Origin of the sequence: Methylobacterium indicum (genome assembly GCF_017347565.1) — a bacterium.
GTDB lineage: Bacteria > Pseudomonadota > Alphaproteobacteria > Rhizobiales > Beijerinckiaceae > Methylobacterium > Methylobacterium indicum.
Genome location: NZ_AP024145.1, coordinates 4,236,361 through 4,285,000, shown reverse-complemented (window position 1 = coordinate 4,285,000; position 48,640 = coordinate 4,236,361). Strand labels below are relative to the sequence as shown.

Here is a 48,640-nt window from a genome sequence, read left to right as displayed (position 1 = left end):
AGATCCTGGACATCGTCGTCGACGCGCCGATCGAGGAATGCCGCAGACGCGATCCCAAGGGGCTCTATGCCCGCGCCTTCGCCGGGCAGATCCCAAACTTCATCAAAATTTCCCGCCCTACGAGGCGCCGGACTCGCCCGACCTGCACCTCCGGACGACCGTGCATGACGTCGAGACCCTCGTGGGTCAGGTTCTCGATGAGTTGCCGCGTCGGAGGGTCATCGCCTCCGGCGCCTGATCCGCAAAACCCTGCGAGCAGGGGAAGCTCCGGTCGGGCTCGCGAGGACGACCGCCCGGGCCTCATGCCGGGGAATTCAGACGGCGGGAGACGATTCCTCGGCCTTGGCCTCCTCCGCGCATTTGAGGCAGAGTTGGCGCTTGGCGAGGAGGGCCGAAACCGCGTTCGCGCCCTCGAAGCTGACGACGTGGCCGCATTCGAGCACGTTGAGCACCCGCTGATCGGGATCGTCGCGCTCGCCGGAGGGGTAGCAGCGGATCGCCGTCACGCGGCGCATGGGGATCTCAGCCTGCATGGCGTAACCCTGGAACCTCGTCTCGATGCGGCGGACCGGTCGCCGCCGGGGCGCTTCCGACTCTCCCGAGCCGGTCCCGCGCCGACAGCCCCATAGCACGGAACCGGTCCGGGACGCAGGGCCCTCCGGCTCGCGTCATGTCGCAGGGACCATCGTCCTGGCATGGATGGTGCTAGCTCGACAGGCCTGCGCGCCTGACCGGTAGTGGATCGGCGGATGACGTGTCAGAGCCTGCTTGACCCGCGACGGGTTCGGGATCACCGCATCGAACGCAGCGATGCGCGACGGACGCGCCTGGTCCCGGATTGCCCGTCCCGGACGGCCATTCGTCGCGGCCGGGCCGACGCCGCGGTCCGGTCCCGTGCCGCCATCCCGGCCCGCCGATACGGCGGGTCCGTGCGCAAGACAGAGAAGCGAACCAGGAAGGAACCGTTCGGTGAGGGATTTCTCGAGGCCCGGGCGTTCGCCCGTCTATGCCGCCAACGCCGCCGTGGCGACGTCCCATCCGCTCTCGACCCTCGCGGCGATCGAGGTGCTGCGCTCGGGCGGCAACGCGGTCGATGCCGGCATCGCCGCGGTGGCGGTGCAATGCGTGGTCGATCCGCTGATGACCGGGATCGGGGGCGATTGCTTCGCCCTCTACGCGCCGAAGGGCGCCAAGGCGCCGATCGCGCTCAACGGCTCGGGCCGCAGCCCGGCGGCGGCGCACGATGCCTGGTACCTGGAGCGGGGCATCGCCCTCGAGCCGACCTCGCCTCACGCCGTCACGGTGCCGGGAGCGGTCGCCGCCTGGGGGAAGCTCCTTCGGGATCATGGCACCCGGAGCCTCGGCGAGGTGCTGCAGCCGGCGATCCGCTACGCTGAGGACGGCTATCCGGTGCAGCCTCGCGTCGCTCTCGACTGGTCGCGCAGCGTCGAGCGCGTCGCCGGCGATCCGGCCTCGGCCGCGACCTACCTGATCGAGGGCCGGGCGCCGAGCGTCGGCACGATCATGCGCCACCCGAAGCTCGCCGCCACGCTCAAGCGCATCGCGGCCGAGGGCCCGCGCGGTTTCTACGAGGGAGCGGTCGCCGAGGATATCGTGACCCGCCTGCGCGCGCTGGGGGGCCTGCACACCCTCGACGACTTCGCCGAGGCCGCGCCCGAAATCGTCACGCCGGTGACGACGCGCTACCGCGGCTACGACGTCTACGAGTGTCCGCCGAGCGGCCAGGGCCTCGCCGTGCTGATGATGCTCAACGTGCTGTCGCATTACGACATCGCGGCGTTGTCCGAGCTCGACCGGGTCCATCTCTTCGCGGAAGCCTGCAAGCAGGCCTATCACCACCGCGACGCGCTCTTCGCCGATCCGGTCCTCAACCGGGTGCCGGTGGAGCATCTGCTCTCCGAGGCCTGGCGGGCGAGTGCCCACGGCGCGATCGACATGGCGCGCGCCCAGGAGCCGGTGATCTGGCCGGAACTCCTGCACAAGGACACGGTCTATCTCAGCGTGGTCGACCGGGACGGCAACGCGCTCGCGCTGATCAACTCGATCTTCCAGGGCTTCGGGAGCGGCATCACCGCGCCGGAGAGCGGGGTTTTGCTGCACAATCGCGGCCTGTCCTTCCGCATCGATCCGGGCCACCCGAACACGATCGGCCCACGCAAGCGCCCGATGCACACCATCATCCCGGGCATGCTGATGCGGGACGGCGAGACGGTGGCGCCGTTCGGCGTGATGGGCGGGCATTACCAGGCGATGGGCCACGTGGAACTGCTGACCGGCATCATCGACCGCGGCCTCGACGTGCAGGAGGCGCTCGATGCCCCCCGCAGCTTCGCCTATGGCGGCGGGATCGAGATGGAGCCGGGTTTCGCGGAGGGCGTCGTGTCCGGGCTCGAAGCGCGCGGCCACCGCACCATCCCGGCCTCCGGCCCGATCGGCGGCGGCCAGATCATCTGGATCGACCGGGAACGCGGGGTGCTCGCCGCGGGCTCGGACCCGCGCAAGGACGGCAGCGCGCTCGGTTATTGAGGAGGGCCCCATGCCCATCGACATCGACGCCGCGGCTCGCGCCCTCGTGGACGCCCGCCGCACGGGGACGCGCCTCGACGCGCTGCCGGAGGGAGTGCGGCCCGGCAGCGAGGCGGAGGCCTACGCGGTGCAGGACGCCATTGCGAAAACCCTCGGGCCGGTGGCCGGCTGGAAGGTGGGGGCACCCGGCCCCACCGCCACGCCGGCCCGGGCGTTCCTCCACGCCGACACGATCTTCGTCGAGACGGACGAGCTGCCGGCCTCGCTGTTCCACGTCATCGGGGCGGAGGCCGAGATCGCCTACCGGTTCGGCCGCGACCTGCCGCCGGAAGCCGGCCCCTACGACCGGGAGGCGGTGCTGGCGGCGGTCGCCACGATGCATCCGGCGATCGAAATCGCCGATACCCGCTTCACGGTCTTCGGCGCGGTGGATGCCCACAGCCAGCGCGCCGACCAGCAGAACCACGGCGTCCTGGTGATCGGCCCGGGCCTGACGGACTGGCGCAGCCTCGCCCCGATGACCCAGCCGGTGCGGCTCACGATTGACGGGAGCGTCCTGCACGATCACATCGGCGGCAACTCGGCGGTCGATCCGGTGCGGCTGCTGGTCTGGCTCGCCAACGAGGGGGCCCGCTCCCTCGGCGGGATCAAGGCGGGCCAGGTCGTCACCACCGGCTCGTGCACCGGCACGGATTTCGTGACCGCGCCGACGCGGATCGTGGCGGAGTTTCCGGGGCTGGGGAGCGTGGCGCTGGCGATCGCGTGAGCGTCCCAGGGTGACCGTTCCGATCATGGAGCCGCCGACCTGGGACCATCGTACGCTCCTCGACGGTGCGCCTCGTCAGGCGGCCGCCGCCTCCAAAGGCGCCGGCCGCCCGAACAGGTAGCCCTGCATCTCCGTGCACCCCTCCCGCCGGGCCGCCGCGAGCTGGTCCTCGGTCTCGACGCCCTCGGCGGTGACCGTCGCCCCGAGTTGGACGGCGATGCCGACCACCGCGCGCACGATCGCGGCGGTGTCGGGATTGGCGATGTCGGCGATGAAGGAGCGGTCGATCTTGATCGCGTCGAAGGGGAAGCGGCGCAGGTAGCTCAGGGACGAGTAGCCGGTGCCGAAATCGTCGAGCGCGATCCGCAAGCCGAGCCGGCGCAGCGCGAGGAGCAGGTCGACGGCCTCGCCGTCGACGAGCATGCTCTCGGTGATCTCGATCTCGAGCCGGTCGGAACCGAGGCCCGACTCGTGCAAGGCGGCCTGGATCGCGGCGATCAAGGGGCCGTGCCGGACCTGGGCGGCCGAGACGTTGACGGCGACGCGGGCGCCGTCGGTCCAGGTCGCCGCGTCGCGGCAGGCCTGGCGCAGGATCCAGGCGCCGAGGCGCTCGATCAGGCCGGTCTCCTCGGCGAGGGGGATGAAGGCCCCGGGCGACACGAGGCCGCGGGTCGGGTGATGCCAGCGCACCAGGGCCTCGCGGCAGACGGTGCGCCGCTCGGCCGTGGTGACGATCGGCTGGTAGTGCAGCACGAACTCGCCGCGATCGAGGCCGAGGCGCAGGTCGAGTTCGAGGCCGCGCCGTTCGGCCGCCGCTTCGTCCATCGCCGGATCGTAGAGCCGGAAGGTGCTGCGGCCGGCGGCCTTGGCGCTGTAGAGGGCCCGGTCGGCCCGGGCCATCAGGGTATCGGCGTCCTCGCCGTGGCCGGGGGCGAGCACCACGCCGATGCTGACTCCGACATGCATCGGCCGGTCGGCGACCCGGATCGGCGCCTGCATCGCCTCGACGAGGCGGGACGCGGCCTGCGTCGCCACGACGGGGTCGCCCCCGGAGAGGAGCACGGCGAACTCGTCGCCGCCGAGCCGTGCCAGGGTGTCCCCGGGGCGCAGGACCGCGCTCATGCGGCGTCCGACCTCGCACAGGAGGGTGTCGCCGGCGGCGTGACCCAGGGTGTCGTTGACCACCTTGAATCGGTCGAGGTCGAGCCACAGGATCGCGCAGGGGGCTCCGCCGCCGAGCCGCGCGTCGAGCCGTGCGCGGAACAGGGTCCGGTTCGGCAGGTCGGTGAGCGCGTCGTGACCCGCCATGTGGATGATCCGCCGCTCCGCCTCGCGCCGGGCGGTGATGTCCTCGACCTGGAGCAGGATCGAGGCGGAATCGGGCGGCAGGTGGAGGCGCACCGCCGAGACCTGGGCCCACATCGTGCCGCCGTCGGCGCGCGGAAAGCGCATCTCGCAGATCGCCGGCTCACCGGCCTCGCCCGCCCCCGTCAGGAGCCGGTCGAGGAGCCCGGCTTCCTCGGCCAGGCCGAGGACGGCGAGCGGCCGGCCGACGAGATCGGCGGCCTCGCGGCCGACGGCCTGTCGGAAGGCGCGGTTGGCCTCGATCAGGGTGCCGGCGGCATCGACCACCAGCATGCCGGCGGGCATCCGCTCGATGATGCCGCGCAGGTGGCTCGCGCTGCGGCGCGCCTCGGCCTCGGCGGCCCGGAGCGTCGCCTGCTCGCGCTTCAGCGTCGTGATGTCGAAATGCGCACTGGTCCGCCCGTCCTCGCGGGCGTGCTCGATCACCCGGATCCAGCGCTCGCCGGGCAGCGGCACCTCGAACGGCGCGCCCGCGAAGAGCTGCGCCTCGCGGACATGCGCCAGGAGCTGGGGCGGCGCGTCGCCGTAGGTGCCCTGCCAGGCGAGTGCCACCACCGCCTCCAGGGTCAGGCCCACCACCTCGCCCGGGGCCACGCCGTAGAGCTGGCCGAACTGCCGGTTGGCCGAGACGATGCGCCCGTCGGCATTCGCCGCCGCGATCCCGTCCGGCGTACCGCCGTCCTCGGCCGGGCGGGCGCCGGGTGCCTCCTGGGTGATGCGGCGCCACAGCCGGACCCGGCCCAGCCCCGGGATGGTGTGAGCGGCGACGCGCAGCCAGGATCCGCGATGCTCGAACTCGAACGGCCGGCTCTGGGCCTGGTGGCGGGCGATCCCGCTGGCGACGTACTCGTCGACGTAGCGGACTTCGTCCGAGGTCAGGCGGTTGCGGTAGAAGCGCCGCAGGTTCTCGCCGTAATGCTCGCCGAGATGGACGAAGCCGTCATGCTCGGGAAAGAGATACAGAAAGGTCTCGTTCCAGCCTACGACGCGGTCGTCGGCATCGAAGGCGCACAGGCCGATGTCGAGGCCGTCGAGCAGGTCGGCGAGGAGGCCGATGCTCGGCTTGGGCTTCTGCATGCTGTCGACCCCGGATTCTCCGCGCGGCACCGTCCGTCCCGGTGCCCGATACAGCCCGGGCCCCGCCCGAACCGGCTCCGACGGGGCCCTGCGCTCCATCGGACGTCACCGTTGCATGACCTGATTGACGCCGTCTTTCACTGTCGAACACTGCACGTGTTGCCGCAGAGACAGGAACGACGGTGCGGGACCGGCACCACGGGGTTGCGGCGCCGATCGGATCTCTCTCATGCAAATCCGCCTTGCAAGTCCGCCTTGCAAGCCCCCCCTCGCCAATCCCCCTTGCCAGCCGAGCGCGGATCGGCTGTGAAGGCTGAAGCGACGACAAGAGGGCGACCACGCGCGGGAACGACGCGGGCGCCCGGGAGGAGCCCACGATGATCCGTTTCACCACAGGCCTGTGCGCGGCCGCCCTGATGCTGGCGGCGCTCGCGGGACCGGCCGCGGCGCAGATCTCCGACGACGTGGTGCGGATCGGGGTGCTCACCGACCTCTCGGGGCCCTACGCCGATAGCGGCGGGCGCGGCTCGGTGGCGGCGGCCGAGATGGCGGCCAAGGATTTCGGCGGGACGGTGCGGGGCAAGCCGGTCGAGATCGTCTCGGCCGACCACCAGAACAAGCCGGACGTCGCCTCGAGCCTCGCCCGGCGCTGGTACGACGTCGACAAGGTCGACGCCATCGTCGACCTGCCGGTGACGGCGATCGCGCTCGCCGTCCAGGCGGTGGCCAAGGAGAAGAACCGCACGGTGATGATCACCGCGGCGGCGACCTCCGACCTCACCGCCAAGACCTGCTCCCCGGTCAGCTCGCACTGGACCGACGACACCCACGCGCTCACCGCCGGCACGGCGCGGGCGGTGTTCGAGCGCGGCGGCAAGTCCTGGTACTTCATCACCGTCGACCACGCCTTCGGCCATGCCTTGCAGAAGGAGGCCACCACCGTTGTCGAATCGCTCGGCGGCAAGGTGGTGGGCACCTCGCGCCACCCGATCAACACCGCCGACTACTCGTCCTTCCTGCTCCAGGCGCAGAGCTCGGGGGCGGACGTGGTGGCCTTCGCCAGCGTGGGCGACGACTTCACCAAGGCGGTCAAGCAGGCCGACGAGTTCGGCCTGACCGGCGGGCGCCAGACGCTGACGGGCTTCCTCGTCTACGTCACCGACATCAAGGGCCTCGGCCTGCCGGTGGCGCGCGGCCTGACCTTCTCGTCGGCCTTCTACTGGGACCAGAACGACGCCGCCCGGGCCTTCGCCAAGCGCTTCCAGGAGCGCACCGGCGCGATGCCGACGAAGAACCAGGCGCTGATCTATGCCGCCGTGACCCACTACCTGAAGGCGATCGACAAGGCCGGCACCGACGAGGCGGTGGCCGCGAACGCTGCCATGCGGTCCCTGCCGGTGGCGTTCTTCGACCACCCCGCGTCCTTGCGGGCCGACGGGCGCCTCCTCTACGATCCCGTTTTGTACCGGGCGAAGGATCCCGCAGCCTCGAAGGGCCCGTGGGACCTCTACGAGGTTTTGCGCACCATCCCGCAGGGGGAGGCCTTCCTGCCGATGAACCCGGCCTGCGCCCCGAAGGAGCGCGGGTAGAACGATGGGTGATGCCGCCCTCGCCGAAGGCTTCGATCTGCGGCGCCTGCCGGAGGGGTTCATCGCGAACCCCTACCCGTTCTACGCCGCGCTCCGCGCGCACGCCCCGGTCCACGAATTCGGTGACGGGCAGATCCTGCTCACGCGCTACGCCGACCTGGAGCGGGTCTACAAGGACGCCGCGACCTTCAGCTCGGACAAGACCGTCGAGTTCGGGGCCAAATTCACGACTGGGGAGGTGCCCTCCCCGCTCTACCGGCACCACACCACGAGCCTCGTCTTCAACGATCCGCCGCGCCACACCCGGGTCCGGCGCATCATCGCGGGCGCGCTGACGCCCCGGGCGGTCGCCGCGATGGAGCCCGGCATCGTCGCCCTGGTGGACACTCTCCTCGACGCGGCCGAGGTGCGGGGCCGGATCGACCTGATCGAGGATTTCGCCGCCGCGATCCCCGTCGAGGTGATCGGCAACCTGCTCGGCGTGCCGCGGGACGAGCGCGGGCCCCTGCGGGACTGGTCGCTGGCGATCCTCGGCGCCCTCGAACCGGTGCTCACGCCGGAGATCGAGGGCGCCGGCAACCGGGCGGTGACCGCGTTCCTGGCCTATCTCGAACGCCTCGTCGCCGACCGGCGCCGGCACCCGGGCGACCCGGACAAGGACATCCTCACCCGGCTCATCCAGGGGGAGGTCGGCGGCGAGCGGCTGTCGCCGGACGAGCTTTTGCAGAACTGCATCTTCATCCTGAATGCCGGCCACGAGACCACCACCAACCTGATCGGCAACGGGCTCCATCTCCTCGCCGAGCAGCCCGGGGCGCGGGCGCGGCTCCTCGCCGAGCCGGACCTGATGCGAAAGGGCGTGGAAGAGATCCTGCGCTTCGAGAGCTCGAACCAGCTCGGCAACCGCGTCGCCGCCACGCCCTTCGCCATCGACGGCCGGGACTATCCGGCCGGCACCCAGATCACGCTCGGCATCGGTGCCGCCAACCGCGACCCGGCGCAGTTCCCCGACCCCGATCGGTTCGACGTCGCCCGCGACCCCAACCGCCACCTCGCCTTCGCCAGCGGCATTCATCAATGCGTCGGCATGGCGGTGGCGCGGCTCGAGGGCCGGATCGCGCTCGGTCGCTTCCTCGCGCGCTTTCCGGATTACCGCCTCGACGGAGTGCCGGAGCGTTCGCAGAGGGTGCGCTTCCGGGGCTTCCTGCGGCTGCCGGCCCGGCTCGGCTGAAAGCCGGGGCCGACGACGAGCCGCGCTCAGGCGGCCTTGACCCGGGCGAGGAAGGTCGCGACCTCGTGGGTCAGCCGCTCCGACTGGCGCGCCAGGTCCTGGGCCGCGCCGAGCACCTGGGACGCCGCGGCGCTGGTCTGGCCCGCGCCGTCGCGCACGCCCACGATGTTGCCGGTGACCTCCTCGGTGCCGCGCGCTGCCTGCTGCACGTTGCGGGTGATCTCCTGCACGGCACTGGCCTGCTGCTCCATCGCCGCCGCGACGCTGGCGGCGTAGCTCGACATGTCCTCGATCAGCTTGCCGATCTGGCGCATATCGACCACCGCCTCGCGGGTCGCCCCCTGGATCTCGCCAATCCGGGCGCCGATCTCGTCCGTCGCCTTGCCGGTTTGGCCGGCGAGATCCTTCACCTCCGCCGCCACCACGGCGAAGCCGCGGCCGGCGTCGCCCGCCCGCGCCGCCTCGATGGTGGCGTTCAGCGCCAGCAGATTGGTCTGGCCGGCGATGCTCGACACGGTGGCGACGAAATCGCCGATCCGTTCCGCCGTCCCGGCGAGGCGCTGGACCGCGGCGTTGGTGCGCGCCGCATCCTCCACCGCCCGGGCGGCGAGGCGGGACGACTGGGTCACCTGCTGCACGATCTCCTGGATCGAGGCCGTCATCTCCTCGCTCGCCGCCGCGACCGTCTGCACGTTGGCGGAGGTCTGCGAGGCGGCGCCCGCCACCGTGACGGTCTGCCGGGTCGTCTCCTCGGCCACCCCGGTCATGGCGCGGGCGGTCGCCTCCATCTCGGTGGCGGCGCCGGCAAGGCCCGTGGTCAACCCCGAGACCGTGTGCTCGAAGTCCCGCGCCATGTCGTCGAGGGCCCGGGCGCGGCGCATCCGCGCCTCGTCCTCGACCGCCTTGGCGGCGGCGGCCCGCTCGGCCTCGACGGCGTTGCGCTTGAACACCTCAACCGCCCGCGCCATGGCCCCGACCTCGTCGCCCCGCTCGATCCCCGCGACCACGACCGTCCTGTCGCCCTCGGCGAGCCGCCCCATCACCCCGGTGACCGTCCGCAGCGGCGAGACCAGGGTGCGCGACACCATCAGTGCCATCACGGTGGCGACGCCGAGGCTCGCCGCGATGCCGATCAGGTTCATCGCGAAGGCGAGGCCGAAGGTGGCCGCCTGCTCCTTGGTGCGGCTCGCCATCAAGCCGGTCTCGACCGCCCGGATCTCCGCGGCCTTGGCCCGCAGGGCATCCATCATCGCCTTGCCGGACCCGCCCGACTGGAGGGCGCGGGCCCGCTCGCGCGTGCCCGGTTCGGCCATCAGGGCGATCTCCGTCTCGGCGACGTCGCGCATCCAGGCCGCCGCGCTGCGGTCGAGGTCGTCGAGGCGAGCCTGCTGCGCCGGGTTGTCGGCGGTGAGGCGCTTGGCCTCGTCGAAGGCCGCCCGGTAGGCCGTCCGTCCCTCGCGATAGGGTGCGAGGAATCGCGGGTCGGCCGAGATCAGGTAGCCGCGCACGCCGGTTTCCTGGTCGACCATCGCCGCGATGATGCCGGAGACGCTGTGGAGGACCTTCTGGGTGTGGTCGGTCCAGCCGATCCGATCCTCGATCGAGCGCAGGCTGCCGTAGCCCACCGCGCTCACCGTGAGGGTGATCACGACCAGGCTGCCGAAGGCCAGGACCAGCTTCGGGAAGATCGTCAGGTTGTTGAGCACGCGCATCGGGGGGTCTCGCGGGGGCGGATCAGTTGCGCCGGATGACGCAAGCCCACACGTGGCGAGCGAGATTAACAACAGGCTGTATACTTATCGACAACAGTTATTATGAATAAATGGAACAGTTATGATGACACGTTAAGTCAATCACAGGTTGATAATACAAGTATCAGGCTCCTCTCTCCGCGTCGGCGGGGCCGGCACGGGCGGGATACCGCCGTGGGACGCGGTTGCCGGTTGACCTCAAGCGGTCGTGTCCGGGGCAGGCATGGCGCGCAGCCGGCGACGCCCTAGCTCGAACGGGTCGAGTCGACAGAGGAGACGCCGCATGATGCTCCACCGCCGCGCCATGCTGGCCGGCTCCGTTGCAGGCGCCGTGGCGGCCGGCCTCTTCCCCGGCCAGCTCCTGGCGGACGAATCCGGGTTGATCCGCCGCCCGATCCCGTCCAGCGGCGAGACGGTGCCGGCGATCGGCATCGGCACCTCGCGGCGCTACGACGTGGCGCCGGAATCGGACGCGGTCGCGCCGCTGCGCGAGACGGTGGCGAAGTTCGCGAGCCTCGGCGGCACGGTGATCGACACCGCGCCCGATTACGGCCGGGCCGAGGAGGTGCTGGGCCGGATCCTCAAGGAGACCGGACTTCGCGAAAAGGTCTTCCTGTGCAGCAAGGTGGCCGCACGGGGGCGCGAGGCGGGAGAGGCGCAGATCGCGCAGTCCTTCCGCCGGCTGGGCACCGACCGGATCGACCTGATCGCAATCCACAACCTGATCGACCCGCAGGCGCAGCTGCCGCTCCTGCGCGAACTCAAGGACAAGAAGCGCATCCGCTATCTCGGCGCCACGACCTGGGCCGAGGGGCAGTACGGCGACCTCGAAGCGCTGATGAAGGCCGAAAGACTCGACGTGATCCAGGTCAATTACGCGGTCGATGCCCGCAAGGCGGCCGAGCGCATCCTGCCCTTGGCGAAGGAGCGCGGCATCGCCGTCATGGTCAACGTGCCGTTCGGGCGCGAGCGGCTGTTCACCCTGGTCCGCGGCCGCGACCTGCCGCCCTTCGCCGCCGAGTTCGACTGCAAGACCTGGCCGCAATTCTTTCTCAAATACGTCCTGTCGCACGAGGCGGTGACCTGCCCGGTGCCGGGCACAGCGCAGGTCCGCTACGCCGAGGACAATCTCGGCGCCGCCCGCGGTCGCCTGCCGGACGCCGCCCAACGCCGCAAGATGGAGGAGTTCATCGATGGCCTGTGATCGCCGCACGCTGCTGCTCGCCGGGGCGCTCGCCCTGGTGTCGACGGCTACCCCCGCTCTCGCGCAGGAGGCCAAGACCCAAGACGCCAAGACCCCGATCGCGGTGATCGGCGGCGGCAATATCGGCGGGACCATCGGCGGCCTGTGGGTCAAGGCCGGCCATCCGGTGATGTTCGCCTCTCGCCATCCGGAGGACCTGAAGCCGCTGGTGGAAAAGCTCGGGCCGCTCGCCAAGGCCGGCACCGTCGAGCAGGCCTTCGCCTTCGGCGACGCGGTGCTGATCGCGGTGCCGTACAAGGCCTATCCGGAGCTGGGCAAGACCTATGGCGCGGCCCTGAAGGGCAAGGTCGTGCTGGATGCCGGCAATGCCACCAAGGCCCGAGACGGCGAGCTGGCGGCGGAGGCCGAGAGCGCCGGCATCGGCGCCACCTCGGCCAAGTATCTTCCGGGCGCCCGGCTGGTGCGGGCCTTCAACGCCGCGAACTACCGGCTCTTCGCCCAGAACGCCCATCGCAGCGGCGCGCCGATGGCGGTGCCGATCGCGGGCGACGACAAGCAGGCGCTGAGCGTTGCGTCGACCCTCGTGCGCGATGCCGGCTTCGAGCCGGTGGTGGTCGGCGGCCTCGACGCGGCCAAAAAATTCCAGATGGGCAGCCCGGGCTTCCAGCGGGACGCCACCGGGCCCGAGGCGCGCAAGGCCTTCGGGATCGCCGAATGACGCCTGATACCGCGCAGGCGGCGCAGGCCGGCCTCAAGGTGCCGGCCTGGCTCCGGCGCCTCACCGACGTGCGGCCGGAGGAGGTGCCGGCCCTCGGCTGGGCCTGGCTCTACATCTTCGCCCTGCTCTCGTCCTACTACGTGATGCGGCCGATCCGCGACCAGATGGGGCTGGCCGGCGGGCTCGAGAATCTGCCCTGGCTGTTCACCGCGACCCTCGTCGGCATGCTGGTGCTGAACGTGCCGTTCGGCTGGCTGGTGCGCAAGCTGCCGCGCTCCCGCTTCATCCCGATCACCTACCGCTTCTTTGCCGCCAACATCCTGGTCTTCGCGGTGGTGCTGTATCGCAGCGGGCCCGAGGAGGCGGTGTGGATCGGCCGGGTGTTCTTCGTCTGGCTGTCGATCTTCAACCTGTTCGTGGTCTCGATCTTCTGGGCGACGATCGTCGACGTGTTCGACACCGAGCAGGGCAAGCGGCTGTTCGGCTTCATCGCGGCGGGCGCCACCCTCGGGGCCATCACGGGCTCGGCCGTCACCGCGGTGCTGGCGCGCGACGTTCCCATCCCCTTCCTGCTGCTGGCTGCCGCCGCGCTCCTCGAAGTGGCGGTCATCAGCATGCGGGGCCTGTCGCGGATCTCCGACGCGCTCTCGCGCGAACCGGGGGCGGCGACGCAAGCCATCGGCGGCAGCCCGTTCGCCGGCATCAGCCGGGTCCTCGCCTCGCCCTACCTGCTCGGCATCTGCCTGTTCCTGCTCCTGTTCTCGATCACCTCGACCTTCCTCTACTTCGAGCAGGCCGGCATCGCAAAGCGCAGCTTCCCGGATCGCGGCGCGCAGACGGCGTTCTTCGCCAGCGTCGACCTCGCGGTGAACGTGCTGACGCTCGGCATCCAGCTCTTCCTCACCGGGCGCATCGTGAAGCGGCTCGGCGTCGGGCTCACGCTCGCGATCCTGCCGCTCGTCAGCGCGCTCGGCTTCGGGCTCCTCGCGGTGGCGCCCACCATCGCCAGCGTGGTGGTGTTCGGGGTGCTGCGCCGGGCCGGCAACTTCGCCATCGCCCGGCCGGTGCGCGAGGTTCTGTTCACGGTGCTGCCGCGGGAGGACCGCTACAAGGCGAAGGCCTTCATCGACACGGTGGTCTACCGCCTCGGCGACCAGGTCGGCGCCTGGTCCTATACCCTCGTGGCCTGGCTCGGCCTGAGCGCCACCGCGCTCTCGGTCGTGGCGGTGCCCCTGTCCCTCGCCTGGCTCGTCAACGGCCTCTGGCTCGGGCGCCGGCAAGATTCTATGGCTGATGGGAGGGAGCCGCAGGAGACGGGGAATGGCTGAGACCGAAGCGAGCTTGCGTGCCGGCATCGTCGCGACCTGCCGCAGCATGGCCGACCAGGGCCTGAACCAGGGCACCGCCGGCAACGTCTCGGTACGGTTCGGCGACGGCCTGCTCATCACCCCGTCGGGCCTGCCCTACGAGGAGATGACGCCCGACGACATCGTGCCGATGACGATGGACGGCCGGGCCGACCATGCCCTCGCGCCCTCCTCCGAATGGCGCTTCCACCGCGACATCCTGCGGGCCCGCCCCGACGTCCAGGCGATCGTTCACGCCCACCCGACCTACTGCACCGCCTTCGCGATGTGCCGCAAGGACATCCCGGCGGCCCATTACATGATCGCCGCCGCCGGGGGCCCCACCGTGCGCTGCGGCGGCTACGCCCTGTTCGGCACCGAGGAGCTGTCGCAGCGGGCTCTGGAGGCCCTGGAGGACCGCACCTGCTGCCTGCTCGCCAATCACGGCATGATCGCCACCGGGCCAACGCTGGCCAAGGCCCTGTGGCTCGCCGTGGAACTGGAAACCCTGTGCCGGCAATACGCCGTGGCGCTTCAGGTCGGCCGGCCGCACATCCTGAGCGAGGCCGAGGTGGCGGAGGCGATGGAGCGGTTCAAGTCCTACGGGCCGCGGCCGAAGGCGGGGTGAGGCGTTCCGAACCCTCCCCTGAACGTCATCCCGGGGCCGCGGAGCGGAACCCGGGATCCATAACCGCCGAGGCGCAAGAATGAACCGGATCGCGTTCCGCCTCGTCCTGCACCGTCAGCGGTTATGGATCCCGGTTCTCGTCTTCGACGAGACCCGGGATGACGCAGTGTGATAGTGAGGTCAGCAATATCTGACCTCAGCCCTACAGATCCATCTTCATCGCCTGCGGATAGTACCGGAACCCACCCTGCCCGTTCTCCGCGACGTGGCCGATGCCCGGCCAGGCGAAGTGGTAGGCGAGCACCGGGATGCGGTTCTTGGCCAGCATGGTCAGCATCTTGAGCCGGGTCTGGGCCGATTGCTTCGGGTCGGTGTCGTAGGCGAACTCGGTGAGCGGCTTCTCCATCAGCAGCACCGGGTGGTGCGTCAGGTCGCCGAGGTAGCAGAGGCTGTCCTTGCCCGAGGTGATCATGAACATCGTATGGCCGATGCTGTGGCCGGGCGCCGCGATCGCCTGGATGCCGGGCAGGAATTCCTGGCCGTCCTTGACGAAGACGAGGCGATCACGGACCGGCAGCAGGTTCTTGCGGGCCGTGTCGAGGAAGGCGCTGAACGAGGCCGGCACCTTGGCGGGGTCGGTCCAGTAATCGAAATCGGCCTGCGAGATGTAGTACTGGGCGTTGGGGAAGTGCGGCGTGCCGTCGTCGCCGACGCACCCGCCGCAATGGTCGACATGGGCGTGGCTCATCACCACGGCGTCGATGTCCTTCGGGTCGATGCCGGCCTGGCGCATCGTGGTCAGCAGCTTGCCGGTGGTCGGCCCGAACAGCTTGAGCGATCCCATCCCGGTATCGAACAGCACCAGCTTGCTGCCGGTATTGAGGATCAGGATGTTCTGCTCCAGCACCGCGTTCGACAGCGGCAGGAAGTTGCTGGTCAGCTGCGCGTCCATCTCGGCCGGGGTGAGGCCGAGGAAGTTGGCATGGGGGTCGCCGAGCGGCAGGGTGCCGTCGGAGACCATGGTGGCCTCGGCGTCGCCGAGGGTGAAGCGGTAAAAATACGGACTCTGGCTGCGCAGCAGCGGCGCCTTGGCGCTCGCCGCACCGGGCAGCCCGGCCGTCACCGCGGTGGCCGCGGCGCCGAGCATCAGGCCGCGCCGGCTGGGGTTGTCCAACCGAATCGTCATCGGGGCTCCTCCACGTTTCATCCGCGGGCGCCTTGTTGCGCGCGCTCGAAACGGGACGTCCCCCGACGCGAGCGCGGCCGGAACCTCTGCGGGCCGATCTTTGTCCGTCGGCCCGGATGGGTTGTCAAACTGGACGTTGGGTCAAGTGCCGCCCGCGCGGGCATGGACGCGGCAGCGCCGCCCGAAATACGGGCCCCCTGCCCAACCGGACGGCAACCGGCCCGATCCTCCCCGGCCCCGGAATTGACAGCGTTTCGAGGCACTTCCTACACCCCTGGCAACCACGGAGGAGCCGCGATGCCGAGCCACGATTTCGACTACGACCTGGTGGTCCGCGGCGGGACGCTCGCCGGCCCGGCAGAAGTGTTCGAGGCCGATCTCGGGGTGCGCGACGGGGTGATCGCGGCGGTCGGCCGGAACCTCCGGCGCGGGGCGGAGGAGATCGACGCCCGGGGCCACATCGTCACCCCGGGCGGCCTCGACCCGCATTGCCACATCGAAGAACCCTCCGAGGGCGGCGGCGTGCAGGAGGAGAGCTTTGCCAGCGGCTCGGCCGCAGCGCTCGCCGGCGGCACCACCTCGTTCATCTGCTTCGTGCCGCAATGGAAGGGTCACCCGATCGCCGCGACCGCGGCGGGCTACGAGGCCCGCGCCCGGGCCTCGCGGGCCGATTACAGCTTCCACCAGATCATCACCGACCCGACGCCCGACGTGCTGGAGCGCGAGGTGCCGGCCCTGGTCGCCCGCGGCATCCGCAGCCTCAAGGTCTTCCTGACCTACGATCCCTTGCGCCTCACCGACGGGCAGTTCCTGGAGGTGCTGGCGACCGCGCGCCGGCTGGGCGCCTTCGTGACGGTGCATTGCGAGAACTACGACGCCATCGGCTGGCGCATCCGCGCCCTGCTCGAGGACGGTCTCACCGACCCGCTCCAGCACGCCTGGGCCCGCCCGCCGGTGGTCGAGCGCGAGGCGACGCACCGGGCGATCGCGCTCGCCGAACTCGTCGACCAGCCGATCCAGGTCTTCCACGTCTCCTGCGACGAGGCGGCGGACGAGATCGCCCGAGCGCGGGCGCGGGGCATCAAGGTCTGGGGCGAGACCTGCCCGCAATACCTGACCCTTTCGACCGACGACCTGGCAAAGCCCGATTTCGAGGGCGCCAAGGTGGTGTGCTCGCCGGCCCTCCGGGCCCCCGGCGAATCGGAACGGATCTGGGCCCGCATCCGCGAGGGCACCCTCGACGTGGTCTCCTCCGATCATTGCGGCTTCTCCTTCGCCACCGCCAAGCGCGATCCCGGCAGCAGCGGCTACGGCCAGGGAGGGGCCAAGGCGCGACCCGACGGGATGCCGGCCTTCAACGCGATCCCGAACGGCGTGCCGGGGATCGAGACCCGGCTGCCGGTGCTGTTCTCCGAAGGCGTCTCGGCCGGGCGCATCGACCTGCCGACCTTCGTGCGCCTGACCTCGACCAACGCCGCCCGGCTGTTCGGGCTGGCCGGTCGGAAAGGCACCCTGGCGCCGGGCGCCGATGCCGACCTCGTGCTGTGGAACCCCGATGCCGAGCGGGTCCTGACCAACACGGACCTGCACCACGCCATCGACTACACGCCGTGGGAGGGGATGCGCCTCAAGGGCCTGCCCACGATGACGATCCGGCGCGGCGAGATCGCGGTGCGCGAGGGCCAGGTGCTGGCGGAACCCGGCTCGGGCCGGTTCCTCGCCCGCGGCCCCTACGCGCTCGCCACACCGTCGGGCCGGGTGCCGGACGGGTTCGACGCGGCGGCCCGGCGCTGACGCCCTGGACGCGAGACACGCCCTGTCCGACCATGCCGGTTTCCTCGGGAGAACCGGCATGGCGACCGTGAGACTGTGGAGCGACGCGGAGGCGGAAGGCCATCCCCGCGTCAAGGCGGTGTTCGACGACATCCGGGCTTCGCGCCGCTCGGATTTCATCAACAATTTCTGGCGCGCGCTCGCCAACCAGCCGACGGTGCTGGAGCGCACCTGGGCCGATCTGAAGCAGGTGATGGCCGCCGACGGGGCCCTCGACCCGCTGACCAAGGAGCTGATCTACATCGCGGTCTCGACCGCCAACGGGTGCAGCTACTGCATCCACTCCCACACCGCCGCGGCGCGCGCCAAGGGCATGACCGAGGCGCAGCACGGCGAATTGCTGGCGGTGATCGGGATGGCGAACACGACGAACGCGCTCGTCACCGGCATGCAGGTGCCGGTGGACCGGGAGTTCGAGGTGTAGGGCGAACCATGGTTGGCGCGACCGTGTGAGCGGCTTCAGAGGGCGGAGACCGATGGTCGACGCCCGCATGGCCCCGACCGGCCTGTGCGGAAAACCGTCCAATCCCGGTTTCCGTCTACGGCATCGATCCGACAGGGTTTGTCGTGCGCCTTCCACGGCGGAGATCGGTCAGGTGGCCGGCTGGCCGGCACACCGCCGTCAAGCACATGTTTGCCGTGTAGCCAGGCGTTACGCGTGGAAGGACGGCATGGGGTAGGAAGCCGCCAGTCTGGTATCGATTTTTCAACGACCGCTTCGCGCCGGAAGTAGATACTGAAGAGTCTCGATAAGAGATCAGCAAAGACGTCGTGTTTAGGCCGGTGTCGCTTGTGGCGACGCATTATGCTCCAGCAGCAACACGGTTTCGTACGGCCGGCCCCACTTCTCCGTTGATCGAGAGAATATCACACATGAACTTAGATTATCAGCCTCCATTAACTCTTCCGCGAGTTGGTGCATGACGGTTCGCTGAGTGCCGCGCAACTGCTCCGGAAACACGTAGAACATGACGGCGCCCTTCCGCGGCTCAGGCGGGCGGATGACGACGGTGCTGATGTGTTTCGGATCACTGTATTGCTTCCGCACATTGGCGCGCAGCTTGTGAAGGTTCCGCTCCACTGCCCGCTGCTCGGCCGGATCAGCGCTCGAAAGCAGTTGCATCCCAACGAGCGTCCAGCCGGGGGGGCTAGACTGGAAAAGTCCGTCGATGATGTCTCGCCACAAAGGGCGGAGTTCCATTTTCGGCTTGGGCACGTTTAGCCCAGCTGCTCGCCCTAGATAGTAGCGATCAATCGGAGCAGACATGCCGGCGAGGGAGAAATTTGAGAATTTGTCGCGCAGGGCTGTTATATTGAAGCCTGTTATTAAATATAAACCTAAGAAATCTAGTTCGTCTCCGAGCATATTAATAGATTTTTGCAAATATGCGCGCTCCGTGAGATAGTGTAGTAATAAAATTGGATTGTCGAGAATGTCAATAACACATTGGAGATCCGAGATAAGAATACTCGGCGCGAGCGCATGATCTTGTGGTACCCATCCTACCTTCTTGAAGTCTGGCTCGGAAGCACTTAGCACTGAAAAGTCGTCCAGGGTGACCGAAAGCCGAACCACCCGTTTTGCCATGCCCGGGTCGATGCCAATGTCAGTTAGAGTGGTAATGGCTGCCGCGTCACCGCGACGAGCTGCCATTATGAGCGCCTCAAGCCGCAATGACTGGACGGAAGGCTCGAGCACCATCTCGTCGAGGTGCCGCTTCACTCGTTCTTTGCCTCCGCGGAGCCCCGAAGGTGTAAGGCGGTGCGACTTGGCTTCGGCGATGATCACAACGTGATCAAAAATTACAATCAAGTCATTCTCGAACTGCTGGCCGTTTCTCTTCCACTTAATATTTGGCTTTATTTCTGCTCCAGGGAGCGCCGAGCGGAACACAGCCTCGAGTTTCTGCTCCAAATAGACTGCTCGGCGATCCTTTAGCTGCTTCTGCAGCCCCGCTTCGACGATTAGGCGATCCATCAGCCGGTGGATATGGCTGAAGGCCATGTGCGGGAGCGGCAATACAAACCGGTCACCCATTCGAATGGCCGGGTGATCCCACACGGGATTATCGAGGAACAGGTGCTCCGGCTTTTGATTTTCGAGGGAGCCCGGTTCGAACGCTAGGGCGTCGAGGAGGGCTTGAGTGGCCGCTTCCGGCTTCTTTGTGAGCGCCGCAACCTCAGCAACCGTAAAGGTCGCAACGTCGAGTAACCTGATATCGAGATGTGACATAAGCAAGCCGATCATCTTTTCACGGGTAACAGATTTTGGCAATATATCCAACATCTCGTCCCCGCTTCCTTCTAGGCCTGGAACGTGCTTGTAGTAGAGATCTACCATTTTGCGCACAGTGCGGCCGCGAAGGACTTTGCGAAGGGTGTCCCAGTGCTGATCGTTTCGGCGTTCGAACTCAGCGGTAATCGCCAAGAGAATATCGATCATATCAGAGGTGCCAAACCCATGATGGGGAGAGAGTCTCTGATCTAGCGAGGCGTATAGATCGCGCGATAGCACCACAACGTCATCGAAGTAACCCCAGTTTCGGACCCCGTGTGTGTGAAAGCGGATGCGCTCCTGAAGAGAGAGCACGACTTGCGCTTCTTCGTCTTGGATAGCCTCACCGTCTAGAACACGCTGCATGAAGAAGGCATCGGATATCTGGGGCACTAATTTAAAAAATCGGTCCATAACGTCAGGTGTAGGGGGCTGATCGCCCCATTTGCCGATCGGCAAAGTAAGCACCAGGGCGTGGAGGAGCTCACCGTGATGCTGCAAGATATCAGGTAGGGACTTATGCTGATCACCGTTCGACCTTATACTTGCTTGCATACCATAATTAAAGAATGTTGTAAGAACGCTGACAGGAAACGTGTTCTCAAATTCCCTTTTTATTTTACTTAGGTTAGCTGGAAACTGTTCAATAGCGGCGCGTGCTGCTGACAGCATTGCCTCTTTAAATTCAGCGTGCTCGTCAGGCTCAATGCCGAACTGTTGCATTTTCAGTTTAGTGTCGGAGGCTCGAGGTCGGATCGGTTTAAGAGGTGCGGTCTTCCTCACACCAGTTCTTTCCTGACCTGCCGGGCGACTGGAAACGTTTCTAAACGTCCCTTCGCCACTAGGCACTAAATTTCGCCTCCTCCAAGCCAACGGCTCCACACGATGCCGACCGACAAGCGATCACCCGGTGTGCCCGGCCGTCCATCTTAATGTACGGAAAACACCTGTTTTCCGACAGACGAGCGTGACATCCCGAATGGCCGCGAAGGGCCGAATGCGGCCCCGGGCCGCCCTCCCTCCTACGCGGCGAGCGCCATCGCCTTCGTCTCGGGCGTGGCAAGCATCGCGGCGACGCCCACCACGCTCGTCGCGATGACGTACCAGGCGGGTGCGAGGGGATCGCCGGTGATGCCGATGAGCCAGGTCACCACCAGCTGCGTCGTGCCGCCGAACACCGTGACGACGAAGGCGTAGGCCACCGAGAGGCCGGCGCTGCGCACGCTGCGCGGCAGGAGTTCGGGGATCGCCACCAGGCTCGCCGCGGCGCTCATGGCGCTGAGGGTCGCCAGCAGCGCCGACATGCCGAGCAGCGTCGCCGGGCCGGGCACCCGGGTCATCAGCAGGAAGGCCGGATAGGCGGCAAGCAGCAGCAGGATCCGCGGCACGATCATCACCCGGCGCCGGCCGTAGCGGTCCGAGAGGGTGCCCGCCAGCACCGAGAAGACCAGGATGCAGGCACCCACCACCGCCGTCGCGGCGATGGAGAGGCCCGCCGGCAGCTTCAGCGTGGTGATCGCGTAGGTGGTCATGTAGTTGCCGACATAGGTCGAGACCGTGCCGCAGAGCAGGATCGGCACGACCAGGGCCAGGGTGCGGCCGTGGTCCCGCAGCAGCCGGGCGAGCACCGCGCCGGTGGTGGCCTCGGCATGGCCAGTGCCGTCGTCGGCGGTCTCGGGCATGGCGCGGCGGATATAGATCCCGACCGGGATGATGAGGAGGCCGAGAAGGAACGGAATCCGCCAGCCCCAGGCCTGCATCTGATCGGCGCTCAAGCCCAGGGACAGGACCACGCCGATGGTGCCGGCGCAGAGCGTCGCGAGGCCCTGACTGGCGATCTGCCAGCTGGCATAGAGGCCGCGCCTGCCCGGAGGCGCGCTCTCGATGAGGTAGGCGGTGGACGGACCGACCTCGCCGCCGAGCGCAAAACCCTGGATCAGGCGCCCGATCACCACGAGGACCGGGGCCGCCAGGCCGATCGTGGCGTAGCCGGGGGTCAGCGCCAGCATCAGCATGCCGATCGCCATCAGGGCGATGGTCAGCATCATGGCGGGCTTGCGTCCGGCCCGGTCGGCATAGGCGCCGATGACCACGCCGCCGATCGGCCGGGTGACGAAGCCGATGCCGAAGGTGGCGACCGAGGCGAGCAGGCTGACCCAGGCGTCCCCGGCCGGGAAGAAGGTCCGGCCGATCGTGACGGCGAAGAACGCGTAGGTGGTGAAGTCGTAGAATTCGAGGGTGTTGCCGATCACCGCGGCGACGACGCCGCGCCGGCGCGCCGCCTCGTCCGGCGGGGCCAGTACCGCCGCGGGCGGGGTTTCGGACCGCGCATCCGCGCGCAGGGTGGTGGACATCATGGGTCGCTCCTCCGGCCGTCTCGCAGGCCTCACGCGGGAGCCCCCCGGTGCGGCGTCGGCCGGGGCGGCGCCCCGGCCGGCCGTTCGCCTGCGGTCTTGGCCGCGATCCTGGCGGCGCGGCGCCTCCCTGTCCAAGACCGTTCCGGAACGACACCATTCCTGCACGGAATGACGCGGGGGGCCCGATCAGGCCCTGCCCGCCTCCGCGCGAAACACCTCTTCCATCTCCCGCCGGAACCGGATCGCCGGATCGTCGGCCGGGACCGACACGTCATCCCACGACACCGGCGTACCGGCGGCGACGGGCCGGGTGAGGGTGAGACCGTGGGCAAGCCCGATCGGCAGGCCGCCGGCACGGAGCGAATCCCGCGCCGGCATCAGCCGGCCGTAGACCGTGTAGCCGCCCTCCCCGTCCAGGCGCTCGCCGGCCTTCAGGTCGCGCTTGGCGGTCGCCACCACGTCGCCGGAGAAGCCCCGTGTCGTGCCAGACGCCTCACCGCGGACCGCGATGCTGGCGACCGACAGGCCGAGTTCGAGCCCGATCAGGTGGTAGGGCTTGTACATCGCGCTGTAGGTGCCGCTCGGATCGGTCTTCAGGCCGTACTCCGCAAAGCACTTGCGGACGTAGTCGGAGGGTGCCTCGAAGGTGACGTAGACGCCCCAGCGCAGGTCGCGAAACACCGGGCGGCCGTCGCGCTCGAGCGACGACACCACCTCGACGGTGCCGTCCACCGGCAGGATGCCGCCGGCCGATCGCGGACGCAGCAGGGTCGGCAGGTCGTCGACGCCGCAAGCCGGGAAGGCGAGGCCGCCGGGCGGGGGCGTCAGGTCGCAGGCATTGGCCACCGCCGCCATCTCCAGCGCCGACTTGGTGCCGTCGAGGAAGGAGTTGAACATCTGCCGGTTGAAGTCGCCGCCGGCCACCTGCTCCTCGGTGAAGCCGTAATGGCCCCAGACCGTGTCGGGGGTCGAGGCGTGGTAGACCGGCAGGTACTTGGTGCCCTTGCCGGCGCAGACCACGCGAAACCCTGCGGTGCGGGCCCAGTCGACGAGTTCGGCGATCAGCGCCGGCTGGTCGCCATAGGCGAAGGAATAGACGATGCCGGCCTCCGCCGCCCGGCGGGCGATGAGGGGGCCGGCCAGCGCATCGGCCTCGACATTGACCATCACGATGTGGCGCTTGTGCCGGCAGCAGGCCAGCGCGTGGCGGATGCCGGCGCCGGGATGGCCCGTGGCCTCGACGATCACCTCGATCCCGTCCGCCGCGATCAGGCCTTCCGCGTCGTCGGTGAGAAAGGTGGTGCCGTTGCGCATCGCCTCAGCGGCGCTCTTCGCCTCATATTGCTCCGCCGGCCAGCCGACCCGGGCGAGCGCGGCCCGCGCCCGCTGCGGATCGAGATCGGCGATGCCGACGACGTGCAATCCCGGGGTGCGCGGCGCCTGCGACAGGAACATCGAGCCGAACTTGCCGGCCCCGATCACCCCGATCCGCACCGGATGGCCGGCTTCCGCCCGCGCGGCGAGCGTGTGGTACAGGCTCATGTCCCCTCCCCCGGGCGGCCACCGGCCACCACCGCGTTTCCTGCCGGCGCGCGTCGCGGGCGCCGTTGCGGCAAGCGTCACGGATCGGCAGCATGCGGTCAACCGGCGCGGATCGCCGGGCGGGGATGGGATACGGACATGGCCTTCACCTTCGCGCGGCTGACCCCGGAACTCCTGATCGCCGACCTGACGCGAAGCCTGCATTTCTGGGTCGACCTGATCGGCTTCCGGATCGCCTACGACCGGCCGGAGGACGGTTTCGCCTATCTCGACCTCGACGGGGCGCAGGTGATGCTGGAGACGCGCCACCCCTTGCCTCGACAGTGGCTCACCGGCCCGCTGGAGGCGCCGCTCGGGCGCGGCATCAACTTCGAGATCGGCGTCCCGGCGGTGGAGCCGATCCTGGCCCGGCTGGAGGCGGCGGGCTGGCCGCTCTTCATGGCGGTCGAGGACAAGTGGTACCGGGCCGGCGAGGTCGAGGTGGGCCAGCGCCAGTTCCTGGTGCAGGACCCGGACGGGTACCTGCTGCGTCCCGCCGCGAGCCTGGGATCGCGGCCGCTGAGCGCACGGGGGTGACGGCATGACGGACACGCTGACGCGCGCGACCCTGGTCCCGGAACTCGTGGTCGCCGATCTCGCCACGAGCCTGCGCTTCTGGGTCGACCTGATCGGCTTCCGGATCGCCTACGACCGGCCGGAGAGCCGGTTCGCCTATCTCGATTGCGACGGGGCCCAGGTGATGCTGGACCAGTACAATCCATCCGCCCGGCACTGGCTGACCGGCCCGATGGATCGGCCGCTTGGCCGTGGGATCAACCTCCAGATCGAGGTCGCGGCGGTGGAGCCGATCCTGGGCCGGCTGGACGCGGCCGCCTGGCCGCTGTTCATGGCGGTTGAGGATGCGTGGTACCGGGCCGGCGCCATCGAGGTTGGGCAGCGCCAGTTCCTGGTGCAGGATCCGGACGGCTACCTGTTGCGCCTCGGCGCGAAACTGGGGGAGCGGCCGGTGGCCGCGACGGCACCATGACGCCCATCCGCATCCGCGCCCTCGACCACTTCGTGCTGGTCGTCCTCGACATCGACGCGACGGTGGCGTTCTACCGGCGCACGCTCGGCCTCGAGGCGCGCGAGATTGCGCCCAAGCGCTGGGCGCTCCATTTCGGGTCCCAGAAGATCAATCTCCAGCAACTGCACGCGAGCGTCGATCCGCAGGCCCGTCACCCGAGCCGCGGCGCCGGGGATTTCTGCCTGCTGACCGACACGCCGCTCGCCGAGGTCGTCGCGCATCTGGAGCGTGAGGCCATCGCGATCGTCGACGGGCCGATCGAGCGGACCGGCGCGACCGGCCGGATCCTGTCGGTCTACTTCTACGATCCCGACGAGAATTTGGTCGAGGTGAGCAACCTCATCGCGTGAGGTCACACCCACCGGCGATCCTCAAATCTCGATCTCGGTCCCTACCTCCACCACCTGCCGGGCCGGCACGCAGAAGAAGGCGCCGGTGCGCTCGCCGTTGCGCATCATGAAGGCGAACAGGGTCTCGCGCCACGCGGCCATGCCGCGGTGGTCGCGCTTCGGGATAACCGTCTCGTGGCCGACGAAGACCGTGACGTCCTCGACGAAATCGGCTGGCAGCCCGCGATGGGCGACCGCGCAGGCCAGGCCGTCGGGGATCGAGGCATCCTCCATGAAGCCGTAGCGGAGCGTGACGCGGTAGAGGTCGGGCGTGATCCGGGTCACCTCGGCGCGCTCGGTGGCCGGCACCACCGGCATCTCCTCGTAGAGCGCGGTGACGATGGTGCAGCGGGCCGGCAGGGCGTGGCTGCGCTCCAGGAACCGGGTCATGTGCAACGGGATGCCCTTGGTGGCCGCCGACAGGAACGCTCCGGCCCCGGGCAGGCGGATCGGCGGATGCGCCTGCAGGGCGGCCACGAACGCGCCCTCGTCCTGGCGGGCGCCGACCCGGTGGGCCTCGATCAGCCGGGTGCCCTGGAGCCAGGTCAGCATCGTCACGGCGACGATCGCGGTGAGCACGAGCGGATACCAGCCGCCCTCGAAGATCTTCACGCTGTTGGCCGACAGGAATACGAGGTCGATCAGCAGGAACACGCCGTTGACCGCGAAGACCAGCAGCGGGTTGAAGCCCCACCGCCGGGCGATGAGGGCGGCGAGCAGGGTGGTGATCGCCATCAGCAGCGAGACCGCGATGCCGTAGGCGCCGGCGAGCGCGTCCGAGGTCTCGAAGATCAGGACGGCGCTCAGGGTCGCGGCGGCGAGCAGCCAGTTCACCGCCGGCACGTAGATCTGCCCCTGTGCGTCGCGCGCCGTATGGACGATGCGGATGAAGGGCAGGAAGCCGAGCTGGATCGCCTGCTGGGTCAGCGAGAACACGCCCGAGATGATCGCCTGCGAGGCGATCACGGTGGCGACGGTCGCGAGCCCAATCAGGGGGTAGTGCGCCCAGTCGGGGCTGAGGCGATAGAACGGATTCTCGATCGCGTTGGGCTCGGCGAGCAGCACGGCGCCCTGCCCGAAGTAGTTGATCACCAGGGCCGGCAGGACCAGACAGAACCAGGCGAGCCGGATCGGCCGGGCGCCGAAATGGCCGAGATCGGCATACATCGCCTCGCCGCCGGTGACCGCCAGGAAGGCCGCGCCGAGCATCGCGAAGCTGACATGCCAGCCCGCATGGGTCAGGAACTCGACCGCCTTCAGGGGATTGAGCGCGGCGAGGATCTGCGGCGCGTGCAGGATGCCGCCGATGCCGAGCAGTGCCAGGACGGCGAACCACACCAGCATCACCGGCCCGAAGATCCGCCCGATGAAGGCCGCGCCCTTGCTCTGGATCAGGAAGAGCCCGACCAGGATGACGAGGGTGATCGGCATCACCGCGCGGGCGAGGCCCGGTGCCTCGACCTTCAGCCCCTCGACGGCGCTGAGCACCGAGATCGCCGGCGTGATCGCCCCGTCGCCGTAGAGGAGCGCGGCGCCGACGAGGCCGACGACGAGGAGGAGGCCGGCCCGGCTGCGCGGCTCGGCGTGGCGGGCGCCGAGCAGCGCCAGCATCGCCACGATGCCGCCCTCGCCGTGGTTGTCGGCCCGCAGGATCAGCACCGCGTATTTGAGCGACACCACGACGAGGAGCGCCCACAGGATCAGCGACACCGCGCCGATCACCGCCGCCGGCTCGGCCTGGCCGTGACCGGCGGCCTTCACCGCCTCCTTGAAGGCGTAGAGGGGACTCGTGCCGATATCGCCGTAGACGACGCCGAGGGCGCCGAGGATCAGGGCGGGCTTCAGGCGCTTGACCGGCTCCCGCGTCGCCGCCTTCGACGACGTATCCTCGTCCACCGTGCCGAGCTGACCCACGGGCGCCTCCCCCGGCAAGCCCGGGTGAGATCCCGCCCGCTGCCGCATCCAGGAACGCGGATCCCGCCGCGGGGCTCCGTCCGGGCCGCGGCCTAGGCGAAGAAGTTATGCCCTGATGTCGAGGAGCCGTTTCGTTGCGTCGTCGGCGGCACCGAGGATCGCGGCATTGAGACGGACCTGCAGGCGGGCGCTGACCAGATCGGCCGCAGCGGTGGCGAGGTCGGGCTCGTCGGAACCGGGACCCGTCCCAGCCCGGGCGATGCGCCCGGCGCTTGCATCGAACTGGCGGGATGCAGCGAGCAGACCGAAAGTCGCGGTGCGGACGGCATCAATCATCGTACTCTCCTCAAGTGCAGAGCCTGCCGTGGCCGCGTGAAGACAGTGTGTGGTGGATCGCTCGCATTCGAGCGTTTCGGAAGCCGCCTGCAGCAGCGGGCAGGGCGCGGCGGAGGCGGTTTGGGACCCATCCGCCCCCTCCGCGTTATTCGGCCAGAAAGCTCTCACAGAGGACGTGGACATGACGGAGACCGTGCTGATCGCCGGCGCCAGCGGGATCGTCGGCAGCGCCGCGGCGGCGGCGATGCGGGAGGCGGGCTGGACGGTGCTGGGGCTGGCCCGCAACCCGACCGGGCAGGAGGGCGTCACGCCGGTGGCCGCCGACCTGCAGGACCCGGAGAGCCTGCGCGCCGCCCTGGCCCCGCACCGGCCGACCCGGCTGGTGCTCGCGACCTGGATGCGCCGGCCGACCGAGGCCGAGATGATCCGGGTCAACGGCGCGATGGTGCGCAACCTCCTCGACGCGTTGCGGCCGGCCGGCACCCTGCGCCACGCCGCCCTGGTGACGGGCCTCAAACACTATCTCGGGCCGTTCGAGGCCTACGGGAAGGGCGCGGTCCCCCAGACCCCGTTCCGCGAGGAGCAGGGACGGCTGCCGGTCGAGAACTTCTACTACGCGCAGGAAGACGAGGTGTTCGCGGCGGCGAGGCGCGACGGGTTCTCGTGGAGCGTGCACCGTCCGCACACGATCATCGGCAAGGCGGTCGGCAATGCGATGAACATGGGCACCACGCTCGCCGTCTACGCCACGCTGTGCCGCGAGACCGGCCGGCCGTTCCGCTTCCCCGGCTCGGCCATGCAGTGGAACGGCCTCACCGACATGACCGATGCCCGGCTGCTCGCCCGCCACCTGCTCTGGGCCTCGACCGCGCCGCAGGCCGCCAACGAAGATTTCAACGTGGTGAACGGCGACGTCTTCCGCTGGAGCTGGATGTGGGGCCGGATCGCGGCCTGGTTCGGGATCGAGCCGGCGCCCTTCGACGGGACCGTGCGGCCGCTGGAGGAGCAGATGGCGGAAGACGGCCCGCTCTGGGCCGAGATCGCGAACAGGCACGGCCTCGCCGAGCCGCGCCTCGATCGTCTCGCCTCGCCCTGGCACACCGACGCGGATCTCGGCCGCCCGATCGAGGTCGTGACCGACATGGGCAAGAGCCGCCGCCTCGGCTTCCTCGACTACCAGCCCACCGACGATGCATTCCAGGATCTGTTCGAGCGCCTGCGGGCCGACCGCCTGATTCCCTGACGCTCCCGGTGCCCGGCCGCACGCAGCGGCCGGGCGCTGACAAAGCAAGAAAATGCATGATCAATCCCAGGTTGTGCACCTATAGTAGGAATTGCTTCAGATCTCACCGTTAGCGTTTTCGCGACGAGGAGATCTGAGAGAATGTCCATCAGGGCGCGCGTATTTGGGGGGTTCGGGCTGATCCTCCTGCTGACGGTCGCGGTTGCGGCGATCGGCTGGCACACCCTGACGGGCTTCGCCCGGCGGGTCGACACGGCCAACGCCGCCCAGACGCTGGCGGGCGAGATCGGCGATCTCGCGCTGGCCACCGACCGGGCCCTGAAGAGCGAGGATGCGCGCCGGGAGGACGCCCTGCGGGCCGCGATCGCGCGGGTGCGGGAGAGCGCCGGGTCGTTCTCGGGCCGGCTGGCGGGGGATCCGGCGGCGCAGGCCTCGGCCTCCGGCATCGGCACGGCCCTCGACGGGTTCGAGGCCGCGATCAAGGCCTTCGGCACCCAGAAGGCCGAGACGCGCTCGCTCCAGGACCGCCATGCCGCCCTCATCACCGAGCTGCAGACCACCGTGGCCGGCATCGGCGCGGCGCAGGAGCGACAGCTCGCGCAGGCCGGCAAGGACCTCGAGCGCGCCCTGGCCGACCAGAAGACCGCCTACAATACCGGCGTGGTCGTCTCCTACGCGATCCGCTCCGCCCTCGAGCTGCAGGCGCTCCAGGTCGGCGTCCTCACCGGCGACAACGACGACGGCCGGATGGAGATGGAGGCCAAGGCGAACTCGGTCTCGGTGCTGATCCGGCGGCTGGCCGCCATGACCTCGATGGACGCGGTCGAGCCCGCCAGGGTCGCCCTGGAGGCCTACCGCGCCCGTCTCGACGCCCCCGTCACGCCCGCCGAGCGCGAGGCGCGCCAGGAGGAGCTGCGGCCGATGTTCGGGGCCCTGATCATCGGACTCGGTCAGGTCGAGCAGGCGCAGAACAACGCCCAGACCGCCGCCCAGGTGACGCTGCGCCAGCAGCAGGACCGGGTCGCCTCGGGCACGAGCCTGCTCGTCGCCAGCGGCAAGGCGATCACCGCCGCCAAGGAGGCGCAGGCCCTGGAGCAGCGCCTGATCCTGGCCCGCGACGCCGAGGCCGCCAAGGCCCTCGACGCGACGGCGGCCGCCCTCATCGATCACGCCGAGACGATCCTGTACGGCGACATCGACGCCGCCTCGCAGACGGTGCTGCGCGACCTGAACACCAAGGTGCGGGCCTTCAAGGACAGCATTCCCGCCATCGTGAAGGCCAACGACGCCCAGGCGACGATCCTGTCCGACCTCGACCGGCGCTCGGGCGAGCTCGTCTCGGCCGCCGAGGGCATCGGCGCCGGAGAACTCGCCCAGCTCGCCGCCGAGCGCGACCGGGCGCTGTGGCTGCTCGCCGGCGGCGTGGCGCTCGCCTGCGCCATCGGGGCGGGCCTGGCCCTGCTGATCGGGCGCGGCATCACCCGGCCGGTCGACCAGCTCTCGGGCGCGATGCGCCAGCTCGCCGACGGCGACCTCGCCACCGAGGTGCCGGCGCAGGGACGCCGCGACGAGATCGGCGCCATGGCGGCCACCGTGCGGGTGTTCCGCGAAGCCCTGCTCGCCAAGCGGGACGCCGACGAAGCCGCCGCCGCGGAGGCCGCCGCCAAGGCCGAGCGCGCCGCGCGCCTCGACGCCGTGACGCGCTCGTTCGAGGCCAACGTGGTGGCGATGACCGAGACGCTGGGCGAGGCCGCCACCGGCATGGAGGCGACCGCCCGGGCGATGACCGAGGCCGCCGAGACCACCAACGGCCGCTCGGCCGAGGTGGCGGGCGCCGCCGAGCAGACGCTCGCCAACGTCCAGATGGTGGCGGCGGCGAGCGAGGAGCTCTCGGTCTCGATCGGCGGCATCGCCGCCCAGGTCGCCCAGTCCTCCGACATCGCCCGCGACGCGGTCGACCAGGCGCGGCGCACCGACGAGACGGTGCAGCGGCTGGTGAAGTCCGCCGACCAGATCGGCGACATCGTGGCGCTGATCTCCTCGATCGCCTCGCAGACCAACCTTTTGGCGCTCAACGCCACCATCGAGGCGGCCCGGGCCGGCGAGGCGGGCCGCGGCTTCGCGGTCGTCGCGGCGGAAGTCAAGGAGCTGGCGAGCCAGACGAGCCGCGCCACCGCGGAGATCGCCCAGCAGATCGGCCATATCCAGGAGACCACCGGCGGCGTCGTGCAGGCGATCCGGGACATTTCCGGGGTGATCGAACGGATGTCGGAGATCGCCGAGGGCGTGGCCGGCGCCGTCGACCAGCAGGGCGCGGCGACCCAGGAGATCGCCCGCAACGTCCAGAACGCCGCCGAGGGCACCCAGGCCGTCACCGCCGGCATCGGCGCGGTGCAGCGCGAGGCCGGCAGCACGGGCGCCGCCGCGGCGGAAGTCCTCGGCGCCGCCGACCGGCTCGGCCGCTATGCCGGCGAGCTGGAGCGCGAGGTCGCGGTGTTCCTGAAAGGGGTGAAGGCGGCCTGACGCGGATCCGAAGCACTCGAGACGAACAGGGGGATGCGGCTGGCCCGCATCCCCCTTTCTCATTGCGGCCGCGCCTACGGCCAGGATATCGGCGGAGACCCTGGCCCTGGCAGCGCGTGCCCAGGACGCTCAGGCCATCCCCACCACGTTCTCCCTCCCCGCGTTCGGGCCCTACCGTCAGGTGCTCCCGGGCGCGTCGCCGGCGAAGGACGGTTCGAGCGACGCCGCGGCCGATCGGAGTCGCGCCAGGTAGTCCGTGTGATTGCGCAGCGCATCGGCCCTCGGAGCGACGAGGCAGAGCGTCGCGGCGGCCGTCCCGTCGGCGCGCTTGATCGGAACGGCGAAGCAGTGGGTGTAGCTGTCGACGATCGAATCGAACGTGAAATAGCCGTCGGCCACCGCCCGGCGGCCCTGCGCGGCGAATTCGGCCGGATCGAGCCATTGGCCGGAGGGCAGGCGAAAATCGTCCGGCGGCACGAAGGCGCGGATCTCCTCGAGGTCGCGATGGCCGAGGAGGAGCCGGCCCGACGCCGTCCAGGGAATCGGGGTTCGCTCGCCGAGGCTCGACGAGATCCGGAAAGGCCGCGAGCCCTCGCGCATCATGGCGACCGTGTACTTGTTGCCGTCGAGCAGGCAGAACTGCGCCGTTTCGTGCGTCTCGGTCGCCAGGCGCTCGAGCACCGTTGCGACGCGGCTCGGCAGGTCGGAGTGCTGGCCGTAGGCCTGGCCATAGAGGAAGAGGCGGCGGCCGAGGAACACCCGGCCCTCCGCATCCGCCGCTTCCAGCACGCTGAGCTTCAGGAGCGCCGCGACGATCTCGTAGACGGTCGATCGCGGCGCCGCCAGGGCGGAGGCGATCTCGTTGGGACGGAGCGGGCGGCCCGCCTCGCGAAGCGCGTCGAGGATGTCGAACGCGCGGTCGAGCCCGCGCGCCCGTCGGTTGGCGGTCTCGTCCGCGCGCTTGTCCATTCGGTCCCCGTTCCGTCCGCCTCCGGGCTTATTTCCGCTTGTAGGCGACGCAGTCAATCTCGACCTTGCAATCCACCATCATGGACGACTGCACGCAGGCGCGAGATGGCGGATGATCCCCGAAGTACTGGGCATAGACGCCGTTGAAGCTCCAGAAGTCTCGGGGATCGTCCAGCCAGACACCGACGCGCACGACATCCTCCAGCGTGTAGCCGGCCTCGGTGAGGATGGCGATCAGGTTCTCCATGGTCTTGCGAGTCTGCTGGACGATGCCGCCCGGCACGATCTCGCCGTTCTCCATGGCCACCTGGCCGGAGACGTAGAGCCAGCCGTCGGCCTCCACGGCGCGGGCGAAGGGCAGCGGCTTGCCGCCGGCCCCCGTCTCGCCGGCACCATAACGCTTGAGGGTCATGCGTCGGGATCCTGTTCTCTCAGTTGAAGCGGGAAGACTGAAGGAAGGCGGCCAGGCGCTCGGTCTTCGGCGCCGCGAACATCTCGCGCGGGTTGCCCTCCTCGCCGATGCGGCCGCCATTCATGAAGATGACGCGGCTCGACACCTCGTAGGCGAAGCGCATCTCGTGGGTGACGAGCATCATCGTCATGCCGTCCTCGGCGAGCGTGCGCACGACCTGGAGCACCTCGGCGACCAGTTCCGGGTCGAGCGCGGAGGTCACCTCGTCGAAGAGCATCAGGCGCGGGCTCATGGCGATGGCGCGGGCGATCGCGACGCGCTGCTGCTGGCCGCCCGAGAGCTTGGACGGGTAGTGGTCCTTGCGCGACAGGAGGCCGACCCGGTCGAGCCAGGTCTCGCCCAGCGCCCGCGCCTCGTCGCGCCCCATCTTGCGCACCAGGACGAGACCGAGGGTGACGTTCTCGAGCGCCGTCATGTGCGGGAAGAGGTTGAACTGCTGGAAGGCCATGCCGGTCAGCGCCCGCTGGCGGGCGATGTCCTTGTCGCTCTTGCGCCGGCGCTGGCCGCCGCTGGTCGTGAAGCCGATCTCCTCGCCGTCGATGCGGATCGTGCCGCCCTGGAACTCCTCCAGCATGTTGATGCAGCGGAGCATCGTCGTCTTGCCGGACCCCGACGAGCCGATGATGGAGATCACCTCGCCGGCCCTCACGTCGCAATCGACGCCCTTGAGCACCTCCACCGAACCGTAGCTCTTGCGCAGGTCGCGGATCTCCAGAAGGTTCGCGGTCACAAGGTTCGCGGTCATGGGCGCGCCTCTCATTGGACGCTCACCCGGCGCTCGACGGCACGGCCGAGACGCTCGATGGCGTAGTTGACGACGAAGTAGAGAAAGCCGGCGAGAAGATAGAATTCGAGGCTGTGGAAGGCGCGGGAGATGACCTCCTGCGTGCGCAGGAGCAGTTCCGCCACACCGATGACGGAAAGGAGCGTCGAAGCCTTCACCATCTCGGCCGCCGTATTGACGAGCGGGGGCAGCGCGAGGCGCAGCGCCTGCGGTCCCAGGACGTAACGGAAGGTCTGGCCGAAGGTCAGGCCGATCGCCTTGGCGGCTTCCGTCTGCCCCTTGTGCAGCGTTTGAAGTGCGCCGCGCGTGATCTCGCCGACATGCGAGGCGCAGAAGAGGGTGAGCGCGAGGACGCCCGCCTGGAAGGCCGAGAGGTCGAGTCCGACCGTGCCGAGAATGTAGAAGCTGGCGAGCACCAGGACGAGGACCGGCGTGCCGCGCACGATGTCGGTGTAGGCGCGGGCGAGGAGGCGCACGACGCGGTTGCCGTAGGTGAGCGCGAGGCCGAGCAGCGTGCCGAGCACCGTCCCGCCCAGGATGGCGAGCAGGGACACGGCGACCGTGGTGCCGAGCCCGTAGAGGAGCGGCCAGCGCGCGATCCAGACGATGTCGACGAAGGAGGGAGGGGCGTTCACGGGCTTCCCTCAGATGGCGAGGCGCGCTTCGACGCGGCGCAGGAGGGCGGCCAGGATCGAGCAGGTCGCGATGTAGAGACCGCTCGCCACGAGCCAGGTCTCGATCACCCGGAAGGTCTCGACGTTGATCTTGCGTGCTTCGAAGGTGAGTTCGGGCACGGCGATCGCCGCGGCGAGCGAGGTATCCTTGAACAGGCCGATGAAGGTGCTGCCGAGCGCGGGCAGGACGGCGCGAAACATCACCGGCAGGGTGATGCGTCGGCGGATCTGGCCTTCGGTGAGACCGATGGCGAGGCCCGCTTCGCGAAGCCCGCGCGGTACGCCGAGAAGCCCGCCGCGAAAGACCTCGGCGAGATAGGCGGCCGAGTAGAGCGCGAGCGCCAGCACGAACGAGTTCTGCTTCGACAGGCGCAGGCCCAGCTGGGGCAGCGCGAAGAAGGAGAACAGCACGAGGACGAGCAGCGGCAGGTTGCGCAGGAGCGTGACGTAGGCGTTCGCGGGAACGGACAGGAGCCGGGATCGGCTGATCCGGCCGAAGGCGAGGACGAGGCCGAGGAGGCAGCCGATGCCGATGGCCGTGACGGCGAGGAGGAGGCTCAGGCCGAGCCCCCACAGGAGGTCGTCGAAGTTCCGCCAGACGGCGTCGAAATTCAGGGTGTATCCCATCGGAATCGCTCGCGTGACGGAGGGGGCGGGACGGGGCGGCCCGTCGAGGGCGTCCGGGCCGCCGGACCGCCCCCCGACGGCTCTTCGCTCGCGCGCGCCGTGGCTTTCCCCGCGCCACGGACGTCTCGCGCGGAGCGCCTACTTGAACTCGACCGGGAAGCCGATCGCCGGCGGGGGCAGATCCTTGCCGAACCATTTCTTGAAGGACGCGGCATAGGTATCGAACTCGACGCCCGTCATCGCCTCGTGCAGCGCGGTGTTGACGAAGTTGAGCCAGTCCTGATCGCCCTTGGCGACGGCGCACGCATAGGTCTGCGGGCTCCAGTTGTAGCCGGCATCCTTGTATTGCCCGGGATTCTGCGTGACGTACCAGGCGATGGAGGACTGGTCGGTGGCGGCGGCATCCGCACGGCCCGACTGCAGCGCCTGATAGAGAAGGTCCTGCGACTCGTACTGGTCGACCGTCGCCTTGGGCAGCGCCTTCTGGACGAGCGCCTTGGCGTAGACGTTCTGCAGCACCGCGACGGTCACGGAGGAGCCCGCCGACTTGAGGGCCGCGTAATCCGCGTAGGACCCTCCCTGCTTCAGCATCAGGCCGACGCCCTCGCGATAATAGGGAATGGTGAAATTGACCTGCTGGGCGCGTTCTCCCGTCACGGTCAGGAACTGGCAAGTCATATCCACCTTTCCGGTTGTTATGTTGGGAATGCGCGCGTCCGACGACTGAATGACGAACTTGACCTTGTCCGCGTTACCGAACAGCGCCTTGGCGACGATCTTCGCCATATCGATGTCGAAGCCCTGGAGCGTGTCGCCGGCATCCTTGAAGTGCCAGGGAGCATTGGTCGACCCGGTGCCGACCACCAGCGTCCCGCGCGCCAGGACGCTCTCGAGCTTGGCCGCCGAGGCCGCGTTCGGAAGAAGGGCGACGGACACAACCGTCGCGAGCCCCAGCATGACAGCCTTCGCATCCATCGCCATTCTCACCACGATGATGTCCCTTATAGCGGACACATGACCGCAATAGCGGAATGCCTTATCAACAGGCATGCCTTCTTGTTTGTCAACTGGCTTTGTGAAGGGAGATTCGTACGAGGTGACCCAGAGATGCTGGCATTGGCCGTCGATCTCGCCGTCCGATGACCGTCCGAGCGGGAAGCGGGCCAACAGGCGCGGCAGACGTTCCGAGCAGAAGCGCGGGGGGCGATGCGAGGGTTGGCCCCTCCTTGGCACCGATCGTGTTTCCGCGCGCCGCACGATCTTCGGCAGGCGCGCAGCGATGGGGTCGCGATCGGGTCTCGGCCCGACCTGTGATGGATTCGCCGATCTTCCGCGGATCCGGGCAGCTTCGCTCGACGAAACGCGTTCGGCATTGCGCGAATCGCCGGCATCCGACCGGCCCGTCCCACGCGTCGTGGAACGGGTCGCGACGCTACGGGGCGATCCTTGTCGCGCGATGGGCAGGCCGCCGCCTCGACGCGCGCGACGAACATCCTCCCGGCCGGATCGTGGAACGCGTCCGGCCCGCTCGGACAGGTCTACGTCCGACCGTGCGTGGGGGTAGAACAGCGGGCGGGACGCCGCACCATGAGGGCCGACATCCGGGCAGGCGCGCACGCGATGCAGGCCGGCCGCCGCCATCGAAGGCAGGGCCCGTCATGCGCCTGAAGACCGATGGATTCGGCCCTCCGAACCCTGAAGCTACGCCCCGACCCGCACCGTCAGCGCGCCCAATCCCCCGAGCTCCGCCCGCACCACGTCGCCCGCCTCGACCGGCAGCGGGACCGTGGTGGTGCCGGTGGTGACGACCTGGCCCCGGCGCAGGGTCAGCCCCTGCGCCGACAGGGCGTTGGCGAGCCAGGCGAGCGCGAGCCGCGGATCGTCGAGGGCGTTGCCGCCGCGGCCCTCATAGGGCGCCCTCCCCTCGGCACCGATCCGGGTCGGCATGGCGGCGAGGTCGAGGGCGCGCCAGCCCTCCGGCGCCGGGGGACCGAGGACGAAGAGGTGGGCGCAGGCGTTGTCGGCAATCAGCGCCGCCTCGCCGGCCCGCTCGAACGCCGCGAGGCGCGAGTCCGGAAATTCGATCGCCGGGTGGGCGGTGTCGACCGCCGCCATCACCTCGGCGACGGTATAGGGCTCCGCGCGAGGGGGCAGGTCGGCCCCCATCCGGAACGCGACCTCGGGCTCGGCCACCCGCATCTGGTTGTGGGCGAGCGGCACCACGTCCTCCGGCGAGAGAACGCGCTCGGCGAGCAGCCGGCCGGCGAGCGGCCCGTCGGCGCCGATATGGCGCTGGCCGGCGAGGCTCGTCGCGGCGATCTTCCAGCCGTAGAGGGGTTCGGCGCTGCGCGGCTCGAGCAGGGCCTGGATGCGGTAGGCCGCGTGGCGGTCGGCGGGGGCGAGGTCCGGCGGCAAGGCGGCGAGGAGGCGGCCCTCGCGCCAATGGTCCCAGAGCAGGTCGGAGACGGCCTGTTCCGTCATGCGGCCCTCCCGGTCAGGCCGCCATCGACGGGCAGCGCCACGCCGGTGATGTAGGCCGCCTCGTCGGAGGCGAGGAAGAGCGCCGCGTTGGCGACGTCCCAGGCGGTGCCCATCCGGCCCATCGGGCAGGCGGCGTCGCGGGCCCGCACCATCTCGTCCGGGTCCTGGTACTGGCCGGAGATCTGCTGGTGGATCAGCGGCGTGTTCATCAGCCCGGGCATGATCGCGTTCACCCGGATCCCGTCGCGCGCGTATTGCAGCGCGAGCCCGAGGGTGAAGTTGTTCACCGCGGCCTTCGCGGCGTAATAGGCGGCATAAGGGTAGCCGGTGTAGCGGATCGCCGCCGTCGACGAGATGTTGACGATGCTGCCGGCACGCTGCGCCAGCATGTGCGGCAGGACGTGCTTGCAGGCGAGGAAGCAGGTGGTGAGGTTGAGGTCGAGGGCGCGGTGCCACTCGGCCTCGGTCAGCTCGATCGGCCCGCCCATCTGGGCGTAGCCGACATTGTTGTGCAGCACGTCGATGCGCCCCTGCGCCGCCATCACCTCGGCGACGAGGGCGGCGACCGCGGCCGAATCGGTGGCGTCGCAGGCCGCGGCCGTCGCCGCGCCGTCCTCGCGCCGGATGATCTCGGCGGTTTCCTCGGCCGCCTCGCGCCGCAGGTCGACGCAGACCACCCGGGCGCCGTGGCGCGCGAAGGTCACCGCCGCGGCCTTGCCGTTGCCCCAGCCCGGCCCCGACGAGCCGGCGCCGAACAGCAGCGCGACCTTGCCCTCGAGCCGCCGCACGCCCGGAGCGTATCCGCCCTCCCCCATCGTCTTCCTCCCCCGGTGCCCCTCGCGCGGGGGCCCTCGTGTCGTCGCGCCTGTCGGCGCGTTGCCGGGCAGCCTATAGAGATCGGGGACCGGCCGCAAAGCCAAGACGCCTGCAAAGCCAGGATGCCCGCAAAGCCAAGACGCCCGCGTGGCCGAGACGCCCGCGAAACCAGGACGGCCGGAAGAGGAGACGCCATGCCGACCCGCATCATCGCCAAGACCCCGCCCCGCCTCGACGCCGACCTGATCGCGCGCTTTGCCTCCGTGCCGGTGGCGGTGGTGGTCGATCTCCTGGAAGGCCGTACCCAGGTCGATCCGGCGATCCGGCCACTCAGGCGCATCGCCGGGGGCCCGACGCTCTTGGGCAGCGCCGTGACGGCGGTCTGCGATCCGAAGGATTACGGCGCCGTGCACCACGCCATCGCGGTGGCGCAGGCCGGCGACGTGGTGGTGATCGATGCCGGGGGCAGGAGCGACGTCGCGATGATCGGCGACCTGCTGTCGACGGCGGCGCGCCGCAAGGGGATCGTCGGCCTCGTCGCCGACGGGGCGGTGCGCGACACCGGCATCCTCGGCGGCTGGGGCGATTTCGCGGTGTTCACCCGCCACGTCACCGCCCGCGGCCCGGCCTCGAAGGACGGCGGCACCGTCGACGCCCCGGCGACGATCGGCGGCGCCAAAATCCACCCCCGCGACCTGATCCTCGGCGACGACGACGGCGTCGTGGTGATCCCGCGGGACGCCGCCGAGGGCCTGATCGCGAAGGCCGAGGAGCGGGCGCAGGCCGAGATCGGCTGGGAGAAGCGCCTCTCGGCCGGCGAGACCACGCTCGCGGTGTTCGGGGTACCGGACGCGGTGGGGGGCTAACTTCCCCTCGCCTCCTCGACCGTGACCCGGGGCACCGCGAAGCGGTCCCCGGTGCGGACGTAGAGGTCGCCGTAGAGCCGGCCCACCGGCAGGAAGGCGTTCTCGCGCAGGTGGCGCCCGTCCGGGGTGAAGAGGTCGTCCCGGGCGTGCAGCGACACGACCTGCCCGAGCACGATGCGGCGCTCGGGGGAGAGGTCGATCACCGTGTGGGTGCGGCAGCCGAGGCTCGCCGGTGCCTCGGCGATGCGGTGAGGCCGCACGCCGGTGCAGGGGAGTAGCGTCAGCCCCGCAGCCGGGATCTCGCTCTCGCCGGGCGGGAACTCGGCGGCGCAGACCGTCATCGCCGGCACCATCCCCTCGTCGACGAGGTTGACCACGAACTCGCCGGTCTCGGCGATGGCGCGGGGCGTGTCCTTGAGCGTGCCGTCGGAGCGCAGGTTGAAGCTCAAGGCGACGACCGGCGGCTCCTCGGCGAGCACCTGGAAGAAGCTGATCGGCGCCGCGTTGTCGGTGCCGGCCGCGGAGCGGGTGGTGACGAGGGCGATCGGCCGGGGCGTCACCAGGGCGGTGAGCAGGCGGTAGCGATCGCGGGGGGCGAGGTCGTCGAAGCGGAGGTCCATGCCCTCATCCTACGTCCGGCAACGCGCTCTTCGGCAGCAGCATGTGCACGCCCTTGTTGCCGTCCACCGTCTGGGTGACGCGCAGGTTCCCGGCCAGGGAGCACAGCATGTAGGCCTGGTTGCGGGTGAGGCGGGTGCGGGCACAGACGTGGCGGATCATCTCGCGGACCGCCTGGCGCATCGCCTCGTCCAGGCTCTCGTGCAGGCCGATCGACATCAGGTCGGTCGGCGTCTCGGCGAAGGGCCAGTCGAAGGACAGGTCCTTGCGGACCGTCAGCCGGAAGGTGCCGGTGAGCCCGGTCTCCAGCGCCGTGACGCAGACCTCGCCGTCGCCCTGCACGCCGTGGCCGTCGCCGGCATAGAAGCCCGCCCCGTCGGCGAGGACCGGCAGGTAGAGGGTTGTGCCGGCCTTCAGCTCCTTGTTGTCCATGTTGCCGCCGAAGCGGCGCGGCACCGGCGAGGTCACCCGGCCCCAGGCCGGCGGCGGCGCGGTGGCGAGGATGCCGAAGAACGGATCGAGCGGCAGTTCGGTGCCCCAGGGCAGAACCGCGACGCCGCGCGCGACGTCGATATCCGGATGGATGGTCTCGTAGTCGGTGAACTCGTCCGGCAGGGTGCCGAGCAGCGGCAGGATCGCGACGAAGCCCCAGTCCATCCGGAACTGCAGGTCGAGGATGTCGACCTGGAGCACGTCGCCCGGTACCGCGCCGCGGACATGGACCGGCCCGGTGACGAAGTGGGGCCCGAGGCCCGGCGAGAGCGCGTCGAGCGCCGCGAGGTAGTCGGCCGGGTGCCGGGCGGGATCGGGATGGAGCGAGGCCCGGCCGCCGGCCGGGTGCGAGTGCAGCGTGACCGTATCGCCGGATTCCACCGTCAGCACCGGCGGCAGGGCGGCATCGAAGTAGCCCAGCACCATCGTGTCGGGCGTGGCGGGGATCTCGTGGTGCGTCGGCATGGGATCCTCCCGGGAGCGTTAGCCCTTTATCGCCTGCAAGAGCCGAGCCGCGAGAGAAGACAGCGGCGTGCCGCCGGCGCATGATGCCGACAAAATCGGGGGAGGCGCGCGATGGCGCAGATCTGGATCGAGGCGGCGCTCAACGGGCCGTGGGGGCGCGAGCGCCAGCCCGGCATCCCGATCACGGTCGAGGAGGTGGTGGCCGACGGGCTCGCCGCGGCCGCGGAAGGGGCGGCGATCGTCCACGTCCACGCCTACGATCCGCGGACCGAGCGCCAGAACGACGCCTGGGAGACCTATGCCCGCATCATCGAGGGCATCCGGGCGAAGGCCGACGTGATCGTCTATCCGACGATCCCGCTCGCCGGCTCGGACTACGCCGCGAGCGCGGCGAGCCGCTACGCCCATACCGAGGAGCTGGCCCGGCGCGGGCTGATCGAGTGGGCGGTGTGCGATCCCGGCTCCACCACCTTCCTGCGCCACGACGAGGCCGCGGAGCCGGAGAGCGGCTTCATCTACCAGAACCCGATGCCCGACATCCGCGAGGGCCTGCGCATCGCCCGCACCCACCGGATCCGGCCGGGCTACGCCATCTACGAGCCGGGCTTCACCCGCCTGGGTGCGGCGCTCGCCGCCCTGGAGCCGCGCCCGCCCGTGCCGGTCTACCGCTTCATGTTCTCGGACGAGTTCGCATGGGGCTTCCCGCCCCGGCCGGCCTATCTCGATGCGCATCTGGCGCTGCTCGCCGAATGCGCACCGGGCGCGCCCTGGATGGTGGCGGGTCTCGGCGTCGACATCCTGCCCCTGGTGCCGGCGGCGGTGGCGCGGGGCGGCCACGTCCGGGTCGGGCTCGAGGACGCCCCCTGGGGAAGCCCGCAGGGCAACCGGGCCTGGGTCGCGGCGGCACGCCGGGCGATCGAGGCGGCCGGCGGGACGGTGGTGGGGGCGGAGGCGGTGCGGCGGGATCTGGCGGCACGGGACCGGGCGGGCTGACGCTCCGCTCTCACGCCGCCCGCAGCGTCTCGATCTGCGCCAGCGCCGCCGCCCGCGCCGCCTCGATCCGGCGCTGGAGGTCCGGCAGGTCGGCGCCCGACAGGCAGGCCCCCTCGATCTCGCGGCAGAGGTCGGACAGGCCGGTGAAGCCGAGGAGGCCGGCGGCCGAGATCATTGCGTGGGCGTCCCGGGCGAGGCCGGCGCGGTCGCCGGAGCGGGCGCGGAAGCGCTGCTCGAGCTCCGTCGCCAGCATCGCGAGCAGGCCGTCGATCCGCTCCGGCCCCATCAGCGAGCGGGCGGCGGCGAAAGCCTCGAAATCGACCAGCGCCGGGAGCGGGGCGGGCCCGCCGCCATCGGCGCGGTGGCGGGCGATCGCCGCTGCGAGCTCGGCGCGCTTGAACGGCTTGCCGACATGGCCGTCCATGCCGGCGGCCCGGAAGGTCTCGAGCTGGACCGGCAGCACGTTGGCGGTCATCGCGACGATGGGCACGGTGCCGACGGGGTCCGGCAGGCCGCGGATCACCTTCGTGGCGGTGATCCCGTCCATGCCGGGCATCTGCACGTCCATCAGCACGAGGTCGTAGGGACGGGCCCGCACCGCCACGATCGCCGCGGCCCCGTCCCCGGCGACGTCGACGCTGTGGCCGTCCGCCTCCAGCACCGCCCGGGCGAGGTCCTGGTTGATCGGCACGTCCTCGACGAGGAGCAGGCGGGCCGGGCGCACCGGCTCGGGCCGGCCTTCCGCGGCCTCGGCGGCCGGGGCCGGGCAGGCCGGCAGCGGCACCCGGAACCAGAAGGTCGAGCCCGCCCCCGGCCGGCTCTCGACGCCGATCGCCCCGCCCATCAGCTCGACGAGGCCCTTGCAGATCGCGAGGCCGAGCCCGCTGCCGCCGTATTGCCGCCGGATCGAGCCGTCGACCTGGCTGAAGCGCTGAAAGAGGCGGCCGTGCTGTTCGGGGGCGATGCCGATGCCGGTATCGCTGACGCAGAAGCGCAACGCCCCCTCCTCCGCCTCGACCCGCACCGCGACCCGGCCGGCGGGGGTGAACTTGACGGCGTTGTTGAGGAGGTTGAGCAGGATCTGGCGCAGGCGGTCGGGATCGCCCCGGACCCAGTCCGGCACCGAGGCATCGAGCGCGACGTCGAGGGCGAGGCCCTTGGGCTCGGACAGCCCGCGCACGATCGAGGCGGCATTGTCCACGAGCGCCGCGGGGGCGAAGGGCACCTCGGACAAGGCGATGCCGCCGGCCTCGATGCGCGAGAAGTCGAGGATGTCGTCGACGACGGTGAGCAGCGCCCCGCCCGCCGCGGCGATCCGGTCGACGTAGCGCCGGTGCCGGCCCGGCAGGGTGCGGTCGGCCAGCAGCAGGTCGGCATAGCCGATGACGCCGTTCAGCGGCGTGCGGATCTCGTGGGACATCGAGGCCAGGAAGTCGGTCTTGGCCTGGCTCGCCCGCTCGGCGGTGATCCGCGCCTCTTCGAGGGCGCGGGCGTGGCGCTGGCGCTCGCCGACGTCGCGGAAGGTCGCGATGATGGCGGGCTCGCCCGGCGCCGCCCCCGGGATGCGCCGGAACGCCCCCTCGACCCAGATCCACGCTCCCGTCCGGTGACGGGCGCGGCAGACCACGCTGACCTGCGGCTCGCCGGCGGCGAGGCGGCGGGCCTGGGTCACCAGGAGGGCGAGGTCGTCGCGGTGGACGCAGTCGCGCAGGCGCATCGCGACGACCTCCTCGGGCGTGTAGCCGAGGAGGCGCCGCACCGCCGGCGAGACGTAGCTGCGCCGCCCGTCGTCGTGGGCGAGCACGATCAGCTCGCTGGTGTTTTCGGCGAGCAGCCGGTAGCGCGCCTCCCCGGCCGAGAGCATGCCGGCGGCGCGGCGCGCCTCCTGCTCGAGGTCGCGGTGGCGCAGCATCGCCCGGGTCAGCCCGAAGCCGAGGCCGACCAGCACGGTGCTGATGCCGAGGACCACGGCCGCGTCCTGCTGCACGCCCTCGCGCCAGGCCGCCAGCGTTTCGTCCTTCGCGACGCCGGTGGTGACGAGGAGCGGGGCACCGGCGACGCGCTGGAAGCTGCCGTAGCGCGGCACGCCGTCGACCGGCGAGGCGCTGCCGTCGAAGGTGCCGTTGGCCGCCCCGGCCGCCGCCCGCATCAGGGCACCACCGGCGACGCTCAGGCCGACCTTGTCGGGGGCATAAGGATGGCGCACCAGGATCACGCCGTCGCTGCGCACGAGCCCGATGGCGCCGTTGGGCCCGAGATCGAGCCGGCCGTAGAGCCGCTGCAGCTCGACGAGCGAGAGGTCCGCCACCGCGACGAGCGGCGTCTCGCCCGGGCGCGGCATCACCAAGCGGGCGACGCTGACGAACCAGGAATCGGCCGGTCCGGTCCGGGTCGGCCAGCCGATCGCGAGTTCGGACTGGCCCATCGCCAGGGCGGACTGCACGAGGTCGGCGTCGGACGGCCGGCCGGCGATGCCGACGCCGCCCTGGCCGTACAAGACGCCCGCCGTCGTGCCGTCGAGCACCCGCACGCCCATCACCGCCGGGACGTGGGCCATCAGGCCGGAGAGCAGCTGGCGGGTATAGCTCGGATTCGCCCCGAAGGTGTGCGCGTCGACCCGCGCCGCGGCGGCGCTGAGCAGCATGTCGACGGAGGAGACGAGGCGGTTCGCCTCCTGGCCGAGCGCCTGCACCACCGCCTCGGCGGTGCTGCGGGCGTCGCGGATCGTGCGCTCGTAGTCGCGGGTGTCGGTCCAGACCGTGACCGTGGCGAGCCCGAGGCAGGTCGTCAGCACGCCCGCCCAGACGCCGCCGATCAGACTGCGGTAGGACCGCTTCAGGTTCATCGCTCGCGCCCCCCGCTCCGTCCGGCACCCCGACGGGCATCCCGGGCGGGCCGCAAGCCTGAAGGGGTACGGGGCGGGCGGGCCCGCCGCAAGGCCTTCTTGTCAGAACACGGCCGACACCTTTGCAGGGGTGGCGCGGGCGGGCCCCTCCCCGGCCGCGGGTGCGCCCGGGGAGGGGATGGGGGTCAGGGTGCCTCGAAGCGGATCGGCTGGGCGCCCTTGAGCAGGGTCATGCGGCCGAGGTCGTAGACGTGCTCGATGCCGGTGGTGATGGTGAGGAAGTGGTTGCCGGCGAGTTGGCCGACCTTGCTGGCGAAATGCACGCCGCCATAGGCGAGCAGGATCTCGGTCTCGCTGATGCCGCCCGGGTAGAGGATCATCTGGCCCGGCGCCGGGTAGCTGGTGTGGTTCTCGTAGCCGACGCCGAAATCGAGGTCGCCGAGGGGCATCCAGACGCCCTCCCCGCTCCAGCGGACGTGGATGACCTCGCTCACGAACGGCAGGGCCTTCAGGAAGGCGGCGCAGGTCTGGGGCGCCTTCTCGAGCTCCAGCCGGCCGACGAGGTCGAAGGGGCCGGCCTTGATCTTCAGTTCCTTCACGGGGACTCTCCTTGAGTGGCGGGTGGAACGGGGCCCGCTCCCCGAAGCGAGGGCCGGGTCAGAACGGGGTCAGGTCCGCGGGGATTCGGGCCGCAGACTTTCCGGCCGCAGGTGGCGCAGCACGTCGACGAGCAGGCGCGTCGCCACGTCGACGTCGGCCTCCCCGGCCGATTCGGCCGGGGAGTGGCTGAGCCCGCCGGCGCAGCGCACGAACACCATGCCGATGGGGCACAGCCCGGCGAGCGCGAGCCCGTCATGGCCGGCCCCGCTCGGCAGGCTCAGGGGCCGCAGGCCGAGGCGGGCGATACCCTCCGCCAGCGCGTCCCGGAAGGCCGGCGCGCAGGACGCGGCGGGCTCGTCGTAGCTCGACGCCGCCCCGACCGCGACGCCGCGGCGCTCGGCGATGCGCGCGAAGGCGGCGTGGAGCCGCGCCAGCGCCGCGTGGCGCACGGCATCGCTCGGGCTGCGCAGGTCGAGGCTGAAGCGGGTGAGCGCCGGGATGACGTTGACGGCGCCCCGCGGCACTTCGATCCGGCCGACCGTGGCGACGAGGTCGGGGGTCGCGGTCGCCTCGGCCTCGATCGCCAGCACCATCTCGGCGGCGGCCGCGAGCGCGTCGCGGCGCAGGGCCATCGGCACGGTGCCGGCGTGCCCCGCCCGGCCCTCGACCGTGACGACGAGGCGGCTCGCGCCCGAGATCGCCGTGACGACGCCGACCGGCAGGTCCTCCGCCTCCAGGACCGGCCCCTGCTCGATATGCACTTCGAGGTAGCCCAGCACCGAGGCCGGGTCGCGGGCGAGCCCGGGCAGCCCGTCGGGGTCGCCGCCGAAGTCGCGCAGGGCCTGCGCCAGGGTGATCCCGTCGCCGTCGCGGGCGTCGAGGAAGTCCGGCCGGACCAGGCCGGCGAGCGCCCGCGAGCCCGTGAGGGTCACGGGGAAGCGCACGCCCTCCTCGTCGCCGAAGGCCAGCACCTCGACCGCGAAGGGCAGGCGCTCGCCGGCCTCGTGCAGCGCCTGCACGGCGGCGATGCCCACCACCACCCCGAGATTGCCGTCGTAGCGGCCGGCATCGCGCACAGTGTCGATGTGCGAGCCGATGAGCAGCGTCGGGGCGCCGGGCGTGGCGGCCTCGTAGCGGCCGACCACCGTGGCGGCGGCGTCGAGCCGGACCTCCATGCCGGCCTCCTCCATCCAGGCCGCGACCTGCCGGGCCGCCCCCGCATGGGCGGGGGTGAGGTAGAGGCGGGTGAGCCCGTCGGGATCGGCGCTGAAGCGGGCGAGGTCGGCGAGGCGGGCCATCACGGCGGCGCCGAGGGGGGTCTCGGAGACGGCAGGCGGCCGGTCGTGCTGCATGGTCGTGGATTCCGATCGATGTCCCGGGGGTATGGCCGGACCGCGGGCCTGTCCAGCCTGCGACCCGGCGGGAGCCGCGGCGCCGATCCCTGCCCCCACCTGCGCTCGACGTCCAATATTCCGTTGCGTATGATCCAGTCGTCTCGCGTCTGGATCGGCCGACGGGCCGGCCGCCGGCGCGCCCTCCCATCCCCCCTGTCGGAGCGGACGCCGTGGAGCTGCGGCACCTGCGCTACTTCGTGGCGGTGGCGGAATCCCTGAGCTTCACCGCGGCGGCCGAGCGCCTCGGCGTGTCGCAGCCGCCGCTCAGCCAGCAGATCCGCGATCTGGAGGCGGAACTCGGCACGCCGCTTCTCTGGCGCACCAGCCGCAGCGTCGCCCTCACCCCCGCCGGCACCGCCTTCCTGGCCAGGGCGCGCGGCATCCTGGGCGCGGTCGAGGAGGCCTGCGCCGAGGCCCGCGCCGTCGGGGCCGGGCGCACCGGCACCCTCGACCTCGGACTGACCGGCTCGATCCTGGCCGGCCCCCTCGGAGGTCTGATCCGGGTGTTCGGCGAGCGTTACCCGGACGTGCTGGTGCGCCTGCACGAGATGCCGCCGGGCGAGCAGCCGGCGGCGCTCCACGCGCAGCGCATCGATCTCGGCTTCCTGCGCCGGCCGCCGGAGGATCCCGCCTTGCGGGTGGTGCAGGCCTGGCCGGAGGCGGTCGGCGTCGCCCTGCCGGCGGGGCATCGCCTCGCCGCTCAGGGCGCGATCGCGCTGGCCGATCTTCGCGACGAGCCCTTCGTGTCCCTGCGCCTGCGCGACTCGCGCTTCGCGACCGACCTGTGGGAGGCCTGCCGGAACGCGGGCTTCGTGCCGCGGCTGGTGCAGCAGGTGGTCGAATCGGCGTCGCTCGTGAACCTCGTGGCGGCTGGCCTCGGCGTCGCCCTGGTGCCGGAATCGGCCGGCGCCGTGCCGCGGCCCGACGTCGCCTACCGGCCGCTCCTCGGGCCCGCCCCCACCGCCGACGTCTGCGCGCTCTACCGGGCGCCGGCCGGCGCCGTGACGGAGAATTTTCTGGCCCTGATGCGCGATGCCCTCGACGGAACCGGCGGGGCCGGTCCGGTCGCCTCGTAGGGTTTCTGAAATCTTCATGGCGCGATAATCAGGCCCCCGCCCGGAGCCTCCCGCGGCGGCGAGGTGGGTGCAGGGGACCGAGGGTGTGCGCATGACCGAGAAGACCCGCGTCGCCGTCCTGTATGGCGGCCGATCCGGCGAGCACGAGGTCTCGCTGCGCTCGGCGGCCTCCGTGATCCGTCACCTCGACCGGGACCGGTTCGAGGTGATCCCGGTCAGCATCGACAAGGCCGGGCGCTGGCAGCGCCACGATCTGCGCCGGATCACACAGACCGGCGACGAATCCCTGGCGATCCCGCCGGAGAGCCCCGAGGTGCGCCTCGCGTCGGGGGCCGACGGGCGCGCCGCGGTGACGACGCTCGCCGGCACGCCGGAGCGCGCCGAGGTCGACGTGGTGTTTCCCGTGCTGCACGGGCCCCTCTGCGAGGACGGCACGCTCCAGGGCCTGCTCGAACTGACCGAGACGGCTTATGTCGGCTCGGGCGTGCTGGCCTCGGCGGTCGGCATGGACAAGGATATCACCAAGCGGCTCGCCGGCCTCGCCGGCATCCCGATCGCCCCCTACCGGGCCTTCACCCGCGGCGCCTACGAGCGCGGGGCGGTCTCCCTCGACGACATCGCGAGCACCCTGACGCTCCCGGTCTTCGTGAAGCCCTGCAACATGGGCTCCAGCGTCGGCATCCATAAGGTCAAGGCATGGAGCGACCTGCCGGCGGCGCTCGCCGACGCGTTCCGGTACGACGTCAAGGTGCTGGTCGAGCAGGGCATCGACGCCCGCGAGGTCGAGGTGGCGGTGCTCGACGGCGCGCCGCCCTTCGTCAGCGTCGCGAGCGAGCTGAACCCGCAATCCCACCACGACTTCTACTCCTACGCCGCCAAGTACCTCGACCCCGAGGGCGCCAGCGTCGACCTGCCGGCCAACATCTCGCCGGAGCAGATGGAACGGGTGCGCGCCCTGGCCCTGCGGGCCTTCGAGGCCCTCGAATGCAGCGGCATGGCCCGGATCGACTTCTTCCTCGACCGGCAGAGCGGCGCGTTCTACCTCAACGAGGTGAACACGCTGCCGGGCTTCACCTCGATCAGCATGTACCCGAAGATGATGGAAGCCTCCGGCGTCCCCTATCCGGACCTGCTGACCCGCCTGATCGACCTGGCGCTGGAGCGCCACCGGACGCGGCGCGGGCTGCAGCGGGAATTCGCCGACTAAGCAGGCTTGCATTGGCGGGCCACACGGTACACGACACTGGCCGGGAACCGTGCAGCCAGGCTTCATGACCCATTGCAAACCAACCCCTTTTCCGGACGACTGAAGCGAAGCGGAAGGAGATCCGGAATCCAGCACGAAAAGCCGCGAAGCGTCTCAGTGTCTGCGACGGTGCAACAGGTTGAGCCGCTTCGCGGCATGTCCTCTGCTGGATCCCGGATCTCCTTCCGCTGACGCTCCAGTCGTCCGGGAAAGGGGGTGGAACGCCCGTGTGTTGGCCTCCACTTTCTTCAATGTCGTGTACCGTGGGCAGGCCAACGCAAGTCCACTGAGGTTCTTGCTTTATCGCAGATTTTTGCCGCCGAACCGGTTTCCGCT

Annotated in this window: 41 protein-coding genes (1 of these 41 cut by a window edge); 20 read left to right on the top strand and 21 right to left on the bottom strand. The window is 70.4% G+C overall.

Features of this window, described 5'->3' with window-relative positions:
• From cysC to miv_RS19935, 3 genes are all read left to right on the top strand, one after another.
• Positions 1-629 carry the 3' portion of an adenylyl-sulfate kinase gene (gene cysC, locus miv_RS33925; RefSeq protein WP_425312927.1) on the top strand. The gene continues 280 nt to the left of window position 1, outside the view, so the window shows 629 of its 909 coding nt (coding positions 281-909); its start codon lies off the left edge, out of view; it ends in the stop codon at positions 627-629.
• A 340-nt stretch (positions 630-969) separates the two neighbouring features.
• Complete coding sequence (locus miv_RS19940) at positions 970-2,547, top strand: gamma-glutamyltransferase family protein (RefSeq protein ID WP_207178456.1); 1,578 nt, start codon at positions 970-972, stop codon at positions 2,545-2,547.
• A 10-nt stretch (positions 2,548-2,557) separates the two neighbouring features.
• The gene (locus tag miv_RS19935; RefSeq protein WP_207178454.1) at positions 2,558-3,313 is read left to right on the top strand and encodes a 2-keto-4-pentenoate hydratase; all 756 of its coding nucleotides are present in this window, start codon (positions 2,558-2,560) and stop codon (positions 3,311-3,313) included.
• Between the two features lie 75 nt (positions 3,314-3,388).
• On the opposite strand, the gene miv_RS19930 is transcribed toward miv_RS19935, so the two are convergent.
• Positions 3,389-5,755 (bottom strand): EAL domain-containing protein, encoded by a 2,367-nt coding sequence (locus miv_RS19930; RefSeq protein ID WP_207178452.1) that lies wholly within the window; start codon positions 5,753-5,755, stop codon positions 3,389-3,391.
• Positions 5,756-6,132: 377 nt separating this feature from the next.
• Between miv_RS19930 and miv_RS19925 the strand changes: the two genes are divergently transcribed.
• On the top strand, positions 6,133-7,344 hold the full coding sequence (locus miv_RS19925; protein WP_058620176.1) for an ABC transporter substrate-binding protein: 1,212 nt from the start codon (positions 6,133-6,135) through the stop codon (positions 7,342-7,344).
• Positions 7,345-7,348: 4 nt separating this feature from the next.
• Positions 7,349-8,575, top strand: coding sequence for a cytochrome P450 (locus miv_RS19920; RefSeq protein WP_207178450.1), 1,227 nt, complete (start codon positions 7,349-7,351; stop codon positions 8,573-8,575).
• 26 nt (positions 8,576-8,601) lie between these two features.
• Here miv_RS19920 and miv_RS19915 read toward each other — a convergent pair whose 3' ends face one another.
• Entirely contained in the window at positions 8,602-10,287 is a 1,686-nt protein-coding gene (locus miv_RS19915; RefSeq protein ID WP_207178448.1) for a methyl-accepting chemotaxis protein, read from the bottom strand.
• Positions 10,288-10,609: 322 nt separating this feature from the next.
• On the opposite strand from miv_RS19915, the gene miv_RS19910 reads away from it, so the two are divergent.
• The 4 genes from miv_RS19910 to miv_RS19895 are packed head-to-tail and all read left to right on the top strand — an operon-like array spanning position 10,610 to position 14,222.
• Entirely contained in the window at positions 10,610-11,530 is a 921-nt protein-coding gene (locus miv_RS19910; protein ID WP_207178446.1) for an aldo/keto reductase, read from the top strand.
• Positions 11,520-12,248 carry an NADPH-dependent F420 reductase gene (locus miv_RS19905; protein WP_207178444.1) on the top strand — a complete coding sequence of 243 codons (729 nt, stop codon included), beginning with the start codon at positions 11,520-11,522 and terminating at the stop codon, positions 12,246-12,248. The genes miv_RS19910 and miv_RS19905 overlap by 11 nt, the downstream gene beginning before the upstream one ends.
• Complete coding sequence (locus miv_RS19900) at positions 12,245-13,576, top strand: NTP/NDP exchange transporter (RefSeq protein ID WP_058617296.1); 1,332 nt, start codon at positions 12,245-12,247, stop codon at positions 13,574-13,576. The genes miv_RS19905 and miv_RS19900 overlap by 4 nt, the downstream gene beginning before the upstream one ends.
• Positions 13,569-14,222 carry a class II aldolase/adducin family protein gene (locus tag miv_RS19895; protein ID WP_058617297.1) on the top strand — a complete coding sequence of 218 codons (654 nt, stop codon included), beginning with the start codon at positions 13,569-13,571 and terminating at the stop codon, positions 14,220-14,222. The genes miv_RS19900 and miv_RS19895 overlap by 8 nt, the downstream gene beginning before the upstream one ends.
• 202 nt (positions 14,223-14,424) lie before the next feature.
• Here the strand turns inward: miv_RS19895 and miv_RS19890 are convergent, their stop codons facing one another.
• Positions 14,425-15,408: an MBL fold metallo-hydrolase gene (locus miv_RS19890; protein ID WP_207178442.1), complete on the bottom strand. Its 984-nt coding sequence runs from the start codon at positions 15,406-15,408 to the stop codon at positions 14,425-14,427.
• Between the two features lie 297 nt (positions 15,409-15,705).
• Between miv_RS19890 and hydA the strand changes: the two genes are divergently transcribed.
• Positions 15,706-17,202, top strand: coding sequence for a dihydropyrimidinase (gene hydA, locus miv_RS19885; protein ID WP_207178440.1), 1,497 nt, complete (start codon positions 15,706-15,708; stop codon positions 17,200-17,202).
• Between the two features lie 58 nt (positions 17,203-17,260).
• Positions 17,261-17,665 (top strand): carboxymuconolactone decarboxylase family protein, encoded by a 405-nt coding sequence (locus miv_RS19880; protein ID WP_058617300.1) that lies wholly within the window; start codon positions 17,261-17,263, stop codon positions 17,663-17,665.
• A 351-nt stretch (positions 17,666-18,016) separates the two neighbouring features.
• Here the strand turns inward: miv_RS19880 and miv_RS19875 are convergent, their stop codons facing one another.
• The 3 genes from miv_RS19875 to miv_RS19865 all read right to left on the bottom strand — a co-directional run bounded on the left by miv_RS19875 (position 18,017) and on the right by miv_RS19865 (position 23,415).
• A complete protein-coding gene (locus tag miv_RS19875) occupies positions 18,017-20,239 on the bottom strand; it encodes a hypothetical protein (protein ID WP_207178438.1) in 2,223 nt (740 codons plus the stop codon).
• Positions 20,240-20,538: 299 nt separating this feature from the next.
• Positions 20,539-21,873: an MFS transporter gene (locus miv_RS19870; RefSeq protein ID WP_244748608.1), complete on the bottom strand. Its 1,335-nt coding sequence runs from the start codon at positions 21,871-21,873 to the stop codon at positions 20,539-20,541.
• Between the two features lie 186 nt (positions 21,874-22,059).
• Positions 22,060-23,415 (bottom strand): NAD(P)H-dependent oxidoreductase, encoded by a 1,356-nt coding sequence (locus miv_RS19865; RefSeq protein WP_207178436.1) that lies wholly within the window; start codon positions 23,413-23,415, stop codon positions 22,060-22,062.
• Between the two features lie 138 nt (positions 23,416-23,553).
• Here miv_RS19865 and miv_RS19860 point away from each other — a divergent pair, with 138 nt between their 5' ends.
• The 3 genes from miv_RS19860 to miv_RS19850 are packed head-to-tail and all read left to right on the top strand — an operon-like array spanning position 23,554 to position 24,831.
• Positions 23,554-23,991 (top strand): bleomycin resistance protein, encoded by a 438-nt coding sequence (locus miv_RS19860; protein WP_207178434.1) that lies wholly within the window; start codon positions 23,554-23,556, stop codon positions 23,989-23,991.
• A gap of 4 nt (positions 23,992-23,995) precedes the next feature.
• Positions 23,996-24,442, top strand: coding sequence for a bleomycin resistance protein (locus miv_RS19855; protein WP_207178432.1), 447 nt, complete (start codon positions 23,996-23,998; stop codon positions 24,440-24,442).
• Positions 24,443-24,447: 5 nt separating this feature from the next.
• A complete protein-coding gene (locus tag miv_RS19850; protein ID WP_207183565.1) occupies positions 24,448-24,831 on the top strand; it encodes a VOC family protein in 384 nt (127 codons plus the stop codon).
• 21 nt (positions 24,832-24,852) lie between these two features.
• Here the strand turns inward: miv_RS19850 and miv_RS19845 are convergent, their stop codons facing one another.
• Positions 24,853-26,832, bottom strand: a complete 1,980-nt coding sequence (locus miv_RS19845; RefSeq protein ID WP_207178430.1) for a potassium transporter Kup — start codon at positions 26,830-26,832, stop codon at positions 24,853-24,855.
• A gap of 57 nt (positions 26,833-26,889) precedes the next feature.
• Entirely contained in the window at positions 26,890-27,120 is a 231-nt protein-coding gene (locus tag miv_RS19840) for a hypothetical protein (RefSeq protein WP_048426312.1), read from the bottom strand.
• Between the two features lie 181 nt (positions 27,121-27,301).
• Here miv_RS19840 and miv_RS19835 point away from each other — a divergent pair, with 181 nt between their 5' ends.
• Together miv_RS19835 and miv_RS19830 are read left to right on the top strand one after the other, a co-directional pair.
• Positions 27,302-28,363 carry an SDR family oxidoreductase gene (locus miv_RS19835; RefSeq protein WP_207178428.1) on the top strand — a complete coding sequence of 354 codons (1,062 nt, stop codon included), beginning with the start codon at positions 27,302-27,304 and terminating at the stop codon, positions 28,361-28,363.
• A gap of 141 nt (positions 28,364-28,504) precedes the next feature.
• Positions 28,505-30,886 carry a methyl-accepting chemotaxis protein gene (locus tag miv_RS19830; RefSeq protein ID WP_207178426.1) on the top strand — a complete coding sequence of 794 codons (2,382 nt, stop codon included), beginning with the start codon at positions 28,505-28,507 and terminating at the stop codon, positions 30,884-30,886.
• A 177-nt stretch (positions 30,887-31,063) separates the two neighbouring features.
• Here the strand turns inward: miv_RS19830 and miv_RS19825 are convergent, their stop codons facing one another.
• The 8 genes from miv_RS19825 to miv_RS19790 form a co-directional block, all read right to left on the bottom strand.
• Entirely contained in the window at positions 31,064-31,855 is a 792-nt protein-coding gene (locus tag miv_RS19825; protein ID WP_048426310.1) for an IclR family transcriptional regulator, read from the bottom strand.
• Positions 31,856-31,883: 28 nt separating this feature from the next.
• Positions 31,884-32,267 carry a RidA family protein gene (locus tag miv_RS19820; protein WP_048426309.1) on the bottom strand — a complete coding sequence of 128 codons (384 nt, stop codon included), beginning with the start codon at positions 32,265-32,267 and terminating at the stop codon, positions 31,884-31,886.
• A 19-nt stretch (positions 32,268-32,286) separates the two neighbouring features.
• Positions 32,287-33,072, bottom strand: coding sequence for an amino acid ABC transporter ATP-binding protein (locus tag miv_RS19815; protein ID WP_089504271.1), 786 nt, complete (start codon positions 33,070-33,072; stop codon positions 32,287-32,289).
• An 11-nt stretch (positions 33,073-33,083) separates the two neighbouring features.
• Positions 33,084-33,746, bottom strand: a complete 663-nt coding sequence (locus miv_RS19810) for an amino acid ABC transporter permease (protein WP_048426308.1) — start codon at positions 33,744-33,746, stop codon at positions 33,084-33,086.
• A 9-nt stretch (positions 33,747-33,755) separates the two neighbouring features.
• Positions 33,756-34,412 carry an amino acid ABC transporter permease gene (locus miv_RS19805; RefSeq protein WP_048426307.1) on the bottom strand — a complete coding sequence of 219 codons (657 nt, stop codon included), beginning with the start codon at positions 34,410-34,412 and terminating at the stop codon, positions 33,756-33,758.
• A 138-nt stretch (positions 34,413-34,550) separates the two neighbouring features.
• On the bottom strand, positions 34,551-35,369 hold the full coding sequence (locus miv_RS19800; protein WP_420865543.1) for a transporter substrate-binding protein: 819 nt from the start codon (positions 35,367-35,369) through the stop codon (positions 34,551-34,553).
• A gap of 744 nt (positions 35,370-36,113) precedes the next feature.
• Positions 36,114-36,893: a 2-keto-4-pentenoate hydratase gene (locus tag miv_RS19795; RefSeq protein WP_207178424.1), complete on the bottom strand. Its 780-nt coding sequence runs from the start codon at positions 36,891-36,893 to the stop codon at positions 36,114-36,116.
• Complete coding sequence (locus miv_RS19790) at positions 36,890-37,708, bottom strand: SDR family NAD(P)-dependent oxidoreductase (RefSeq protein WP_048426304.1); 819 nt, start codon at positions 37,706-37,708, stop codon at positions 36,890-36,892. The genes miv_RS19795 and miv_RS19790 overlap by 4 nt, the downstream gene beginning before the upstream one ends.
• A gap of 195 nt (positions 37,709-37,903) precedes the next feature.
• Here miv_RS19790 and miv_RS19785 point away from each other — a divergent pair, with 195 nt between their 5' ends.
• Positions 37,904-38,575: an RraA family protein gene (locus miv_RS19785; RefSeq protein WP_207178422.1), complete on the top strand. Its 672-nt coding sequence runs from the start codon at positions 37,904-37,906 to the stop codon at positions 38,573-38,575.
• Here miv_RS19785 and miv_RS19780 read toward each other — a convergent pair.
• Together miv_RS19780 and miv_RS19775 are read right to left on the bottom strand one after the other, a co-directional pair.
• Positions 38,572-39,195: a flavin reductase family protein gene (locus miv_RS19780; protein ID WP_207178420.1), complete on the bottom strand. Its 624-nt coding sequence runs from the start codon at positions 39,193-39,195 to the stop codon at positions 38,572-38,574. The genes miv_RS19785 and miv_RS19780 overlap by 4 nt on opposite strands.
• Positions 39,196-39,199: 4 nt before the next feature.
• Positions 39,200-40,150, bottom strand: coding sequence for an acetamidase/formamidase family protein (locus miv_RS19775; protein ID WP_207178418.1), 951 nt, complete (start codon positions 40,148-40,150; stop codon positions 39,200-39,202).
• A 111-nt stretch (positions 40,151-40,261) separates the two neighbouring features.
• Between miv_RS19775 and miv_RS19770 the strand changes: the two genes are divergently transcribed.
• Positions 40,262-41,143: a beta-keto acid cleavage family enzyme gene (locus miv_RS19770; protein WP_207178416.1), complete on the top strand. Its 882-nt coding sequence runs from the start codon at positions 40,262-40,264 to the stop codon at positions 41,141-41,143.
• 10 nt (positions 41,144-41,153) lie between these two features.
• Here the strand turns inward: miv_RS19770 and miv_RS19765 are convergent, their stop codons facing one another.
• The 3 genes from miv_RS19765 to miv_RS19755 all read right to left on the bottom strand — a co-directional run bounded on the left by miv_RS19765 (position 41,154) and on the right by miv_RS19755 (position 45,940).
• Positions 41,154-43,988 (bottom strand): ATP-binding protein, encoded by a 2,835-nt coding sequence (locus miv_RS19765; protein ID WP_207178414.1) that lies wholly within the window; start codon positions 43,986-43,988, stop codon positions 41,154-41,156.
• A 185-nt stretch (positions 43,989-44,173) separates the two neighbouring features.
• On the bottom strand, positions 44,174-44,587 hold the full coding sequence (locus miv_RS19760; RefSeq protein ID WP_165089608.1) for a DUF3830 family protein: 414 nt from the start codon (positions 44,585-44,587) through the stop codon (positions 44,174-44,176).
• 69 nt (positions 44,588-44,656) lie between these two features.
• Entirely contained in the window at positions 44,657-45,940 is a 1,284-nt protein-coding gene (locus miv_RS19755) for an allantoate amidohydrolase (RefSeq protein ID WP_207178412.1), read from the bottom strand.
• A 212-nt stretch (positions 45,941-46,152) separates the two neighbouring features.
• On the opposite strand from miv_RS19755, the gene miv_RS19750 reads away from it, so the two are divergent.
• Both miv_RS19750 and miv_RS19745 read left to right on the top strand, forming a co-directional pair.
• Positions 46,153-47,058, top strand: coding sequence for a LysR family transcriptional regulator (locus miv_RS19750; protein WP_048430755.1), 906 nt, complete (start codon positions 46,153-46,155; stop codon positions 47,056-47,058).
• A 91-nt stretch (positions 47,059-47,149) separates the two neighbouring features.
• Positions 47,150-48,265, top strand: a complete 1,116-nt coding sequence (locus miv_RS19745; protein ID WP_207178410.1) for a D-alanine--D-alanine ligase family protein — start codon at positions 47,150-47,152, stop codon at positions 48,263-48,265.
• The last annotated feature ends 375 nt before the right edge of the window (positions 48,266-48,640 follow it).

Coding starts and splice junctions, on each gene's coding strand:
- miv_RS19935 (WP_207178454.1), top strand. CDS start 2,558: ATGCCCATCGACATCGACGCCGCGGCTCGCGCCCTCGTGGACGCCCGC.
- miv_RS19930 (WP_207178452.1), bottom strand. CDS start 5,755: ATGCAGAAGCCCAAGCCGAGCATCGGCCTCCTCGCCGACCTGCTCGAC.
- miv_RS19925 (WP_058620176.1), top strand. CDS start 6,133: ATGATCCGTTTCACCACAGGCCTGTGCGCGGCCGCCCTGATGCTGGCG.
- miv_RS19920 (WP_207178450.1), top strand. CDS start 7,349: ATGGGTGATGCCGCCCTCGCCGAAGGCTTCGATCTGCGGCGCCTGCCG.
- miv_RS19915 (WP_207178448.1), bottom strand. CDS start 10,287: ATGCGCGTGCTCAACAACCTGACGATCTTCCCGAAGCTGGTCCTGGCC.
- miv_RS19910 (WP_207178446.1), top strand. CDS start 10,610: ATGATGCTCCACCGCCGCGCCATGCTGGCCGGCTCCGTTGCAGGCGCC.
- miv_RS19905 (WP_207178444.1), top strand. CDS start 11,520: ATGGCCTGTGATCGCCGCACGCTGCTGCTCGCCGGGGCGCTCGCCCTG.
- miv_RS19900 (WP_058617296.1), top strand. CDS start 12,245: ATGACGCCTGATACCGCGCAGGCGGCGCAGGCCGGCCTCAAGGTGCCG.
- miv_RS19895 (WP_058617297.1), top strand. CDS start 13,569: ATGGCTGAGACCGAAGCGAGCTTGCGTGCCGGCATCGTCGCGACCTGC.
- miv_RS19890 (WP_207178442.1), bottom strand. CDS start 15,408: ATGACGATTCGGTTGGACAACCCCAGCCGGCGCGGCCTGATGCTCGGC.
- hydA (WP_207178440.1), top strand. CDS start 15,706: ATGCCGAGCCACGATTTCGACTACGACCTGGTGGTCCGCGGCGGGACG.
- miv_RS19880 (WP_058617300.1), top strand. CDS start 17,261: ATGGCGACCGTGAGACTGTGGAGCGACGCGGAGGCGGAAGGCCATCCC.
- miv_RS19875 (WP_207178438.1), bottom strand. CDS start 20,239: ATGCAACAGTTCGGCATTGAGCCTGACGAGCACGCTGAATTTAAAGAG.
- miv_RS19870 (WP_244748608.1), bottom strand. CDS start 21,873: ATGATGTCCACCACCCTGCGCGCGGATGCGCGGTCCGAAACCCCGCCC.
- miv_RS19865 (WP_207178436.1), bottom strand. CDS start 23,415: ATGAGCCTGTACCACACGCTCGCCGCGCGGGCGGAAGCCGGCCATCCG.
- miv_RS19860 (WP_207178434.1), top strand. CDS start 23,554: ATGGCCTTCACCTTCGCGCGGCTGACCCCGGAACTCCTGATCGCCGAC.
- miv_RS19855 (WP_207178432.1), top strand. CDS start 23,996: ATGACGGACACGCTGACGCGCGCGACCCTGGTCCCGGAACTCGTGGTC.
- miv_RS19845 (WP_207178430.1), bottom strand. CDS start 26,832: ATGCGGCAGCGGGCGGGATCTCACCCGGGCTTGCCGGGGGAGGCGCCC.
- miv_RS19840 (WP_048426312.1), bottom strand. CDS start 27,120: ATGATTGATGCCGTCCGCACCGCGACTTTCGGTCTGCTCGCTGCATCC.
- miv_RS19835 (WP_207178428.1), top strand. CDS start 27,302: ATGACGGAGACCGTGCTGATCGCCGGCGCCAGCGGGATCGTCGGCAGC.
- miv_RS19830 (WP_207178426.1), top strand. CDS start 28,505: ATGTCCATCAGGGCGCGCGTATTTGGGGGGTTCGGGCTGATCCTCCTG.
- miv_RS19825 (WP_048426310.1), bottom strand. CDS start 31,855: ATGGACAAGCGCGCGGACGAGACCGCCAACCGACGGGCGCGCGGGCTC.
- miv_RS19820 (WP_048426309.1), bottom strand. CDS start 32,267: ATGACCCTCAAGCGTTATGGTGCCGGCGAGACGGGGGCCGGCGGCAAG.
- miv_RS19815 (WP_089504271.1), bottom strand. CDS start 33,072: ATGACCGCGAACCTTGTGACCGCGAACCTTCTGGAGATCCGCGACCTG.
- miv_RS19805 (WP_048426307.1), bottom strand. CDS start 34,412: ATGGGATACACCCTGAATTTCGACGCCGTCTGGCGGAACTTCGACGAC.
- miv_RS19800 (WP_420865543.1), bottom strand. CDS start 35,369: ATGCTGGGGCTCGCGACGGTTGTGTCCGTCGCCCTTCTTCCGAACGCG.
- miv_RS19795 (WP_207178424.1), bottom strand. CDS start 36,893: ATGACGGAACAGGCCGTCTCCGACCTGCTCTGGGACCATTGGCGCGAG.
- miv_RS19790 (WP_048426304.1), bottom strand. CDS start 37,708: ATGGGGGAGGGCGGATACGCTCCGGGCGTGCGGCGGCTCGAGGGCAAG.
- miv_RS19785 (WP_207178422.1), top strand. CDS start 37,904: ATGCCGACCCGCATCATCGCCAAGACCCCGCCCCGCCTCGACGCCGAC.
- miv_RS19780 (WP_207178420.1), bottom strand. CDS start 39,195: ATGGACCTCCGCTTCGACGACCTCGCCCCCCGCGATCGCTACCGCCTG.
- miv_RS19775 (WP_207178418.1), bottom strand. CDS start 40,150: ATGCCGACGCACCACGAGATCCCCGCCACGCCCGACACGATGGTGCTG.
- miv_RS19770 (WP_207178416.1), top strand. CDS start 40,262: ATGGCGCAGATCTGGATCGAGGCGGCGCTCAACGGGCCGTGGGGGCGC.
- miv_RS19765 (WP_207178414.1), bottom strand. CDS start 43,988: ATGAACCTGAAGCGGTCCTACCGCAGTCTGATCGGCGGCGTCTGGGCG.
- miv_RS19755 (WP_207178412.1), bottom strand. CDS start 45,940: ATGCAGCACGACCGGCCGCCTGCCGTCTCCGAGACCCCCCTCGGCGCC.
- miv_RS19745 (WP_207178410.1), top strand. CDS start 47,150: ATGACCGAGAAGACCCGCGTCGCCGTCCTGTATGGCGGCCGATCCGGC.